At 55.5% G+C, this 57,170-nt stretch carries 48 protein-coding genes and 1 tRNA gene (1 of these 49 cut by a window edge); 22 read left to right on the plus strand and 27 right to left on the minus strand.

Translation table 11 applies throughout. The annotated features are described in order from the left end of the window. Positions 1–565, plus strand: partial view of a DUF3370 domain-containing protein gene (locus tag H6G13_RS24285; protein WP_190487752.1) — the 3' end only. Its footprint begins 1,208 nt before the window's first position; 565 of the gene's 1,773 nt are visible here — the last part of the coding sequence; its start codon lies off the left edge, out of view; it ends in the stop codon at positions 563–565. Positions 566–597: 32 nt separating this feature from the next. On the opposite strand, the gene H6G13_RS24290 is transcribed toward H6G13_RS24285, so the two are convergent. Further along, a complete protein-coding gene (locus tag H6G13_RS24290) occupies positions 598–1,221 on the minus strand; it encodes a hypothetical protein (protein ID WP_190487753.1) in 624 nt (207 codons plus the stop codon). A gap of 92 nt (positions 1,222–1,313) precedes the next feature. Between H6G13_RS24290 and H6G13_RS24295 the strand changes: the two genes are divergently transcribed. The 3 genes from H6G13_RS24295 to H6G13_RS24305 all read left to right on the plus strand — a co-directional run bounded on the left by H6G13_RS24295 (position 1,314) and on the right by H6G13_RS24305 (position 3,984). Continuing rightward, positions 1,314–2,210 (plus strand): ABC transporter permease, encoded by an 897-nt coding sequence (locus H6G13_RS24295; protein ID WP_190487754.1) that lies wholly within the window; start codon positions 1,314–1,316, stop codon positions 2,208–2,210. Between the two features lie 64 nt (positions 2,211–2,274). Beyond that, positions 2,275–3,192 (plus strand): ROK family protein, encoded by a 918-nt coding sequence (locus H6G13_RS24300; RefSeq protein WP_190487755.1) that lies wholly within the window; start codon positions 2,275–2,277, stop codon positions 3,190–3,192. 147 nt (positions 3,193–3,339) lie between these two features. Continuing rightward, on the plus strand, positions 3,340–3,984 hold the full coding sequence (locus H6G13_RS24305; protein WP_190487756.1) for a DUF1361 domain-containing protein: 645 nt from the start codon (positions 3,340–3,342) through the stop codon (positions 3,982–3,984). 67 nt (positions 3,985–4,051) lie between these two features. Here the strand turns inward: H6G13_RS24305 and H6G13_RS24310 are convergent, their stop codons facing one another. From H6G13_RS24310 to H6G13_RS24320, 3 genes are all read right to left on the minus strand, one after another. After that, on the minus strand, positions 4,052–6,595 hold the full coding sequence (locus H6G13_RS24310; protein ID WP_190487757.1) for a glycogen/starch/alpha-glucan phosphorylase: 2,544 nt from the start codon (positions 6,593–6,595) through the stop codon (positions 4,052–4,054). 210 nt (positions 6,596–6,805) lie between these two features. After that, a complete protein-coding gene (locus tag H6G13_RS24315; protein WP_190487758.1) occupies positions 6,806–7,537 on the minus strand; it encodes a hypothetical protein in 732 nt (243 codons plus the stop codon). A 246-nt stretch (positions 7,538–7,783) separates the two neighbouring features. Then, a complete protein-coding gene (locus tag H6G13_RS24320) occupies positions 7,784–8,572 on the minus strand; it encodes a pentapeptide repeat-containing protein (protein ID WP_190487760.1) in 789 nt (262 codons plus the stop codon). Positions 8,573–8,706: 134 nt separating this feature from the next. Between H6G13_RS24320 and H6G13_RS24325 the strand changes: the two genes are divergently transcribed. From H6G13_RS24325 to H6G13_RS24340, 4 genes are all read left to right on the plus strand, one after another. Next, positions 8,707–10,518 carry a hypothetical protein gene (locus H6G13_RS24325; protein ID WP_190487762.1) on the plus strand — a complete coding sequence of 604 codons (1,812 nt, stop codon included), beginning with the start codon at positions 8,707–8,709 and terminating at the stop codon, positions 10,516–10,518. After that, positions 10,515–12,347, plus strand: a complete 1,833-nt coding sequence (locus H6G13_RS24330; protein ID WP_190487764.1) for a DUF3685 domain-containing protein — start codon at positions 10,515–10,517, stop codon at positions 12,345–12,347. The genes H6G13_RS24325 and H6G13_RS24330 overlap by 4 nt, the downstream gene beginning before the upstream one ends. Before the next feature lie 85 nt (positions 12,348–12,432). Further along, positions 12,433–13,623, plus strand: coding sequence for an NAD(P)/FAD-dependent oxidoreductase (locus H6G13_RS24335; protein ID WP_190487766.1), 1,191 nt, complete (start codon positions 12,433–12,435; stop codon positions 13,621–13,623). 18 nt (positions 13,624–13,641) lie between these two features. Beyond that, positions 13,642–14,292 carry an HAD-IA family hydrolase gene (locus H6G13_RS24340; protein WP_190487768.1) on the plus strand — a complete coding sequence of 217 codons (651 nt, stop codon included), beginning with the start codon at positions 13,642–13,644 and terminating at the stop codon, positions 14,290–14,292. Between the two features lie 59 nt (positions 14,293–14,351). On the opposite strand, the gene H6G13_RS24345 is transcribed toward H6G13_RS24340, so the two are convergent. From H6G13_RS24345 to H6G13_RS24405, 12 genes are all read right to left on the minus strand, one after another. Further along, positions 14,352–14,633, minus strand: coding sequence for a hypothetical protein (locus H6G13_RS24345; RefSeq protein ID WP_190487770.1), 282 nt, complete (start codon positions 14,631–14,633; stop codon positions 14,352–14,354). A 402-nt stretch (positions 14,634–15,035) separates the two neighbouring features. Next, on the minus strand, positions 15,036–15,731 hold the full coding sequence (gene rnc, locus H6G13_RS24350) for a ribonuclease III (protein ID WP_347277526.1): 696 nt from the start codon (positions 15,729–15,731) through the stop codon (positions 15,036–15,038). 58 nt (positions 15,732–15,789) lie between these two features. Then, positions 15,790–16,257 carry an NYN domain-containing protein gene (locus H6G13_RS24355; RefSeq protein WP_190487775.1) on the minus strand — a complete coding sequence of 156 codons (468 nt, stop codon included), beginning with the start codon at positions 16,255–16,257 and terminating at the stop codon, positions 15,790–15,792. A 341-nt stretch (positions 16,258–16,598) separates the two neighbouring features. Then, complete coding sequence (locus H6G13_RS24360) at positions 16,599–18,365, minus strand: N-acetylmuramoyl-L-alanine amidase (protein WP_190487777.1); 1,767 nt, start codon at positions 18,363–18,365, stop codon at positions 16,599–16,601. A gap of 58 nt (positions 18,366–18,423) precedes the next feature. Continuing rightward, entirely contained in the window at positions 18,424–19,485 is a 1,062-nt protein-coding gene (locus tag H6G13_RS24365; protein WP_190487780.1) for an aminotransferase class V-fold PLP-dependent enzyme, read from the minus strand. 310 nt (positions 19,486–19,795) lie between these two features. After that, positions 19,796–21,019, minus strand: a complete 1,224-nt coding sequence (locus tag H6G13_RS24370; protein WP_190487782.1) for a DUF4336 domain-containing protein — start codon at positions 21,017–21,019, stop codon at positions 19,796–19,798. 158 nt (positions 21,020–21,177) lie between these two features. Beyond that, positions 21,178–21,927: a sulfotransferase family protein gene (locus H6G13_RS24375; RefSeq protein WP_190487785.1), complete on the minus strand. Its 750-nt coding sequence runs from the start codon at positions 21,925–21,927 to the stop codon at positions 21,178–21,180. A gap of 399 nt (positions 21,928–22,326) precedes the next feature. Then, positions 22,327–24,729: a heavy metal translocating P-type ATPase gene (locus H6G13_RS24385; RefSeq protein ID WP_190487789.1), complete on the minus strand. Its 2,403-nt coding sequence runs from the start codon at positions 24,727–24,729 to the stop codon at positions 22,327–22,329. 110 nt (positions 24,730–24,839) lie between these two features. Beyond that, positions 24,840–25,073 carry a hypothetical protein gene (locus H6G13_RS24390; protein ID WP_190487791.1) on the minus strand — a complete coding sequence of 78 codons (234 nt, stop codon included), beginning with the start codon at positions 25,071–25,073 and terminating at the stop codon, positions 24,840–24,842. 444 nt (positions 25,074–25,517) lie between these two features. Continuing rightward, positions 25,518–26,621: an S-layer homology domain-containing protein gene (locus H6G13_RS24395; protein WP_190487793.1), complete on the minus strand. Its 1,104-nt coding sequence runs from the start codon at positions 26,619–26,621 to the stop codon at positions 25,518–25,520. A 295-nt stretch (positions 26,622–26,916) separates the two neighbouring features. After that, a complete protein-coding gene (locus tag H6G13_RS24400; protein WP_190487795.1) occupies positions 26,917–28,302 on the minus strand; it encodes an aldehyde dehydrogenase in 1,386 nt (461 codons plus the stop codon). A 137-nt stretch (positions 28,303–28,439) separates the two neighbouring features. Then, a complete protein-coding gene (locus H6G13_RS24405; RefSeq protein ID WP_190487797.1) occupies positions 28,440–28,898 on the minus strand; it encodes a DUF2358 domain-containing protein in 459 nt (152 codons plus the stop codon). A 21-nt stretch (positions 28,899–28,919) separates the two neighbouring features. On the opposite strand from H6G13_RS24405, the gene H6G13_RS24410 reads away from it, so the two are divergent. Both H6G13_RS24410 and gndA read left to right on the plus strand, forming a co-directional pair. Further along, a complete protein-coding gene (locus H6G13_RS24410; protein ID WP_190487799.1) occupies positions 28,920–29,450 on the plus strand; it encodes a DUF1499 domain-containing protein in 531 nt (176 codons plus the stop codon). A gap of 607 nt (positions 29,451–30,057) precedes the next feature. Beyond that, positions 30,058–31,482, plus strand: a complete 1,425-nt coding sequence (gene gndA / locus H6G13_RS24415; protein ID WP_190487801.1) for an NADP-dependent phosphogluconate dehydrogenase — start codon at positions 30,058–30,060, stop codon at positions 31,480–31,482. A 105-nt stretch (positions 31,483–31,587) separates the two neighbouring features. Here the strand turns inward: gndA and H6G13_RS24420 are convergent, their stop codons facing one another. The 3 genes from H6G13_RS24420 to H6G13_RS24430 all read right to left on the minus strand — a co-directional run bounded on the left by H6G13_RS24420 (position 31,588) and on the right by H6G13_RS24430 (position 34,154). Beyond that, positions 31,588–32,190, minus strand: coding sequence for a glycoside hydrolase family protein (locus H6G13_RS24420; RefSeq protein ID WP_347277534.1), 603 nt, complete (start codon positions 32,188–32,190; stop codon positions 31,588–31,590). A 255-nt stretch (positions 32,191–32,445) separates the two neighbouring features. Next, positions 32,446–33,342: a metal ABC transporter permease gene (locus H6G13_RS24425; RefSeq protein WP_190487803.1), complete on the minus strand. Its 897-nt coding sequence runs from the start codon at positions 33,340–33,342 to the stop codon at positions 32,446–32,448. A gap of 14 nt (positions 33,343–33,356) precedes the next feature. Further along, positions 33,357–34,154, minus strand: coding sequence for a metal ABC transporter ATP-binding protein (locus tag H6G13_RS24430; protein WP_190487805.1), 798 nt, complete (start codon positions 34,152–34,154; stop codon positions 33,357–33,359). 94 nt (positions 34,155–34,248) lie between these two features. Between H6G13_RS24430 and H6G13_RS24435 the strand changes: the two genes are divergently transcribed. Genes H6G13_RS24435 through H6G13_RS24445 form a run of 3 tightly spaced genes read left to right on the plus strand, consistent with a single transcriptional unit; the run spans position 34,249 to position 36,933 of the window. Next, on the plus strand, positions 34,249–35,208 hold the full coding sequence (locus H6G13_RS24435; RefSeq protein ID WP_190487807.1) for a zinc ABC transporter substrate-binding protein: 960 nt from the start codon (positions 34,249–34,251) through the stop codon (positions 35,206–35,208). A 48-nt stretch (positions 35,209–35,256) separates the two neighbouring features. Beyond that, positions 35,257–36,111, plus strand: a complete 855-nt coding sequence (locus H6G13_RS24440) for a glycosyltransferase (RefSeq protein WP_190487809.1) — start codon at positions 35,257–35,259, stop codon at positions 36,109–36,111. Positions 36,112–36,126: 15 nt separating this feature from the next. After that, positions 36,127–36,933: a PIG-L family deacetylase gene (locus H6G13_RS24445; protein ID WP_190487811.1), complete on the plus strand. Its 807-nt coding sequence runs from the start codon at positions 36,127–36,129 to the stop codon at positions 36,931–36,933. Positions 36,934–37,149: 216 nt separating this feature from the next. Here H6G13_RS24445 and msrA read toward each other — a convergent pair whose 3' ends face one another. The 4 genes from msrA to H6G13_RS24465 form a co-directional block, all read right to left on the minus strand. After that, on the minus strand, positions 37,150–37,809 hold the full coding sequence (gene msrA / locus H6G13_RS24450; RefSeq protein WP_190487813.1) for a peptide-methionine (S)-S-oxide reductase MsrA: 660 nt from the start codon (positions 37,807–37,809) through the stop codon (positions 37,150–37,152). A gap of 213 nt (positions 37,810–38,022) precedes the next feature. Then, entirely contained in the window at positions 38,023–38,658 is a 636-nt protein-coding gene (gene upp, locus H6G13_RS24455) for a uracil phosphoribosyltransferase (RefSeq protein WP_190487815.1), read from the minus strand. Positions 38,659–38,838: 180 nt separating this feature from the next. After that, positions 38,839–40,104 carry a URC4/urg3 family protein gene (locus H6G13_RS24460; protein ID WP_242028502.1) on the minus strand — a complete coding sequence of 422 codons (1,266 nt, stop codon included), beginning with the start codon at positions 40,102–40,104 and terminating at the stop codon, positions 38,839–38,841. A 4-nt stretch (positions 40,105–40,108) separates the two neighbouring features. Continuing rightward, positions 40,109–41,419, minus strand: coding sequence for a GTP cyclohydrolase II (locus tag H6G13_RS24465; RefSeq protein WP_190487817.1), 1,311 nt, complete (start codon positions 41,417–41,419; stop codon positions 40,109–40,111). A gap of 239 nt (positions 41,420–41,658) precedes the next feature. On the opposite strand from H6G13_RS24465, the gene H6G13_RS24470 reads away from it, so the two are divergent. After that, positions 41,659–42,489, plus strand: coding sequence for a hypothetical protein (locus H6G13_RS24470; protein ID WP_190487820.1), 831 nt, complete (start codon positions 41,659–41,661; stop codon positions 42,487–42,489). An 18-nt stretch (positions 42,490–42,507) separates the two neighbouring features. Continuing rightward, a complete protein-coding gene (gene thyX / locus H6G13_RS24475; RefSeq protein ID WP_190487822.1) occupies positions 42,508–44,562 on the plus strand; it encodes an FAD-dependent thymidylate synthase in 2,055 nt (684 codons plus the stop codon). Positions 44,563–44,566: 4 nt separating this feature from the next. Here the strand turns inward: thyX and dacB are convergent, their stop codons facing one another. After that, the gene (dacB, locus tag H6G13_RS24480) at positions 44,567–45,457 is read right to left on the minus strand and encodes a D-alanyl-D-alanine carboxypeptidase/D-alanyl-D-alanine-endopeptidase (protein ID WP_347277527.1); all 891 of its coding nucleotides are present in this window, start codon (positions 45,455–45,457) and stop codon (positions 44,567–44,569) included. A 395-nt stretch (positions 45,458–45,852) separates the two neighbouring features. Between dacB and H6G13_RS24485 the strand changes: the two genes are divergently transcribed. The 3 genes from H6G13_RS24485 (at position 45,853) to H6G13_RS24495 (ending at position 49,386) form a co-directional block, all read left to right on the plus strand. Further along, complete coding sequence (locus H6G13_RS24485; RefSeq protein WP_347277528.1) at positions 45,853–46,791, plus strand: alpha/beta fold hydrolase; 939 nt, start codon at positions 45,853–45,855, stop codon at positions 46,789–46,791. Positions 46,792–46,952: 161 nt separating this feature from the next. Next, positions 46,953–48,659, plus strand: a complete 1,707-nt coding sequence (locus H6G13_RS24490) for a GGDEF domain-containing phosphodiesterase (protein ID WP_190487824.1) — start codon at positions 46,953–46,955, stop codon at positions 48,657–48,659. A gap of 91 nt (positions 48,660–48,750) precedes the next feature. Continuing rightward, positions 48,751–49,386 (plus strand): LysE family transporter, encoded by a 636-nt coding sequence (locus tag H6G13_RS24495; protein ID WP_199306658.1) that lies wholly within the window; start codon positions 48,751–48,753, stop codon positions 49,384–49,386. Here H6G13_RS24495 and H6G13_RS24500 read toward each other — a convergent pair. Continuing rightward, entirely contained in the window at positions 49,373–49,930 is a 558-nt protein-coding gene (locus H6G13_RS24500; protein ID WP_199306664.1) for a hypothetical protein, read from the minus strand. The two genes, H6G13_RS24495 and H6G13_RS24500, sit on opposite strands and share 14 nt — an antisense overlap. Before the next feature lie 508 nt (positions 49,931–50,438). Here H6G13_RS24500 and H6G13_RS24505 point away from each other — a divergent pair. After that, a complete protein-coding gene (locus H6G13_RS24505; RefSeq protein ID WP_190487826.1) occupies positions 50,439–53,420 on the plus strand; it encodes a peptidase domain-containing ABC transporter in 2,982 nt (993 codons plus the stop codon). A 12-nt stretch (positions 53,421–53,432) separates the two neighbouring features. After that, positions 53,433–54,968 carry an HlyD family efflux transporter periplasmic adaptor subunit gene (locus H6G13_RS24510; RefSeq protein WP_190487828.1) on the plus strand — a complete coding sequence of 512 codons (1,536 nt, stop codon included), beginning with the start codon at positions 53,433–53,435 and terminating at the stop codon, positions 54,966–54,968. A gap of 14 nt (positions 54,969–54,982) precedes the next feature. Here H6G13_RS24510 and H6G13_RS24515 read toward each other — a convergent pair. Then, a tRNA-Ser gene (locus tag H6G13_RS24515) sits at positions 54,983–55,072 on the minus strand. 82 nt (positions 55,073–55,154) lie between these two features. Continuing rightward, positions 55,155–55,277 carry a hypothetical protein gene (locus tag H6G13_RS29270; RefSeq protein ID WP_277882548.1) on the minus strand — a complete coding sequence of 41 codons (123 nt, stop codon included), beginning with the start codon at positions 55,275–55,277 and terminating at the stop codon, positions 55,155–55,157. A 97-nt stretch (positions 55,278–55,374) separates the two neighbouring features. On the opposite strand from H6G13_RS29270, the gene H6G13_RS24520 reads away from it, so the two are divergent. Beyond that, the gene (locus H6G13_RS24520) at positions 55,375–56,508 is read left to right on the plus strand and encodes a Gfo/Idh/MocA family oxidoreductase (RefSeq protein ID WP_190487830.1); all 1,134 of its coding nucleotides are present in this window, start codon (positions 55,375–55,377) and stop codon (positions 56,506–56,508) included. Between the two features lie 24 nt (positions 56,509–56,532). Next, on the plus strand, positions 56,533–56,994 hold the full coding sequence (locus H6G13_RS24525) for a YbhB/YbcL family Raf kinase inhibitor-like protein (RefSeq protein WP_190488325.1): 462 nt from the start codon (positions 56,533–56,535) through the stop codon (positions 56,992–56,994). Positions 56,995–57,170 lie beyond the last annotated feature (176 nt).

The following is a 57,170-nucleotide window of genomic DNA, read 5'->3' on the forward strand; positions in this document are numbered from 1 at the left end:
GCCAGGCGATGCTTTCTCCTATGTGCTCAGTACCGTAGACCGCAATACTTTTGGCACTGGGCAAATCCAAAGTGCGCCGATGTTGGTGCGCTACCCCGATACGGCCTTCCGAGCCCACGGCAACTACGGCATCCGTTACAGCCTGACGATGCCCCTGTACAACCCTACTGGCTCGACTCAAAGCGTCGAACTGAAGCTCCAGACTCCCTTGCCAGATGAGGGACTTAAGGGTGGGCTACGCTTCCGGCAGCCACCCGAAAATCGAGTTTTCTTCCGGGGTACGGTGCGCCTACGCTATGCCAATCAGCTTGGCGTTCGGCAGACCCACTATGTCCATTTGGTGCAGCGGCGCGGTCAGGAGGGCGATCCTCTGGTGAAGCTGAATATTCCTGCCGGGGAACGGCGAGAGGTTGAGATTGACCTGATCTATCCTCCCGATGCAACCCCGCCCCAGGTGTTGACAGTGCAGACGGTCAATTCCTTTAACGTGATTGAGGCGGGCAGCCCAAATCCAACGGCGCAGCCCCTCAGCCGAGAACCTTCTCTCCCGGCAGCAAACCCCTAAGCTTGCGCTTGAGGGTAGGCTCTGTAGGGGCTCTATTCCTGAGCAGTCGCTTCGGCACGAACCCACAGGGCCAGCCCACCGCTGCGGCCCCGAGCTGCAAGATAGTCAGCCTGGGCCAGAAAAAAGGAGAAAAACGGCAGTTGGGCCACCGGAACGGCATCAAAAGAGGCTGCTTTAGCCGTCTTTGAGCCGGTCGCACCGCTGTAGAGCGTGGCCCCTAGGGCCTTAATTTCGAGCCGAGTAAAGTCAAAGGCCAGCAGGTTTTTCTTGCCGGGGGAGCGGGCTGGCCCTGAAAAGGTAATTTGTAGAGGCCCCAAGCGCAGCTGATTGCGAATCGTGATTTTTCCGGGCTGATCGGCGTCTGGGAGGAAACTGATTTGGGCCACGGCCAGGGTAGGGACGTAGAACCCGTTTCCCACGGGTTGCCCTGAGCGGTAGTGGGGCTTTTTGGGGGCCGTAAAGCAGAGCCGCCAAGTGCCATAGAGCTCGTTGGGGGTGTAGGTTTGCCGCTGCTGCTTAGCGGTTTTCTCGGCCTCCAGCAGGGCAGCCGTTACGGCCTTGCCGTCTGGGCGCGGCTTGGCTCCCCGCAGGGCCATTGCAGCAGCGGCCAAAACTTCTAGGGGAGCAGACGTAGGGGCAGAGGAAAGAGAGGACATATCTAAATCTAAAAGGACTCACGTGCCTTCAGTATGGCAGTGGGCTAGGACTCTGCGATAATGAAGCTCGCAATGCCTGAGCTGCTGTGCCCATGACTGTCAACCTCCGTAAACGCTTTTTCCGCGCTAGCGATCGCAACCGCCAGGCGGCAAACGTCTCAGTCATTTTGATGTGGGTAGGCATTGCCATCACTCTGGTGTTTATCCTGGTGGCGCTGCTGGCCCCACTGCTGCAGTCTTGGGGCATTTTGCTCGACCCCACGGCAGCGCTAGACAACCCCATTCATCAGCCCCCCTCAGCAGAGCATTGGTTTGGCACCACCCGCCAGGGCTACGATGTCTTCTCTCGCACCCTGTTTGGCACTCGGGCTGCTTGGCAGGTGGTGCTGCTGGCTACCGTCATGAGCGTTGCCATTGGCGTGCCGCTGGGCATGGTCAGCGGCTACCTGGGCGGGCGGCTAGACCGGGCGCTGCTGTTCTTTATGGACACGATCTACACTTTGCCGGGGCTGCTGCTGTCGATCACGCTGGCTTTTGTGGTGGGTCGGGGGGTGATCAACGCTGCGATCGCACTTAGCATTGCCTACATTCCCCAGTACTATCGGGTGGTTCGCAACCATACAGTCAGCATTAAGACCGAGCTGTTTATTGAAGCGGCCCAGGCCATGGGAGCCTCGACCTGGGCAGTGCTCAACCGCTATCTGTTTGTCAACGTGATTCAAAGTGTGCCGGTGCTCTTTACCCTTAATGCTGCCGACGCCATTTTGATTTTGGGGGGACTGGGCTTTTTAGGCTTAGGTCTGCCGGAGCAAATCCCGGAGTGGGGGGCCGACATCCGGCAGGCGCTCGATGCACTGCCTACCGGCATTTGGTGGACGGCACTCTTTCCCGGTCTGACCCTGACCCTGATGGTAGCGGGCCTGTCGCTAGTGGGTGAAGGGCTCAACGACTTGGTCAATCCTCTGCTGCGACGTGAAAACTGGAAGTAGGGCCGCCCCAATCTGAGACAATGCCCAAAAGCAGTCCCAAAAGCAGATATGGAGATGGGCATCTATGGGTACGGATCTGGCGCAGGTAATCGGGGTAGATTTGGGCGGTACCGCCATTAAGCTGGGGCGCTTTACGCCAGCGGGCACCTGTCTGGCCTCATTAAGCGTGCCGACGCCGCAGCCCGCTACGCCAGAAGCCGTGATCGAGGCGATGGCGGCTGCGATCGCAGATCTCGATCCCAACGATGAAGCTGCCGCCATCGGTATTGGCACCCCTGGCCCCACCGATGCTGCCGGACGAGTGGCGCGGGTAGCTATCAACTTAGCAGGCTGGCAGGATGTGCCAGTCGCCGACTGGCTAGAGGCCAAAACCAAGCGCCCCACCGTACTAGCCAACGATGCCAACTGTGCTGGGCTAGGAGAAGCCTGGCTGGGGGCTGGTCGCGCCTTCAAAGATCTGATTTTGCTGACCCTAGGCACCGGCGTTGGGGGAGCCTTGATTCTAGACGGCAAGCTGTTTGTGGGCCGCCACGGCACCGCCGGAGAATTGGGACTGATTACTCTCAACCCCGAGGGGCCGCCCTGCAACAGCGGCAACCGAGGCTCTTTAGAGCAGTACTGCTCGGTGCAGGCGGTGCGGCGACAAACCGGATTAGAGCCGGGAGAGGTGGCAGCCAAAGCTGAGGCTGGAGAGGAGGATGCGATCGCATTCTGGCAGCAGTATGGTCGCCACCTGGGAGCGGGGCTAGCCAGCTTGATCTATATCGTCACGCCCGAAGCTGTGATTTTGGGCGGGGGTATCAGTGCCGGGGCGCGCTGGTTTCTACCCACAGTCAAAGCGGAGATTGAACAGCGGGTATTGCCCAGTTCCCGCGAAAACCTGCAAATTCTCATTGCCGAGTTGGGCAACCAGGCCGGAATTGTCGGGGCTGCCCGCCTGGCGCTGCAAACGTTGGGGACTGCCAGCCAGGAACTTAGCTGAGCACCTAGGGTCTAATTTCCTTCATGAACTTAATCTTCATGAAGCAGACAAAACTTTGTTCAGATTAAGGGAACTGTGGTCGCTTCCTCACCCAGTCTTCATTTTTGTCGGTAGTCTGAGAAAAATTAAAGTTAAAGCCTCGGGCCTATGCGAGAACATTTTATTCAAATTGCCTCTGTCTTTTCTAATCGCTACAGCGGCTGGATTCTTTGGAATTTATTCCTTGCCTTTATCCCGCTGGCGCTGAGTTTTTGGCTGTTTCGGCAGCGTCGGCCTGTACCTCGCAACGCCCTCTGGTGGCTGGCCCTGATTGTCTACGTCGCATTTCTGCCGAATGCACCCTACGTGCTGACAGACATTATTCACTTCATTCGCGCCACCCGCGATGGGCTTTCCATCATTGCGCTGACGGTCGCCTATATCCCGCTGCACGTGCTGTCAATTTTGGCCGGGTTTGAAGCCTACGTCGTATCTCTGCTGAACCAAGGGCAGTATCTTCGCAATCAAGGGGCCAAACGGTATGTCCTCTGGGCCGAACTGATGACCCATGCCCTGGCTGCAGTTGGGGTGTTTATTGGCCGCTTTCGCCGTTTCAACAGCTGGGATATTATCTCCGATCCAGACGAGGTGCTGCTGCAAACGCTTGACGACCTGACCTCAAGGCGGCCACTGGCGGTCATTCTGGCGATGTTTTTGATTATTGCTGGACTGTACTGGCTATTTAAGCAGATTACCTTGGGGTTAGTGCTGCGGATGCGCTATGCCCGTTTAGGCAAGGAAATCGAGCTATAAAGGGGTTTAAAGACGGGTCTAGAGACGCTGAGCCCAGCGTCTCTAGGTTGATTCATCAAAAATTTCCTTACTCTAGGCTAGGCAGTTCACAGCTACCGGCATCAAAGCTGTAGGCTTGGAGGTCGATGGGCACCGGCTTCACCTTCCAGATGTCCTGGCAGTACTCATGAATCGCCCGATCCGAGGAAAACTTGCCGGTTCGGGCCGCATTGAGAATAGACATGCGGCTCCAGCGCTCAGGGTCTTGATAGGCCCGGCCCACCTCATTTTGACAGTCGATGTAGGGCTGGTAGTCGGCCAGCAGCAGATAGGGATCGCTGAGCATAAGCTGATCAACCAGCGGCTTGAACAGGTCGCGATCGCCGTTGGAGAAATGGCCCCCAGCTATCAGTTCAACCACTTCTTTAAGCTCAGAATTGGTATCAAAGTAATCCAGAGGGTGATAGCCGTGTTTTTTTAGCTGCATCACTTCTTCAGCGGTCAGGCCAAACAAGAAGAAGTTGTCTTCCCCAACTTCTTTGCGGATCTCGACGTTAGCTCCATCGAGGGTGCCAATGGTCAGCGCCCCATTCATGGCAAATTTCATGTTGCCAGTACCTGAGGCTTCGTAGCCTGCCGTCGAAATCTGCTCCGACAGATCCGAGGCCGGATAGATACGCTGCCCGTTGGAGACATTGAAGTTGGGCAGGAAGATCACCCGCATGCGATCGCGCGTCAGCGGGTCATTGTTCACCACCTCACCCACCGCGTTGATGAACTTAATTATCAGCTTGGCCATGAAATAGCCGGGAGCCGCTTTGCCGCCGAAGAGGAAGGTACGCGAGGTAATCTCTAAATCTGGGTTGTGTCGCAGGCGGTTGTAAAGCGCGATGATGTGCAGCACGTTGAGGTGCTGGCGCTTGTACTCGTGGATTCGCTTTACCTGCACATCAAACAGCGAGTAGGGATCGACGGTAATGCCCATGTGCTTTTCAATATGCAGCGCCAAGTCGTATTTGACAGCCTGCTTCACCTGCCGCCACTCTGCCCGGAATGCGGCATCTTCGGCATAGCCCTCTAGCTGGCGCAGATCTTCTAAGTGCTTAATCCAGCCGTCGCCAATTTTGCTCGAAATCAGCCGAGTCATGCGGGGATTGCTCAAGACAATCCAGCGGCGTGGGGTAACGCCGTTGGTCTTGTTGCTAAACTTTTCAGGCGAAAACTCGTAGAAGTCCCGCAGCACTGTCTTTTTCAGCAGTTCAGTGTGGAGGTCAGCCACCCCATTAATAGCCAAGCTGCCCGCGCAGGCCAGGTTGGCCATCCGCACATAGCGCTCGCCTGACTCATCGATCAAAGACATCCGGGCAATCCGCTCTTGATCTCCCGGAAACTTAAGCCGCACCTGCTCTAAAAAGCGGGTGTTGATGTCAAAAATAATCTCTAGGTGACGGGGCAGCAGCCGTCCAAACAGGCTAAGTGTCCAGCGCTCCAGCGCTTCTGGTAGCAGGGTATGGTTGGTGAAGGCAACCGTTTTTTGAGTGATCGCCCAGGCACTTTCCCAGTCCAGTCCGTGCTCATCGAGCAATAGCCGCATCAGTTCGGCCACCGCTACAGCAGGATGGGTATCGTTGAGCTGAATCGCAAATTTCTCGTGAAAGCGCTCGACCGGTAAACCCTGCCCCTTGAGAATGCGGAACATATCCTGCAGCGAGCAGGACACAAAGAAATACTGCTGCTCTAGCCGCAGCTGTTTGCCCTCTAGCCGCTCATCGTTGGGGTAGAGCACCTTGCTCAGATTTTCTGAGACCATCTTTTTCTGAACGGCCTGGTAGTAGTCACCCCGGTTAAAGGCTTCGAAGTCGAAGGACTCAGGAGCCTCGGCGCTCCACAGCCGCAGGGTATTGGCCGTATTCACCTGATAGCCCAGAATCGGCGTGTCGTAAGGCATGCCAACCACTTCGCGGGCGGGAATCCAGCGCACCCGCTGTCGGCCCTGCTCATCTTGGTAAGTTTCAGTGTGGCCCCCTAGCTTGACGTGAACCGCCCAGTCGGGTCGAGCAACCTCCCAGGGGTTGCCGTAGCGCAGCCATTTATCGGTCAGCTCCACCTGCCAGCCGTCTCGGATCTCCTGGCTGAAGATGCCAAACTCGTAGCGAATGCCGTAGCCCACCGAGGGAATGCCCAGCGTCGCCAGAGAATCGAGGTAGCAGGCAGCTAAGCGCCCCAAGCCACCATTGCCTAGGCCTGGCTCTTCCTCGGTCGTCAACAGATCATCTATGTTGACGCAAACGGAGTCCATCGCCTCTTTCACCTGATCGTAAATGCCCAGGTTAATTAGGTTGTTGCCCAAGTGAGGCCCCATGAGAAACTCAGCTGACAGATAGCAGACCGTACGCGACTGCAGATCGGTATAGGTAGCGGCACTGCCTAGCCAGCGCTGCAACATGCGATCGCGCACCGTATAGGCCAAGGCCAAATAATAATCGTGCTTAGTGGCAAGCCGGGGAAACTTACCCTGAATGTAGAAAAGATTATCTAGGAAGGCCCGTCTTAAAGTTTCTACGCTAAGGCCAGTGCGATCGTCCTCAACGCTCATTCCTGAGAGGGACTGGGGATTCGCTGCTAGAGTCATGGGGGAGTCCTCTGTGGGAAAAATAGCCGGAGTTGGATATTGGCCTAGAGTACATCTTCTGGTAGAGGGATCTGTAAAATCAAAGAGTTTCTTTGAGCCCCATAGAAAAAGCTGCCAGCCAGAGTGCCCCGCTCAATCGCCCGAGAAACATCAGCTCGGCCGCCAACAAATTTTCTCCGCGTCCCCGCATCTCCCTGTCTTTAAATCTTCCTAACGCAGCGTAATTTTCCAAAGACAGTCGTATCGGCTGTTAATAGTGAACGAATCGTTGCATGAAGTCCGATGCAGCGAGAGTTCGCCCAGCGGGTAATTTCTGATGATGTATTCGTTGCTGCGGATCTGCACGTTCTCCCCAGGGCTAATGTTTGCGCCAGGGATAGGCGGCAGCCCCAAACTAGACAGTACATGGTTCACGTGGGCAGTGTTGGTAATCGTGTTGTCTGCCTCAATGTCTAGTCGGGGGCCAGGGGAGAGCGCATCATTGCGATCGGGATCGACCAGAACAAAGCTCTTTTGTCCCGCCAGTTCTGTAATCGTTTCCCAGGAAAACTCGGGCAACGACCTGGTAGCTCGCTCTGAAGCGTACTCTTGAAACACTCGATACTCGGCTAGCTTAGTCTGCGCTTCTTCGGATCGATCTGAGGGAATAGTTTTAACCTTTTCCAGCAGGGTAATAGCCTCTCCCCAACGAGTAACGACGGTTTCCCAGTCTCGTCGGCCCTGGGCAGACTGTACCGCCACAGCCGCCTCCCAACCCGTCTCTAACGCTTTTTCGTAGAGAAAATCAGCTTCTACAGCCTTAAATGGATTAGATCTGAACCACTGATTGGCATTTGCTCGGTAGATGAACCAGGGCAGAGACAGCACTAAAGCGGCCAAAGCTGCACTGGCAAACAAAACAGATTGATCTTTCAACCCTGATCGGGAGTAGTCCTCTGCCATCGTTTCATGCTCTGTCGTTCAGACACCCAATCAATCTACTAAATGTCTGTGAAGATTTCCTTATTTTTATGATGATGACCTTTATGAAATTATGAAGTTTTGAATTAGAAGTCGCGCTCGCTCTCCCCTTTTTCAAAAAATATGGGAAGGGAGAGTAGCAAGCCAAGCCAAAACAGCACAAGAGGGGTAAAACCCCATTTAAAGAATTAGTTTAGCCAGTTCGAAACCCCATCTTCAACTTGAACCTTAACAGCCAGAATTGTTGATTTGGCCGTTGGGCATTTGAGTATTACAAAAGATCGCCTCAGATAGATTGGCCCCCTGCACACCGGCATCTTGCAACTTAGCATCGGTCAGATTGGCTCCCTGCAAATCTGCTCTGGCTAGACGAGCGGCACGCAGGTCGGCTCCGGTCAAATTAGCGCCTCGTAGCGATGCCCTGACTAGATTGACCTGGAATAGATCGGCCTGGGTGAGGTCAGCTTCATCAAGATTCACCCGGCTCAGGTTGCTCCGCAGCAGGTTAGCTTCCTGAAGGCCGCTGCCCTGCAAATCGGCCTCGAACAGACGCACCTCTGTCATCTGTGCCCCTTGCAGGTTAGCTCCAGGCAGTCGAGCCTGGGTCAGCGTTGAACGGCTCAGGTTAGTTCCGATCAGGAGAGCATTTTCTAGATTGGCTTGGGTGAGATCGGCTCCAACCAGCGTGGCTCGGCTTAGGTCTGCCTGGCTCAGGTTAGCGCCCATTAGATTGCCGCTGAGTAGGGAAGACTCTTGGAGTTGGGCACCTGCTAGGTTAGCTCGGGTCAAGTTAGTTTGATTTAACCGAGCGCTGGCGAGAACAGCTTGGCTTAAGTCACAGCCAGCACACTCATTAGTAATCAGGAGCTGCTGTAGGTGGCCAGGATTCCAGGCTTGGGCGCTGCCGTGGGCTAACAAGGTGGCTGCAGCAATGGCTCCGACCCTACTGGCCCAGTGCCCCCAGGTGAGTCTGGAAAAGCAGCTACTCGAGCGGCACATAAAGTTTGAGAGATTCATGATCAAGTCTCAGAAATACATCTAAAATGGCAGCATCTTTCCCGGTCGTGGTAGGCATTTCAGCCCGATGCGGGGTCGAGGTCGGCAGCAGCAAAAGACCTCGAACGTGGAGTAGGGAGTGCTAGTTCGAGTTCATGGCATCCTCATCATCAGCGAATTCAAAGCCTAGCTCAAGGGTTTATCAGCCGCGCCTCCACTGGTGGCGGGCGCTCAAGGAATGGCTATGGCCGATTCTGTGGGTAGCGCTGCTTGCAGGATCGGGAATTTTGGGCACGTGGGCACTGGTTTGGCTGACGCGGATTCCGCCCGTACCCAACTGTGAGGAAATGTCCCGCCTCAGTTCTAGCAACGATCGCATTTACTGCGCTCGGACCCAGTCTAGATCGGGGAGTCCTCAAGACCTGACAGCGGCCATTTTGCTCACGGCTAACTGGCCCAAGATCCATAGTGACTACGAAGAAGCCCAAAAGGTGCTCACAGAGGCTTCTCAGAAACTCATGTTTTTAGCCAGCCGCCGAGTGCAGGCAGGGGATTTGGAGGGTGGGGTTGAGCTGGCCAGCAGCATTCCCCAGAACACGCCGCTGCGCAAACCTGCCCAGGCTGCCATCTACGAATGGCGGCAGGAGTGGAGCTCAGGCGAAACTCTCGAAACGACTTTGGCTACAGCCATTGAACGCCGCAATTGGGACACGGCTAACGAAACGCTGCAAAACTTGAAGCTGCTCAAGAGCGACTTTTGGCTGCGCGATCGCTTCCAGTATTGGCAGCGGCAGCTGCAGCGAGAGCAGCGCTCTTGGACCAGCCTGATCGCAGCTCGGGAACTGGCTGGCAAGGGCAAGCCAGAAGATTACCTAGAAGCGATTACGGTGGCTCGGCAGGTAGATTTGGGGAGCCGAGTTTGGGCAGAGACTGAAAAGGATATTAACCGTTGGGGCGAAATCCTGCTGGCTTACGCCATGGTGCAGTGGAAGTCAGGCAATCTAGAGGAGGCCGTAACTGCCGCCCAGAAAGTGCCGCCCAACCCCAACCACGGGCCAGAAGCTCAGACTCTAGTTAGGTTTGCCCACGCTCAGCAGTTAGCCAGTTCGGCATTGATTCAGAAAGCGGCCTCTACCCCGACCTACGCTGAGCTATTTGCCCTACGGGAAGCCATTCGGGCAGTTGAGCAAATTCCGGCAGACAGCCCGCTTTATCAGCAGGCGCAAACCTTCCGGCAAGATTGGCAGGCCCAGCTAGCCGATGCCTCTCGGCTCCAGCTGGCTCAGATGGTTGCCCGCCTAGGTCAGGGGCAAGCCTATCAGCTTGCGATCGCACAGGCCCGCGCCATTGAACCTGACCGCCCCCGACGCATCCAGGCGCAAACGCTAATCGCCCAGTGGCAAAAAGAGCTGGAGCGAATTGCCGACCGACCCATTCTGGCGCGATCGGATCAGCTGGCGCGACCGGGCACGATTGCGGCCTTGGAGCAGGCCATTGCTGAGGCTAGCCAGATTGAATTGGGCCGCGCCCTCAGAGCCGATGCCCAAGCTCGCATTGCCGACTGGCAGCGGGAGATTCAGTTTATTGAGGATCGGCCCCTAATCGATGAAGCGGTGGCGCTAGCCGAGAAAAACCAGCTTAGAGAAGCTATCGAGGCAGCTCAAAAAGTCCAGCCAGAGCGCGCCCTCTATGCCAGAGCCCAAAGCCTGATTGCAGATTGGACCCGCACCATTGAGATCAAGGAGGATCAGCCGATTCTAGACGAGGCCAAAGATCTGGCCTATGAGGGCAACTTAAGCGCTGCGATCGCACTGGCTTCGCAGATTGGCCCTGGCCGAGCCCTCTACAGCGAGGCGCGACGAGCCGTTGCTTTGTGGGAAGATGAGCGCAACTACATCTGGTCTATCTGGGAATCAGACGGTGCAGCTGACTCAGATGAACCTACGAGCGACTCCGAATTTGAATGAGCCCTGACTCCCTACGTCTGATGCTGGTGGATGAAGACCCGGTCTTTCGCCTGGGTCTAAAGATTTGGCTGGAGCAGTCTGCCGGATTTGAAGTAGCCGCCGAAGCCAGTCAGGGAGAAGAGGCTCTAGCCCTACTGGCCGCTCGCTGCCGTCCCCCAACTGATAGCGAGGCTGAAGCAGACGAAGTAGAGTCTGAGCCTGCCGCAGACACTCTGCCCGACCTCGATCTGGTGATCTTAGATCTGGGCTTGGGCGAGGGAATGCCCGACCAGCTGCCAGGGCTGCAGCTCTGTGCCGCCATCAAGTCTCGGTATCCCACATTGCCGGTGCTGGTGCTCAGCAGCCGCACCGAACCCGTGCTGCAGGCAGCCGCCCGGCAGATGGGAGCCGACGCCTATGGCGCGCGAGGCATGCCCGTGCGGGAGCTGGCTCAGCTCATCGAGCAGCTGGCCGGGCCACCCTCTCAGGGGATCGAAATACAGGCCCCTGCAATGGCAGCAGAAACCTTTACCCGGCTTGTTCCTAGCCCCCTCACCGCCCTGCGGATTAGCCTGCGTCTATCCTCGCTCCAGCAGATTGAAGCCGCCATTGCCGAACTGAGCAATGCTCAACGATCAGGCACAAGCTCTGCCCTATCAGAGGCACTGCTAGCCGGACGCTACCGGGAGCTGCGAGCCGCCCGCTGGCTGATCAAACGCATTTTGGCCACCCCTGGCTTCTCCGATCAATGGTCCCCGGTCACTGCCGCAGAGCCCGCCTCAGCCGCTGCACCGCCGCCTCAACGAATCGAGCCAATGGCCGAGGCCAACCTGCCAGAGCCAGGCCGAAACCTGGTGCCAACGACCTCCGATCGGCTCAGCCTGCAGCGCGGCGACCTGCAGACCGTCGTTTTTGAAAGCGTCTTTCGCAAGCTGCAAAGCCCCTTGGAAAACATCAGCGGCCTGCCTCTAGAAATTGATATTTTGCGAGAGGAGAAAAAACGTGAACTGCTCTTCCTCACCCTGCGCAAGTTAGAAGATGCCCTAGACGACTTGCGCCAAGCTCGCCTATTACCAGGACAGCTCACTGTAACCTGCCCAGACATTCTGCGAGACGTTTGGCAGGCCGTGATTACTGACTTTTTTGGCCGCTACTACACCCTGGAGGTAGGCGTGCTAGAGCAGCCAGTTGTGAAAACGCTGCTGCTAGAAGAAACCACAGTACAGACTGCCATCCTCAACAAAATTCCCCAAGTGCCTCTGCTGCTGGGCCATCTGCTATTTCAAGAAGCAATGGTTGTAGACGGCAGCGCCTATCTAGCTACCACCCCAGAAGCCCTCGGGCGCAGCCGCCTGCTGCTAGAGAACCTGCTGATCCAGGTTGCCAATGCCGTTATGCAGCCCCTGCTCAACCGTTTTGCCGATATCGAAGAAATCAAAAAATATCTCTACCAACGCCGCATCATGTCTACCCGCGACATTGAACGGTTTCGCAACGATCTTTCCTGGCGCTACCGTTGGGACTCTCTGCTAAACGAACCCAAGGCCGTCTTCGAAAGCCAGCACCGCCTGCTAATGCTGACCGAACGCGGCATCCAAACCCGCTTTGTCTACGCCCCTCGTCAAGAAGAGCTCGATCGGCTTTCTGGCCTACAGCTCTCAGTCACCCTAGCCATTGAAGCTAGAGATGCGATCGCACCTCGCCTCCGCACCACCATCTCCTTTCTGGGCAGCGGCCTAGTCTACCTTCTCACCGACGTCGTCGGTCGCGGCATTGGCCTAATTGGCCGAGGCATCCTCAAAGGAGTCGGCAGTGCCTGGAACGATCCAAAGTATCGGCGCAAGGGGTGAGGAGTTTGGGTAGCAACGCCGCCCTAACCCCTCACCCCCGCTCAATTCGCCTATCCTGTAGAGAGAACCCCAGTACTGGCAATCCATGACTTCTCGTCAGCAAATCTGCATTCTCGGCGGCGGCTTTGGCGGTCTCTACACGGCTCTGCGCCTGAGCAAGCTGCCCTGGCCCAAAGCCGAAATTCCCGAAATTGTTTTGGTGGATCAGCAGGATCGCTTTCTCTTTAGCCCGCTGCTCTACGAACTGGTCACAGGAGAGCTGCAAACCTGGGAGGTTGCGCCGCCCTACGAAGAACTGCTGGCCAATACGGGCATTCGCTTTCACCAGTCCAGCGTCAGCGCGATTGATTTAGAAGGTCGCCAGGTAACGCTGGGTGATGGGGCCACGCTGGCCTATGACCGGCTGGTGCTGGCGTTGGGCGGCGAAACGCCGATGGACTGGGTGCCTGGAGTCGCTGAGCACGCTCTGGCCTTTCGCTCGTTGGATGATGCGAACCGCCTCAGGGAGCGACTGCGGATATTGGAGGCCAGTGAGGCCGAAAAAATTCGGGTAGCGGTCATTGGCGGCGGCTACAGCGGCGTAGAGCTGGCCTGCAAGTTGGCAGAGCGGCTAGGCTCGCGCGGGCGGCTGCGGCTGGTGGAGCAGGCCACAGAAATTTTGCGCACATCGCCTGAACACAACCGGCAGGTAGCCCTGCAGGCGCTCTCGGATCAGGGCGTCTGGCTTGATCTAGAAACGACCGTTGAATCGGTGACTGAAAACAGCCTCAGCCTGAAGTACCGGGACCAGATTGACATCATTCCCGTCGAGCTGGTGCTGTGGACGGTGGGCGTGAAGATGAATCCGGCAGTGGAGGCGCTGTCTCTAAAGCGGAGCGATCGCAACCGCATTGCCATCACCTCAACGCTGCAGGCCATCGATCATCCCGAAGTGTTTGCCCTGGGCGACGTGGCGGAATGTCTAGATGCAGAAAGCCAACAGGTGCCCGCCTCGGCCCAGGCCGCTATGCAGCAGGCCGATTATGTGGGCTGGAACATTTGGGCTTCGCTGACAGAGCGACCGCTGCTGCCTTTCCGCTACCAGCATCTGGGCGAAATGATGACCTTAGGCACCGACAAAGCCACCCTGACCGGGCTGGGCCTGCAGCTTGAAGGCGAAATGGCTCATATAGCCCGTCGTCTGGCCTATCTTTACCGGATGCCCACCCTAGATCACCAGATTCGCGTCGGCTTGAACTGGATTAGCAAACCGCTTCGAGATATCCTCTCGGTGTGAGCTGTTAGTAAGGCCAATATGGGTCAGCCAAAAGTCATTTTTCTAGATGCAGTCGGTACGCTGTTTGGGGTGCAGGGCAGCGTTGGTGAGGCGTATGTTCGCGTCGCTGAGCAGTTTAGTGTAGCCTGCGACGCCTCTGCTGTTGACCAAGCGTTTTTTGCTGCCTTCAAGGCCGCCGCGCCGATGGCGTTTCCAGACAGCGAACCCACTGATGTGCCCCATCAGGAATATCTCTGGTGGGATGCGATCGCACGACAGACCTTTGATCAGGTCGGCGTTTTGTCTCAGTTTGCCAACTTCGACGACTTCTTTGCCAAGCTGTACGCCTACTTTGCCAGCGCCGAACCCTGGTTTGTCTACCCCGACACGCTCAACTCTTTGGAACGCTGGCAGGCCAGGGGCATTGAGCTGGGCGTGCTCTCCAACTTCGATTCACGCATTTACTCAGTGCTAGAAGCTTTGGATCTGGCGGAGTTCTTTCAGTCGGTGACGATCTCGACAGAGGTGGGGGCTCCTAAGCCAGACCCGCTGATCTTTGCCACAGCCCTACAAAAGCACCACTGCACGGCAAAAGATGCCTGGCATGTAGGAGACAGCTATAAAGAAGACTACGAAGGAGCCACCGCCGCTGGGCTTAAGGGCATCTGGCTCAATCGGCAGCGGCGTTAACCCTGTTCACTCCCTCCCAGACGGGGGGCTGCAAGGGAGGGGATTGCGGGGCTAGCTACTTAACCCACCGACCGCCAGCGAATCAAGTACTGCAGCACTTCTCCCTGAACCGGGGTAATGGTAATGCCCGTTTCAGGCACAATGATGGGCTGGCTCCACTGAAACTGCTCAGCATAGGTGAGCGCATGGAGCTGCTGCACCGCCTGCTCTACACCAGTACGCGAGCCCACCAGAATATGACGCAACGGTTCGCGACCAGGTACGCGCAGGGGTGAACCAAGCACGATAGGCTGGGCCGCCTCGCTGTCAGCGGGCGACCTGAGAGAGGGAATGTAAATCATTGGGAGGTTCCTCCAGAGATGAGTAGGTAGGAAGCCCCCAAAAATTTGGCCGCCCCAGACATGAGAAATCGGGGCGGCCAGTGGCGTGATCTATTAAGATCACCTCTAGCCTCCGCGACAGGCTCTATCTGTCTTCGGGGGTTAGGTGTCGGTTGTTGCTGCTAACAACTTCCGGCACCGCCAAATTTTTGGGAGAGACAAGCTGCACGCACACAGCTATAAGTACTGAAACTAGTGGATCTGGCCCAAAGAGTCAAGTCAGAAATATTACAGCTCAAGCTGATAGCCCAAGGTTTTCAGAACCGTAAGGTGTGTTGTTACCTTGGCACAATGCACCGCGCTCTTAACAGGGTGTTGGGTCGCGCTGCGCTTGACGCCAACCTATGGGGTTATGGGCAGGATTTATAGCAGTAATCCTAAGGTTTCTAGGGCAGAGCGAGCGGCTTGCTTCTCGGCCTCCTGCTTTTTTCGCCCCTTACCCCGGCCATAGGGTTTACCTTTGACCCACACTTCAGAAACAAACCGCTTAGCGTGGTCTGGGCCTGCTTCTTCTATGATGACGTACTCCGGCACTTCCCCAAACTCTGCCAGTGCCCACTCTTGGAACCGGCTCTTGTAGTTGGCAGTATTGCTGGTCGCTCCCCGCTGAGCCAGTGCTCGCTGAAACAATGGCTCTACGAAGTCTTGAACTAAATCAATCGTGGAGCCTTGATCAAGAAAATAAGCACCAACCAAAGCTTCAAAAGCACTACTGAGCAAACGGGGGTTGGACCGGCCTCCACTTTTCTCTACGCCTTTTCCCAACCGGAGATGTTGGTTGAGATCGAGTGCGATCGCAAATTCTGCTAGCTGTGTTTTGTCTACCAGCGAAGCCCGAAGCTGAGTCAACTCTCCTTCCGGCTTTTGAGAAAACTCCCGATACAGCAGCTCACCACAGACAAAGTTGAGAATCGCATCCCCTAAAAACTCAAGTCGCTCATTGTCTGCTTCCAATTCGCCGTGTTCATTAGCGTAAGACTTATGAGTCATGGCTTTAATCAACAGTTTAGGGTTACTAAATTTCGGCAGTTTGGATTGTTTCATAAGCCTCAACATCATCGAGCCTCCGTGGATCTACGCAATGCAATAGATCCACAGAAAAGCAATTTCACAAAGGTCAAGCCGCTCCTTGCAAATTCAACAAATTAGAAATTGCATGAAACTCATTAGCAATCTTTCTTAGACGGAGGCTGCCAAGCTCACTTTGAGCCAAGACGACAACATAAATATTAAGGCGTCTCAGGCACTCAATCAAAGCTTTGTAGTCTTTGTCACCAGAAACAAGTATTACGACTTCGGGACAAGCGATATGATTTATCGCCTTCACACAATCAAACACCAACTTCTCGTCCAAAGCGTTCTTTTTAGCAGACTCAATAGAGACATAGCAAGCTTTTGCTTCTAAGCAAGACGCTTGAAAGGCACTCTGATATTTGCCCGTCAAACTGCCATAGACATTGAAAGTTTGGACCTTTCCTCTACTCCTAGCGAAATTAAAGATGGAAGCCAGTAAAGCTTGATTACGGCGTAGCCGACGAAGCTTAACATTTTCAAGATCCCAGAAAATGGCAATTCTCTTGTTCATAGGGTTTTCCTACAAATTGAATGAATTGCTTGAATGAGGAAACTAAGCAAAAGCCAAATTATTCTGTTGTTTTCATAGCGAAAACGAACAGAACGAGCTGCTTTAAACTAAAACAGTCAGACAAAAACTTTTACTCAGCCTTATCCAGATTGAAGAGCTGCTCCTGACAAGCGACAGTTCGCACGCAGCAATACACTTAGAAAGTGTAAGGATTTAAAGCAGTTCTTCAATTAGGATTTGCTTGCACCATTCAAGCATGTCTCAATATTTACTCCTATCTATTGCATTGTCAATAGCTAAAAAACACATCCGTAATTCTTTCGTCAAAAATTCAATTTTCTTCATTGAGTTTTCTGGCTGACCCACCCTTCAATTCCGTCTGCCAATGCCTTCGTCAGTTCCTCCTGAGAAGCCGGATCAACAATCCACTCAAACTCAAAGGGGTTAATCATAAAGCCCAACTCCAGCAGCACTGAGGGAGCCACTTGAGGCCGAGTTAGCGCCAAGTTGTTCCAGAAAACTCCGTAGGAAGGGCGATCTAGGGTTTCAACCAGATAGTCGTGCAAAAACACGGCTAAATCATGGGCTTGAGCATGATACCAAAAGGTGCCGACCCCGGCAGTATTCAGCGCATCCCCATTGTCTGGCAGCGCATTGTAGTGGATGCTCAGCGCCAGATCTGGCTCGTCTCTTTGAATTTGCTCGGCGCGCTGATTAGGAAGAACGTCGTCATCGCCTTCGCGGGTCATAATCACCCTAGCTCCCCGCGCCCTCAGCTCATCCCGCAGCAGCAGCGACACGGTCAGCGCCACATCTTTTTCGGGGTAGCCGTTAGGCCCGCGCGCGCCCAAGTCCTCCTCACTGCCGTGGCCCGGATCAAGCAAGATGGTGGTGCCGCTCAAAGTTCCTGGCCGGCTTACGGTGGGGGGATGCTTCAACGACAGCACCAGGGTTGTGCCCTCGTAGCGCAGCTTATAGCCCCACTGCTGCTCGCCCCGAAACTGAAAAGTGTATTCGGCTTTATCTGGCAGCAGCGGTCGCCAGTCTAGCCGCTCCACAGCCGGGTCGTTGCTAAAGAAAATTGTGTCGGTTTGAGGCGTGGTGTTGTGCAGCGTTAGAGCCAAGCTGCCCGCCGTCTGGTTGATGCTCACTGGGACAGGCACCTGCAGCGGAAACAGCACCTCTGTCCAGCCCTCGACTTGGCGGGAGGTGACGCTGCGAATCAGGCTGCGAGGCGGCACCGCACTAGAAAACACGCGGGTCTCCGCAGCCCGAATCCAGCCGCCATAATCTAGGCGCAGCCAGTCGCCTTCGCGACCTGTTATGGTGGCGCGGGTGCCTTGGGGCAGGGGGGTGAGCCGTGAATAGTCGGTGCTGGGGCCAGTGCGGGCGGTGCCTGTCTCAGCCGTCACTTCGGCAATTTCAAACCGGGCGGGAGACAGGATTTCAATGGTGCCGGGAGCAGTCTGGGTGAGGGTTTGACCGTTGAGCGTTAGCTGGTAGGTGGGTGTGCCCAAATTACCAGCCGCTTCAGCTGTAAAACAGCCCTCGTAGCGGGTAGGGCCGCTCACTGCCAGCGGCGTGTTCTGATTGGTGAGCACAGCAGAGTTGGGCGGCAACGCCGGAGCTGACTGCGGTTCTAAGGGCAGCGTTTGGCCGGCGAGAGAGGCGGCAACGCGAGCGTTGGCAGGAGCCGAAGCGCCCAGACAAATTAAGTCTCCCGGCATTCGGGCCAAGTCCACAGCAGGCAGCAGCGACCCCTCCACAAAGGCTGTGCCCTCGGGCAGTTCGGGCTGGCTAGAGAGTCGGGTAATCCGCAGCGTCAGGCTCTCGTCGCCCTGGGTGAGTGTAAACACGTTCTCGCCCAGCGCCAGCGGTAGGGTTGGGGCAAAGTGTCCGGCTGGGCTGCGCGACTCAATAACTTGGCCGTTGATCTGGACTGGCTGGTTCGGCTCTCCTGTGCCAATGAAAAAGATTCGATCTGAAACTGTTTCATGGTTGTCGGGTGGGTACGCCACAAATAGGGCAGTGTTTCCCCAAGCAGGACTGACCATGCCCACAGTTCCCACCAAGCTCAACGACAGAGCCCAGGCCAGAGAGTTGCCCATCAACACGACTTCCAGATAACGCCTTTTGTCAGTCTACGGCCTGACGCTACCGGACAAACTAGGCGGCCTCTGCCATCGCCTTATTAATGTCTCGCACCAGCGCGTCAATGTCTTCATGGTTGGTGCCCCAGTCACACATCAGCCGCACGCCCCCCACGCCAATAAACGTATAGAAAATCCAGCCTCTGCTTTGCAGTTGAGCTATTGCGGGCTCTGGCATCTGCACAAATAGCGCATTGGCCTGTCGGGGAAACATTAGGTGAATGCCGGGGATATGGCTCAGCTGCTGCTCTAAATAGGCCGCCATCTCGTTGGCATGCTCGGCATTTCGCAGCCAGGCTCCCGACTCTAGCAGGCCCAGCCAAGGGGCAGAAATAAAGCGCATTTTAGAGGCTAGCTGTCCAGCTTGCTTGCAGCGGTAGGCAAAGTCTTCGGCCAGGGCTTTGTTGAAAAAAATAATGGCCTCCCCCACAGCCAGACCGTTTTTGGTGCCGCAGAAGCAGAGCACGTCTACACCGACCTTCCAGCTCAGCTCAGCGGGGGTTTTGTGGGTAGATGCGATCGCATTAGCAAACCGCGCCCCATCCATGTGAATTCGTAAGCCATAGCGTTGCGCCAGTTCCTTCAACGCCAGCAGTTCATCGGCAGAATACAGCGTGCCGCACTCCGTTGTTTGGGTAACGCTGATCACCTTAGGCTTGGGAAAGTGAATGTCGGTGCGTTGGGTAATCAGCTGCTCTACCGCCATCGGGTCGAGCTTGCCGTTTTCCCCCTTCACGAGCAGCAGCTTAGAGCCATTGGAAGCAAACTCAGGCGCACCACACTCATCTGTCTCAATGTGGGCCAGCTGATGGCAAATCACGCTGTGGTAAGACTGGCACAGCGAGGCCAAAGCTAGCGAATTAGCCGCCGTGCCGTTGAAAACAAAGAAAACTTCGCAGTCTGCCTCAAACAGATCCCGCAGCTTGTCGCTAGCCCGCTGAGTCCACTCATCGTTGCCATAGGCCGGAGCATCCCCCGAATTGGCCGACAACATATAGTCCAGCGCTTCCGGGCAGATCCCTGAATAGTTATCACTGGCAAATTGCTTAAATGCAAGCCTAGGTTTAACAGCTACCACAGCAGAGATTTTCCACGAGATGACATCTTTTGAAGCTTACCTAGGAATTTGCGAGCGGCAAGTTCGCTGGGATTCAGTTTGGGAGGGGAGTTGGGGGGGAGTAGAGAGGATGGGGGAGGTGGGGGAGGTGGGGGAGATAGGGACGTCGTAGGGGTGGGACTTTGTAGGGGGTTTTGGCATCGTTACTCCATCTTTAGAGGGCTATTTAGGAGAAAGAGGCTAGTGGCTCCTGGCCTTCCAGGGAGGCGTCAAGCATTTCCTGAAGACTCTTTTCCTTCTGCCTTTTCCAGTCCTCTGCCTTGGAAAACAGCTAGATCTTTCCCTGGGCTGGGGGGGTTACTTTCCCCTTAACTAGGACTGACTCTAGCTGGCGCAGTAGCTCGAAGTCTTCTTGGGGAAGGGGACGGTGCCCGTTGGTTAGGGCTTCTTCGGGGGGGTGACGCTCTAAAAAGCTAAATGCTTGCCGAAACTCTTTGGGGCCAGCCGAAATGGGCGCGTCCATGTGGCAGGGAATGATGCGCTCGAACTGCCAGGCTGCGACCCAATCGGCCCAGGCAATCACTTCTTTTGGCCCTCTGGGAAAAATCAGCGTTTGCAGGACTGGGGCTACCAAAAGGCGGCCTCTGCCGCGCAGGGTCTCAAAGGCGAGCTGCCAATCGGGCTGCCAGCGAAACGGGTAGAGGCCAAAGAAGTTGCGCCGCGAACGATCTGGTGCGTTGAACGCCTCGCGAAACAGCTTTCCTGGCTTTTCCACATCTAACGCGCTGGGCCGGAAATAGAACCCAAACAGGCAAATGCGCTGCCAGCCCCTGCGCCGGTTGTCTGGGGTATCTTGGGGCACTTCTAAGGCGCTGTCTTTAGCGTGAAACAGCAGCGGGAAGGGATCTTGCAGCAAAACTGGGGGCGGATCTTCGGAAATTGAAACGACCGAGTCGGTGACCAGGAGCGATCGCGTACTGCGATGAAAAAAAGCAACCTCTACAAATGGCCCTAACCCCAGCCCAAGCGGCCCCAAAATGGCGTAGTCAAACTGATCTCCAAATGGGGTCTTGGAACTTTCTGGAGGCAAAATCTGAGTTCGATCAGCAGGCAGCCCCAGCCAGTTCAATGGTAGGTTGACCGGAAAGCTCCACTGCTCTGGAGCAACAAACACCTGCGCTTTGGGGAAGCAGCGGGCAAACGGCCCCACAAATACCTTGTGCTCAATGCCCGAAACCGTCGGCAAAATGATGTACTTCACCTCGCCATGCCGGGTTTCTAGCTCTCGCATCAGCCGCAGACACTCTGGCGTTGGCGCAACCGGCGCATACACCAGCAAGCCGCCTCGCTCCAATCGCACCACGGTCATCCGAATCGGCACGATGACGTAGAAAATGCCCTGTACTTGGTCAAAAGTCCAGATCGTATCTTTAACAATTTCGTGGCGCAGAGTTCGCCGCTGCCCGTAGGGATAGAGTGGCAGCACCGGCCAAAAAGGCCAGGCCCAATCCTTGGAGCGGATGATTGACTGGAACCTTTCTGTCGAACTGGACAAACCTGTTACCGAACTTCTCAAGATGCCTGTGGTTATAGCCTACTGTAAGCAGGGCAGCTTGGGGTTTGATTCTCTCAAGCCAATTTCCGCTGCAGCTTTAGGGTTGAGCTTTGGCGATTGGCTGCGGGGCAGGGTTTGCGATCGCACCTCAAGCCTCTTCAGGCCTCTTTGGGATAGCCAAAGTAGTCAAAATCCAGCTCATAAATTCTGTAAATCCGCTCTCGCAGTTCAGGCGTGTAAAAATCAGACGCCTTACCGGCTGAGGACGTGCTGTTTCGCCGCTCATGAAAGAAGTATTTGGAGAAATTAGGCGACAGCTTCTCACCAACGGTTTGCAGGTCTTCGCCAAAGTTTTCATACCTGCCAATGAAGTCAAACTTGATGGATTCTTGAAACGTCTGATAGTACTGCAGCCGCCAGTGCGGGTCCATTGTTGAGATAGGTTGCTCTTCCACTGCGGAAATAAATTCTTCAAACGAAACTGCAGTATGGAGGTCAGTGTAGTTGCGGCCTAACTGTCTGAGAATTTGAGCTTTGATGGGGTGGGGAGCAGCAATCTTATCGAGGTAGCAGGAGAGGATACGAGTATAGGGATTCCTCACAAAGCAGAACTTAAAAATATCAGTGCGGCTCAAAAAAGTGTCCAAAGGCCCCACCTGGATCGGCAGCAGCAGCGGGGAGAATTTGCGTAGGTGAATGTCTTCAAAATCTTCTCGAGTGAAGTGCTCGTCCCCTAGTTCTAGCCGCTGTAGAGTCAGCTTAATGGTGGAGCAGCCCACTTTGGGAGTATCTACATAGAGGTACCTATGCTTAAGGGAAATGTGAATCGAGAGATTAAACAGTTCCGCCTCAACGTAGTTAGAGAACTGGCTTGCTTCCCTTAAAAAACGATCCCTGAGATTTGCCATGAAGCGTTACTCGATTTAGAGCAGTTTTTACTCTTATCGAACTTTAAAGGCTGTTCGAAAACCTTTCCCAGAGCGGATTTAGAGCCTTCAGAGATAGGTCTACAGGCGGATTTTGCCGATCACAGCAGCAAACCAGCAATACAGGCCGCTATAAAACAGGCCAGGCTGCCACCGATCATGGCACTCAGCCCCAGTCTGGCCAGATCCCGCTGCAGAGTACCGTGAGCCAACGCACTGCCCACCGATTGGTCAAACCATAGTTTGGCTTAGTTAAATCTGTGCCTCAACTGCTTCAGACACTGCGATCGCAGCAAAGCAGTCCCCTTCGAGAAACTGCTCTCGGTAGATAACTTCGCTTTGCTCGCATTGACAGCAAGAATCTATGGATTTCGACCGAGTTTACGTTGATGCCTGTCGCCGCAGGAGCAGAGAGTTTAGAACCACAGTGACGGAGCTAAAGGCCATCAGACCACCAGCAAAGGCCGGATTGAGGCTAATGCCCAACGTTGGCAGCAGCACGCCCGCAGCCAGAGGAATACCAACCAGATTGTAGGCAAAGGCCCAAGCTAGATTCTGCCGAATTTTATTGAACGTAGCGCGGCTAAGGTGAATGGCTTCGACCACGCCCATGAGCTGGTCGCGCATGAGGATGACATCGGCAGTTTCCACAGCAATATCGGTGCCGGAGTTGAGGGTGATACCGACATCGGCCTGGGCTAAAGCAGGCGCATCGTTGATGCCGTCGCCTACTAGGGCAACTTTTTGTCCCTGAGATTGGAGTTGGGTAATAGCCTCGACTTTACCTTGGGGAGTGACTTCGGCAATGACTTGTTTTTTGGGCAGACCGAGTTGAGCTGCGATCGCATCTCCCACTACCTTGCGATCGCCGGTCAGCATAACCACCGACAGCCCCATTGACTGCAGCCGATCAACTGCCTGCTGCGCGTCGGGCCGCAGCACGTCAGATACCCCAATCAGACCCACCAAAGTCTGGTCAAGCGCCACATACACAACCGTTTTGCCCGCTTGGGCTAGCGCATTAACTTGGTTCTCAACAGCCTGGCTCAGACCAATGCCCTGCTGCTCCATCCAGGCTCGGTTCCCCAACCGGCAAACGGGCTCCGCTTCTTGCCAGGTGACACTGGCAGCAATGCCCAATCCCGGCTCGGTCTGGAAATGATTGGCCTTGAGCAGAGGAAGTTCTCTTTGCTGAGCGGCAGCTTGGATTGCGATCGCAAGCGGGTGCCGGGTGCCGCTCTCGACCGTCGCCGCCAGCCGCAGCAGGTCATCTTCACCGATCCCTGCCAGCAATACCGTATCAGTCACCTGGGGCTGGCCCACCGTCAGCGTGCCTGTCTTATCAAACACCACTGTATTGAGGTGATGCACCGTTTCGAGAATATCGCCGCCCCGAATCAGCAGCCCCCGCTCCGCGCCCATGCCAGAGCCTACAAGGATAGCGGTCGGAGTCGCTAAACCCAACGCACAGGGGCAGGCAATCACCAGCACCGCGATGGCTAGCTTCAGGCTTACCAGCAGCGTAGAAGACTGGGCCGTCATGTGGTGGGCAGCGTGCATGTGGCCCAGAGCATGACCCATCACCTCGGGCCAGAGGGGCAGGCCAACGAAGTACCAAAAGAGAAACGTCAAGGTCGCCAGGGTCATCACGCCGTAGGTGAAGTACCCAGAGATGACGTCGGCTAGCCGTTGAATTGGGGCCTTACGGCTCTGTGCCGTCTCCACCAGGCGGATCATCTGGGCCAGTACCGTGTCTTTGCCGGTGCCCATCACTTTGATAGCGACCGCGCCTGACTGGTTCAGCGTACCCGCTGCCACTGTATCTCCCGGCTGCTTGAGTACGGGCATGGCTTCGCCCGTGAGCATCGACTCATCTACAGTGGACTGCCCTGCGACAACCTCGCCATCTGCCGGGATCTTCTCACCCGGCAGCACCTGCACCCATTCCCCGGTATGAACGCAGCTCGCCGGAACTTCTACACCGGTCTGAGCAGCCTCGGCTTTATCAGGGTCGGAGATCAGCCGGGCCACAGTGGGCTGGAGCGCGACTAGCGATCGCAACGCATCTGCTGCCTGATACCGGGCTCGCTGCTCCAGCGTGCGACCCAGCAAGATAAAGCTAAGCAGCATCACCGGCTCATCAAAAAAGCACTCCCAGCCCAGCTGAGGCATGAAAAAGGCTACCACGCTGGCGGTGTAGGCACTCAAGGCCCCCAGTGCCACTAGCGTATTCATATTGGGAGCTAGCCGCCGCAGCCCCTGCCAGCCGTCTACGACAATGCTGCGAGCAGGGCCAATCAGTGTCACCGTAGCCAGCAAAAAGTGAAACCACAGGTCGCTGAGGATAGGCACCGTCAGCCAGCCAAAGTGGTTGAGGTGGCCCAACGTGGAGAGGGCTAGGAGGAGCGTTGCGATCGCAAGCCGCCCCAGATAAGACTTTTGCTCCTGCTGTTTGCGCTCTACCCAGTGGGCTAGCCCCGCAGTGCCATCGCCGCCATCCGAGGTTCTAGGCTGGGTTGGAAAGCCTGCTTCACTCACCCGCTCGGCTAGGGTTTCGGGGGCAACCTTGCCCTTTTCCATTTCAACCACGGCCACCTCAGTCACTAGGTTCACCGTGGCCGATAGCACCCCCTCGCAGCCGTTGAGCTGTTTTTCCACAGCTCGCACGCAGCCAGCACACTTCATGCCGCTCACATCGAGCACCACCGTTTCTCGGGTAGGGGCATTGCTCTGACTGGAAGGCTCGGAGGTTAAGGCTTCCGTTTGGTTGGGCAAAACCTGCATAGGGGCAAAATTGGGTAGAACCGTCTACTTCGCATCATAGAAGGAAACCCTGCGATCGCCCGGAATTTGTTTCTTTAGGCTTAATAATTTCTCTTGCCAGGAAATAAGCGCTAACCCAGCTGCGAAGCGTCTACTGTGGCTTCGCCATGCCCTGGCACCCAAACCACCCAGCGGTTTTGGGGCTCTCGACAAAGCAGCAAGGCTTCATCATGGCTAAAAGGGCTAATCGGGGCTGACAGCCTCACCCATTTGCCTACCTGCAAAGAACTGGCAGGCTTTGTGGCTGAGCGAGATGGCTGCCACGAGGAAGAAACTGCGCTGGACTTGGAAACATTAAGCTGCATAGACCTACTCCTGCTCAGCAGTGTAGGAGTTCCGCTGCCCCTATCATCGGGACTAGACGCTCACATACCGCTAAGCTTTAAAGACTTCTGTATATATAGATACAAAATTTAGGTACTCTTCGGCAAGCTGTCTTATTAGAACGTTATATGCGGCAGTTCTAGAAGAGCAGTTTTTGGGGTTAGACCAGTGCTGGTGGAGCAAGGGATGGCGGGCGATGCCCACCTTACTGGGTACCAGTGCGATCGCCCTCGCCCCTGATACCATTTCCAGGAAAAGTGCTGCAGATAGGGGGCGCGAGGGTGGATGAGTAGCGGCTACTTAGAGAATTGGTATAGCTGGCTTCTACAGCAGAAAGGGCGAGGCATTGCGTTTAGAGCCTTGATTAAGCTATCAAGACCGTCTGCAATGCCTCGCCCCTAAGTTACGCAGGGCGCAAAAGTAGATTAGGGACGGTTGCCGGGGGTGCGTCCGCCTTCATCATTGCTGCCGCCACGGGGGCGAGAGTTGCCGGGGTCACAGCCTTCTGCGCCGTTGCCAATGCCCTGGTTGCAGTTGCGACGACGGCCCTCGTCATCATCGTCGTCGTCATCGTCATCGTCGTCGTCCACCTCGACTGAGTTTTGGTTGGTCGTGGTGGTGGTCGTGGTGGTGTTAGTGTTGATGACGTTTGACAGGTTGGTGGAGTTGACGATGTAGGCCGACTGCACCGCTTCTACCCGACCTAGGTAAGCCAGCGACTGATACATAAAGCCGCAAGCTTCAGCACGGCTGACAGTTTGAGTCAGGTTGAGGGTGCGCAGCTGAGGATAGTTGACCAGGATGCCCCGCTCAACCAAAGCCGCAATGACCACCCGATGTTGAGTTGGAATGCTGCTGGCATCGGTGAAGACGCTGAGCAGCTGGTCTACCGACTGGCCTGACGATACCTGGGTAATGCCCAAGCCTCTAGCCAGTGATATCAGCATATCCAGACGAGTCAGGCTGGCATTGGGGTTGAAGGTACCGTTTGACAGGTTGATAAAGCCCATTGAGTAGGCAGATTGAATCGACTGGTAAGCCCAGTAGCTGCTAGACAGGTTGCGAATCATCACAGGCTGCCGCACAGAGGGGCGGTCAAACGCCCGCGCCACCATTGCCGCGAACTGGGCCTGGGTCAGATTGTTGGAGGGCAAAAACGCTCCACTGGGGAAGCCTTCAACAACCTCAATAGCAGAAAGACGGTAGATGAAGTCGCTGGCCCAGTAGTTGGTGACCAGATCGGTGTAGCGTGTCTGGGAAACTGTGGTGGTCGTGGTCGTGGTGGTGCGGTTTTGCTGAATTTGAACGGCACCGCCTTCGCGATCATCATCATCATCATCGTCGTCGTCGTCATCGTCGTCTTTTAGCAGGGACTGGTCATAGAGCCAGTCAAAGTCTTGAATGGGGCCAGACGCTTTGTCAGGTTGGGAAGATGCGATCGCAGCGGAACCCGTTAGGGCCATCGCAGTCATCAGTAAAGCGGCCAAGGAAGTGTGGCGTGTGAACCGTGCCCAGCTAGTTTGAATCATCAGTGTTCCCTATAAGTTCAGTCAAAATACGCAAAAAGTGAATGATAGAAAGCACCTGCAACCATGAGCCTCAATCTTGGCTGTGGTTTTGCCAGTTTTCCCAGCCTTACAGGAGCACTCCCAAGTTTTCACATTTCTTTAGTCGGGACGTGGGGATGCGATCGCAAGTTGCCAAGCAGCCCCGGCTTTACGCAAACAAAAAGCAGATGCCGGAAATAACCAGCATCTGCAAAGAAAAAGGTTCTTTAGGAACTTTATCTGCGTTTTTTTGAGAGGAAGCTTCTCAACGTCCTATCTAAGAAGCGTTAATGGCTTTCTTCAGGAAATCTAGCTTCTTAGCATAGGGGGCATAGCGCCAAGTCATGTCCAGCCAAAAAGGCTTCTTCAAAACGCTCTTGTGGTGAGAAAACGTCTCAAAGCTATATTTGCCATGGTATGCGCCAATGCCGCTGTCGCCAATGCCTCCAAAGGGCATCTGCCACGCCGCTACCTGCAAAAACACGTCATTAATGCAGACCCCGCCAGAGGAGGTTTCCCCGAGCACTTTCTGCTCAATGGCCTTGTCTGGCGTGAATAGATACAGCGCCAAGGGCTTGGGCCGCTCATTGATGCGGGCGATCGCCTCATCCAGGCTGTGATAGGTCAGCACTGGCAGAATAGGGCCAAAAATTTCGTCCTCCATGACCGGGTCGTCCCAACTCACGCTGTCGAGCAGGGTGGGGGCAATGTAGCGGGTTTCGCGGTTAAACTGACCGCCGACTGCCGTCGTTCCCGATTCCAACAGGCCCACCAGTCGGTCAAACTGCCGCTCATTGACAATGCGGCTCAGGTCAGGGCTTTGAGCTGGATCGTCGCCGTAGAATGTGTTTAGCGCCTGCTTTAGCGCATCTAGCAAGGCCGGTTTGACCGACTCCTTGACCAGCAAATAGTCTGGGGCCACACAGGTCTGTCCAGCATTGACAAACTTGCCCCACACAATCCGCTTGGCTGCCGTCTCTAGCTGCTTATCCGAATCGATAATGCAGGGGCTTTTGCCGCCCAGCTCCAGCGTCACAGGTGTGAGGTGCTGGGCCGCTGCAGCCATTACCACCTTACCGACTCGGGTGCCGCCAGTAAAAAAGATGTGGTCAAAGCGATGGGCCAGCAACTCCTGAGCCGTTTCTACCCCCCCTTCAACTACCGCAATATAAGCTGGGTCAAACGTGTCTTTGATCAGCTTGGCGACAACCTGTGAGGTGGCCGGGGCAATTTCAGAGGGCTTGACCAGGGCGCAGTTGCCAGCTGCGATCGCACCCATTAGCGGCGAGATGACAAGCTGAAACGGGTAGTTCCAAGGGCCGAGAATTAGCACTACCCCTTTGGGTTCTGGCTGAATCCAGGCGGAGGCAGGGAGCTGGGTCAGGGTGACGCCCACTCGCTTGGGCTTGGCCCAAGATTTGAGGTGCTTGACTATAAAGTCCAGCTCACTTAGTACCCCGATCTCGAAATACGCTTCGTACTCTGGGCGACCCAGATCGGCTTTTGCGGCAGCGACAATATCGTCCTGATATTTCAAAACAGCAGCTTTGAGCCGCTTGAGCTGATCGATGCGAAAGTCAAGGGCTTTGGTCACCCCTGTCGCGAAAAAATCACGCTGGGCCTGTAGACAATCTGCGGTCGAAGGGGTTACCAAAGCAGTCATTTAGGGATCCAACTCTTCTATGTCTATCCTAATGTTTTGTAACATCTGCGGTGTTTAGGTGGGTCAATTTAATTTGTGGGAGCGTCTTCTAGGCACGAAGCTAAGGGGTAGGGGCTCAAAGCTACTGAGTCACGCCTCTAAGAGCCGGCGGACGATTTGGCAGGCAAAAACTGGCGCAGAATTTCACCCGGAGATCGATCCCAAGTATCGATATGTTCGTAAATTTGGCCCTCGGGCGTGAGTCGATAGATCGAAAAGCCATTGAAGAACAGACGGGTCTGCCATGGCAATCGCAAGGTCCCCCGCACTGTCCAATCCGCTCGGATCTGCTCAGGGGCAACAGGCTTCACGTCGTGCAAATCAAAGAACAGCTCGGTAAAAAACAGACGTCCATGAAATCGCAGGGTCCAGAAAATGATGCGGTAATTGAATTTGCCCTTGAATTGGTTGACCGGATCTTTAAAGAGAATGTCTGAGGTATAGATATCGTAGGTAATGTCTTTTTCAAACAGAGTAGGCAGGTCAGCCCATAGGGTTTCTATCACCTGCTCGGCTGCTTTCTGACAAGCCGGAGCAAAGTCAGTAAACTCTTCCATAGACCCTCCCTGCAAAATTCCATGATTCGTCTGCTTTTTGGCCTGTTGCTGGCTGTTGTTTTAACCCTGGGAGGCTGGCTCACCCCCATTGCTCCCGCTTACGCTAACTCGGAACCTATGTTTTTAGCTGCTCTACCTGGACTCAGTGGATTTTTCGCCGGACAGCGCCCTACCAACCTGGGCGTAAAAGCTGGCAAACTTGCCCCCTGCCCTAATTCACCCAACTGTGTGGTGAGCCAGGGCGCGCAGAATGGAGAAAATGCGATCGCACCTATCCCCTTCACCACCGACCCAGCCACCGCCCTAGCTACGCTCAAAACGGTGGTCAAATCCCAGCCTCGTACCGAAATTATTCAAGCGAGCGACGACTATCTCTATGCCGAGTTCTCTAGCCAACTCATGGGCTTTGTAGACGACGTAGAGTTTTACATCGATCCAGCAGAATCAGTGATCCATGTCCGGTCGGCCTCCCGCATGGGCCAGTCGGATTTGGGCGTCAACCGCAAGCGCATCGAGACCCTCCGGGCCGAGTTTACGGCTGCCCAGGCTTAACCGCCTTGACATCACTGTGTAGAGACGTGGTTAACCACGTCTCTACGTCCTCAAAAAAGATCAAAATTTCTGGCTCAGCTGCCAAATCCAGCCAAAACCAGCAGCACCGCTCCACCGACTGCTAGTAAAGACAGCACAGCTCCAGCATTCCAGCTTCCTTTCCAGGAATAGTTTTTGTCAGGCACGATCGCTTCTCCTCAGGGCTACTTTATCTGATTGCGCTGCCTTCATTGTGCCACTCCTGCCTAGTCTGGGCTGAGAGGGGAATCTCTGGCAAACCCTTAGGCTGCTAAACGCTATAACCACAGATCTGAGCGATCCCCTTTAGGGCTGATTGTGCCCGGAAATCTGCCAAATTGTAGAGAACGATACGTTTTGGCCCCTCTCGCCTAAAGAAAACCTTTGACAGATTCGGGAAACCAAAAAAGTTGACTACTCTTTTGACATAGCCCTTAATAATAACCGCCCTACTGAAGCATTCCTTGTCCAAGTCCATACCTGGAGATTTGCTTAGAGGGAAGCTCCAGATCCCGAAGTGGACTTGTAAAGCTGGTTCTGCAGACGTCTGCTCCCATCCGCTAACCGCGTAGTTAATCGAGAGAATTTTATGGCACAGAGTTTTGGTGTAATTGGACTGGCCGTCATGGGCGAAAACCTGGCGCTTAACGTTGAGCGCAACGGGTTTCCTGTGGCTGTCTACAATCGCTCCCCGGAAAAAACCCAGGCCTTCATGCAGGAGCGCGCCCCCGGTAAAAACGTCCAGGCCACCTATTCCCTAGAGGAGTTTGTGGGGGCACTAGAGCGACCCCGCCGCATTCTGGTGATGGTCAAAGCAGGCAAACCCGTTGATGCTGTCATCGCTCAGCTACGGCCCCTGCTGCAGGAAGACGACATGATCATCGACGGCGGCAACTCTCTTTATGAAGACACTGAGCGCCGCGTAAGCGAACTAGAATCCACCGGACTCAGCTACATTGGCATGGGTGTCAGTGGTGGCGAAGAGGGCGCATTAAATGGCCCCAGCCTGATGCCCGGCGGCACCAAAGCTGCCTATGACTCAATTGAGCCCATCGTCACCAAGATTGCAGCTCAGGTCGATGACGGCCCCTGCGTGACCTACATCGGTCCCGGCGGCTCAGGGCACTATGTCAAAATGGTGCACAACGGCATTGAATACGGCGACATGCAGCTAATTGCCGAAGCCTACGACCTGCTGAAAAACGTTCTGGGGCTCAACCATACCCAGCTCCATGAAGTCTTTGCCGAGTGGAACACCACTGACGAGCTCGACTCTTACCTAATTGAGATTACGGCAGACATTTTCACTAAGATTGACGAGGAGACAAGCAAACCCATCGTCGAGCTGATCGTAGATGCGGCAGGGCAAAAGGGCACCGGTCGCTGGACTGTCATGAGCGCGCTGGAGATGGGTGTTAGCATTCCCACCATCATTGCTGCCGTCAACTCCCGGATCATGTCTTCTATCAAGGAGGAGCGGGTCGCAGCTTCCAAACAGCTCACTGGCCCCTCGGCTCGATTTGATGGCGACACTCAGGCGTTTGTAAATAAGATTCGCGATGCCCTTTACTGCTCCAAAATCTGCTCCTATGCCCAGGGCATGGCGCTGATTGGCGCTGCTTCTAAGAGCTTCAACTATGACCTAGACCTAGGCGAGATTGCTCGTATCTGGAAGGGTGGCTGCATTATCCGAGCTCGGTTCTTGAACAAGATCAAGCATGCCTACGATGAAAACGGTAGTCTGGCCAACCTGTTGCTAGCGCCCGAGTTTAAGCAGACGATTTTAGACCGGCAGGAATCCTGGCGCGAAGTCATCGCGATGGCCGCTAAGCTTGGCATCCCTGTGCCTGCTTTTAGCGCCTCGCTAGACTACTTCGACAGCTACCGACGCGATCGCCTGCCCCAAAACCTCACCCAGGCTCAGCGAGATTACTTCGGTGCTCACACCTACGAGCGGGTGGATAAGGCGGGCACCTTCCACACCGAGTGGATGAAAGAAGCGGCAAAGGTGTAATCGAACCTAGTCTGCTGATCAAGACCAAATCCCCCGTAGAAACGTCACCAATCGTGTCTCTACGGGGGATTGCATTAGTGCTCAAGATTTTCTCAAGCAATTTTTTCAGGAGCGACCTGGATCAAAGGGAAAGGTCGCTCCTGTTTGATTGAGCTCCTCTTCCAGCATGGCGCTGTAAATCTGAGGCAGGTAGCTGCTCATGCTGTTGGTTTCAATGCCATAGCCTAGGCTAGTCCAAGTGCCGGAGAGCATGTATAGCACTTCGTCTAAACGGTCCTGCCGCAGCATCTCTGAAATATCGACGCCCCAGGCTGAGGGATCGCTCAGCCAGCTATGCACCACGGCATCCTGGTATTCGGGCTGAAAGCTGTATTCACGCCAAACATCGAACCAGGCGGGCGGATTGGGATGGTATTCTTCTGCTTTGGCTTCCCACGTAGTCGTGAGAAACTGGTAGCGCCCTGCAGCTGTTGTACAGTCTCCAACATTAGGGCCTGCCACAATTTCGACACAGATATCAGGGTGCCGGCTGAGATCTTCTGCAAGTTTGCCGCCGTAAAGCAGCCGGTAGGGTTCATCCATGTTGGACTCAGAGGCTGATATCGTTCGCATCAGAGCCCGGATGTGGGGATCGCCGCCTCGCATGACCAACGGCTCCGGATATTCGACCCAACTAGCTTGCTCTGGTTGGCCTACTCGCTCTGGCAAAGGCGCGTTTTGAATAAACCAGGCAGTCAGCAACAGCAAAAACGCCGTTACGGGTAAAGCAGCATAGTTTGAAGATTCGGCAGACCGGGACTTAACTCGGCGTTGCGGTTGCTGTCGCGGTTGCTGTCGCGGCGACTGCCGCAGTCGCTTTCGCCGTCGCGGTTGCTTGTCTTTAGGCAACGAAGTCACAGGAGATAGCCGTCAATCTGTCAAAAGCAATAGCAGCCTGCGGCTATGTTAACTCACGAATCGAGATTATGTTTTGAAGAAGGATTTCAATTCCTGCCAGACTGGGTGCGATCGCTTTGGTCCAGCAGGCTGAGTCAAAACGCCATGACGCGGGCTAAACAGCAGCGCCAGCGTAAACAGAGACGAAACTACCAGCACAATCGCCGGGCCTGAGGGCAGGTTGAACCAATAGCTCAAATACATGCCGCTGATGCTAGAAAAAACGCCGATCCCGGCCCCCACAAACATAACCTGATGCAGCCGGGGCACCAGCAGATAGGCGGTGGCACCTGGCGTAATTAGCAAAGAGAGTACGAGCACTACCCCAACCGCCTTGAGGCTGGCCACTACGGTTAGGGCAATCAGCGCCATCAGGCCGAAGTTGAGCAGGTTTACCGGCAGCCCTACGGCTTCGGCTCCCTGGGGGTCGAAGGTGTAAAACAGCAGCTCTTTGTACAGCAAAAAGACTACAGCTAGGGCCACCCCAGCAATGATGGCCGTATCTCGCAGGTCGCTGCCGGTGACGCCCAAAATATTGCCAAACAAGAAGTGATTGAGGTCAATCTTGTTGTTTCTCTGGATAGCCGTGATCAGGGTAATGCCCAGAGCAAAGAAGGCAGAGAGCACAATGCCCATTGCTGCGTCTTCTTTAATGGGGCTGCGCGTGCGGATCCAGCCAATGACCAGGGTGCTAGAGATACCGGCGATAAAGGCACCGACAAAAATATTGGCTCCCAGGAGAAATGCGATCGCAAGCCCTGGCAGCACCGAATGGCTAATTGCATCTCCCAGCAGCGCCAGCCGCTGCACCATGAGATAGCTACCTACCACCGCGCAGACCACGCCCACTAGCACCGCCACCAGCAGCGCCCGCTGCATAAAGCCATACTGCAGCGGTTCGATCAGGGCATTAAAAAAATCCATGTCTACAGCAATTCCTAGGCGGCATAGAAGTTTACTTGACCACCATAGGCCCGGCTGAGGTTGTCCCGGTTCAAGACGCGCTCACGTGGGCCACTGGCCACGAGTTCTCGGTTTAGCAAGATCAGGTTGTCGAAGTGGGTAATCGACTCGCCCAGGTCGTGATTGACCACCAGCACCAGCTTGCCCTCATTAGCCAACGACCGAAAAATTTGAAACAGCACCGTCTCGGTCTTTTGATCGACGCCCACAAACGGCTCGTCAAAGCAAAAGATATCGGCCTCCTGCGCCAAAGACCGGGCCAAAAAGACCCGTTGCTGCTGCCCACCCGAGAGCTGGCCGATGGGGCGATCGCGAAACTCAGCCATACCTACTCGTTCTAAGGCGGCTTCAGCTTTGCGGCGGCTGGCCGTTGAGAAGCGGCGGAAGAATCCAGCCTGCCGCACCCGGCCCATCATCACCACATCCCAAACAGTGGCGGGGTAGAGCCAGTCAATCTGGCTGCGCTGGGGCACGTAGGCAATGCGATCGCGCTTGTCTGCAAGCACCTCCTGCCCATAAAGCACCGAACCCTGAGTCACCGGCACTAAGCCCAGCATGGCTTTTAGCAATGTGCTTTTACCGGCTCCGTTGGGGCCGATCAGCCCTGTTAACCGCCCTGGCTGCACCGACACCGACACATCCTCAAGTGCCTTGACCTGCCGGTACTGCACGCTGACGTGATTCACCTGAATCGGCTGCACAGAAGTTTCATAGGCACGCACCAGCCGTAGGTTAGGGGTGTTGGAGGTGTAGGACCAGTTAGAGTCAGTCATGGGAAGGCTTCCATCGAAAAATGAAAGAATTATGAAACGAATACGGATAGTGTAGCCTGAAAAATGAAACGATTATGAAACTATTTCACCGCAAATGCTGAAGAACGCCCTCCGTCGCCAGTTGTGGCTTGGCACCGCCGCCGCTCTAGCCCTGGGGATAAGTAGTTGTGATACTCCTGGTGCAGGCCCAGCGCCAACAGATGAGCTGCAGGTCGTAGCTACCAGCACGATTCTGGCAGATCTGACGGCTCAGGTCGGCGGCGATGCCATCCAGCTCACCAGCCTGCTCAACCCTGGTGACGATCCCCATGTATATGAGCCTGTCCCTCAAGACACGGTGGCTATCGAGGAAGCCAACCTAATTTTCTACAACGGCTACAACTTAGAGCCGGGCCTGATCCGGCTGATTGCAGGAGCTGGGGCCGAAGAACGGGCAGTGGCCGTCGGTGAAGTGGTTGACCCGCTAGATTTTGAATACCAGGGGCAGATCGAGCCTGATCCCCATGTATGGGGGGACGTGGCTAATGCGATCGCAATGACCAACGCCATTCGCGATGCCCTGATTGAACTGTCTCCAGAAAACGAAAGTCTCTTCACTGAAAATGCCCGCCAGCTCACCGAGCAGCTAGCCACCCTAGATAGCTGGGTCGCTGAGCAGATTGCTACCATCCCGGCCGACCAGCGCCAGCTAGTCACCACTCACGACGCCTTTCAGTACTATGCCAACGCTTATGGGCTGACCGTGGCAGGCACCCTAATTGGCATCAGCACCGAGGAGCAGCCCAGCGCTCAAACAGTGAGCCAGCTAGTGCAGGCGATCCGAGCCGTTGGCGTGCCCACCATCTTTGCCGAAACCACAATCAACCCAGCCCTTATCCAAACCGTGGCCGAAGAAGCAGGCATTAATCTAGCCGACGATGAGCTGTACTCTGACTCCATCGGTGCACCCAACAGCAATGGTGACAGCTATATCAATATGATTGCGGCGAATACGTGTGCGATCGCAACTGCCCTTGACGGCACCTGCACCCCTTTTGAGCAGGGAGATCCATAACCAGCATGCGATTATGGGAAACATCTTGCTACCCTTTCCACCGTTCCCATGCAGCTCAGTGTGATCATCCCCTGCTGGAATGCTGAAGCCACGATTGCCCAACAGCTAGAGGCCCTGCGCCAGCAGCACTGGTCAGAACCTTGGGAAATTATTGTGGCCGATAACGGTTCGACCGATGCCACCCAAGCCGTGGTTCAGCGCTATCAAGACCTGCTGCCCCACCTGCGGTTGGTTAGTGCTGTAGGCAAACAAAGTGCCGCGTTTGCCCGCAATGTGGGAGCCCGGGCCGCCGCCGCCCCCCTGCTGGCCTTTTGCGACGCTGATGACGAAGTGGGCGAAGGCTGGGTCGCCGCCATTGGCACAGCCTTAAAGCAGCATAACTTTGTCGCCTCCCGGTTCGAGCACCGCAAGCTCAATGCGCCTCATCTACTCCAGTTTCGCCGCCCCAACCAGGCCAAAGGGCTAATGCAACATCCTTTTTTGCCCCATGCTGGAGCTTGCGGTCTAGGCATTCAGCGAGCCCTGCATGAGCAAATTGGCGGCTTTGACGAAGCCATCCGCTTTTTAGAAGACAACGACTACTGCTGGAGACTGCAGCTAGCAGGCGTCTCCCTCCAGTTTGTGGCCGAGGCTGTAGTCCACATCCGCTACCGAGAAACCCTCTTCGCCTCGTTTTTTCAGGCCCAACAGTGGGGCGAGTGCAGCGTTTTACTCTACCGTCGCTTTTTGCCCCAGGGCTATCCCCCCTTTACCTGGAAAGACGGCTGGCAGGAATGGTTCGCCCTGGCTAAGCGCCTTCTCAAGGTGCGCTCGAAAGGCACTCTAGCAAAGTGGCTGCGCGATTTGGGCTGGCGCATCGGCCGGGTTAAAGGAGCCTTTAAGTACCGTATTTTTGCCCTCTAGCGCCACCGAACGACTATGTTCACTTCACAGCACCCACTCCGACAGCGCCTCCATGCCTTCAGGCAGCAACGACAGCGCCAATTCCGGGCATTTCGTCTCATCCGTCAGCTCTACCAGCAGAGCCAGGTCAAGCAGGTAACCGCTGCCCCGGCCCTCATCGTTGCACCGCACCCCGACGACGAGACGTTGGGCTGTGGCGGCCTGATTGCCCTCAAGTGCCAGCAGGGTGCTGGGGTAAAAGTAGTTATTCTCACCGATGGCCGGGCTTCTCACGCCAACCATCCCCACTTACCGACCGAGCAGCTGGTCGCCATCCGCCAACAGGAAGCGGCTCAGGCCCTAGCCATTCTCGGCGTGCCTCCTGAAGATCTGCACTTTCTCAATCAGCCTGACCAAGGAACAGCCACTCTGCCCCCAGAGCAGCATCAGGCAGTGCTCGCCCAGCTCGTGAACCTGCTCCAGACATTTCGCCCCCAGGAGGTCTATGTGACTTACCGCCGAGATGTCCACCCAGACCACGAGGCAACGTATCGGCTGATTAAGGCGGCCATAACCCAGACGCAGCGGCCTGTCGACCTGTATGAATACCCGATTTACACGCTCTGGCGACCCTGGCTTTTAGACCTGAAAGCAGAGGGCATAGGCACCTGTCAGCGGATCTCCATTCACTCAGTGCTACGGCAGAAGCAGCAGGCAATTCGGGTATATCGATCGCAATATCAGCCTATTCCCCCTGATCAGAAAGCAGCCTTACCCGCAGGCTTCATCTACAGGTTCATGCGCCCCTACGAGCTTTTCTTTAAAGCTGAGCCAGAGAGCTGATTCAACCTAACTTCGGCTTTGTAGGTCGGTGTCAAGCGCAGCGCGAGCCAACATTCCCATGCGCCTAGCAAAGATGAATACGCTTGCTTTACCTATGCCACGAAAATAATCCTGTGTTGGCCTGATTGGAAGCAGCGGCAGAGCTACTAAGAAGAATGCCCAGGCAGAGCCTGGGCACTAGGTTAGGTGAAGCTTATTTGCTAGAAGGGCTAGCGCTTAGCTCTCTACCACCAGGCCAATGGGGCAGGACACATTAGTGCCGCCCATGCCGCAGTAGCCGCCAGGATTCTTCGCCAGGTACTGCTGGTGATAAGCTTCGGCATAGTAAAATTCCGGCGCATCCAAGATTTCAGTCGTAATCTCGCCATAGCCCGACTGGCTCAGGGCTTCTTGATACGCATTGCGGGAAGCTTCGGCCTGCTGCCGCTGTGCCTCTGAGTAGACATAGACGCCAGAGCGATACTGGGTGCCAACATCATTCCCCTGACGCATGCTCTGAGTGGGGTCGTGGTTTTCCCAGAAGACTTTAAGAATTTGCTCATAGCTAATCACAGCTGGATCAAACACCACCAGCACGACTTCGTTATGACCGGTTCTGCCAGAGCAAACTTCCTGATAGGTAGGGTTGGGAGTGTGGCCCGCAGCATAGCCCACCGCTGTAGTAAAAACGCCATTCTGCTGCCAGAACTTGCGCTCAACTCCCCAAAAGCAGCCCATACCGAACAGAGCCGTTTCCATGCCTGCCGGAAAAGGTGGCTGCAGTGGGTTGCCGTTCACGTAGTGCTTTTCAGGAACAGACATTTTTTCAGTCCGTCCGGGGAGCGCTTCGTTGGCAGACGGAATGGAGAGCTTTTTGCCAAAGCCAAATAAAACCATGAGGCGTAACCCCGTATTTGAGAGAACTTTTAGAAGGCACTTGCTTTACCTTTCATCATAAAGCAAGCCCCTAGGGAGTATAGATGAGGAAATCCTGAGTATTAGGAACGGTTTTCCTGAAACGAAGCCAACAATTCCTGCTTCTCCCTCTACCTTGCCGCGACAGTACCGTGTTTTCATGGCAGAGGAATCTCTCCTCCCTTTCTCTCAGCGCTACTTTGTCCCAAACAGCCGATCCCCTGCATCCCCCAGCCCCGGCAAAATATAGCCGTGACTGTCGAGCTTTTCATCCACTGCTGCTGTGTAGAGGGGCACATCGGGGTGCTCAGAGTGAAATCGCTCTACCCCTTCTGGAGCCGCTAGCAGGCAGAGAAAGCGGATGGAATGGGGAGCCGCCTGCTTGAGCTGATGGACGGCTGCGATCGCAGTATTGCCTGTCGCAATCATCGGGTCCACGATCAGCACATCTCGCTCCTCTAAGTCGTCAGGCACTTTGAAGTAGTACTCAATTACATTTAGCGTCTGCGGGTCGCGATAGAGGCCAATGTGCCCCACCCGCGCCGAAGGAATCAGCTCCAAAATGCCGTCTAAGATGCCCTGCCCTGCCCGCATGATCGAAACGACTACCAGCTTTTTCTCGGGAGCCAGCACCGGAGCCTGCATGGTGGCCATCGGCGTTTCAATAGTCTCTAGCTTGAGCGGCAGATCCCGCGTAATTTCGTAAGCCAGCAGCATACTGATCTCCCTCAATAGGGAGCGAAACTTGGCAGTGCTGGTGGTGGCCCGGCGCATCAGGGTCAGCTTGTGCTGCACCAGGGGGTGGTTGATGATGTGGACCTCGTTGGGCATGGGAGTTGGGGGTGAAGGGGCGGGAGGGTGGAGGGTAAGGAGGTTGGGGAGACGTGAGGATGCAGAGAAATAAGGGAGGTGAGGAGGATAGGGGAGGTGGGGTTAGGAGAATAGTAGGGTGGTTCTAAAGTTCCTCCTATCCCGCCCACTCATCCACCCGTCTACCCACCTCCCCTGCTATCAAAACACCGTACCATCACTAGCAAGCTGAATCGGCGGAGGCCCGCTGGGGCGTTTGACAGCGGCGATTTGGCGTCCGGCGGTCCAGGTGCCGCCTTGGAGAACTTTGGCTAGGGGGAGTTCGGTTGAGGAGAGGCTTAACTGCTGGCGGAGGGTCTCTGCTAGCTGGTCTAGCAGGATCACGGTTAGGGCGCGCCACTCTACGATCAGGGAGGAGTCGGGGGGGTGGGGTTGGGTGAGGACGGCGGCGTGCTGGGGCTGTAGCACCTCTAGGTCAATAAAGAGGCCACCGTTGCGGTATTCGGCTAGGCCGGTTAGTGCATCGAGTCCGGTGATCGTCAGGCCCAGCGCCTGAAGAGGTTCCAAAAGAGAGTAGGTGAGCCACTGGGAGAGCTTATGAAAGGGCACGAGCTGACTGCCAAGCCCGGTATTGGGCAGTTTGGGATGGGGCCAGACATCTCCCAGAGAAACGCCCTCCAGCGTGACGCGCCCTGGCCAAATGTCTCCTAGTCCCTGCAAAATGGCTTGAAGAATAGCGCTGGCGGGCAGCTGGTCGGCTTCAGCCTGGGTCAGCAGATAGTCTACTAAGTGCCCTGGTCTGGGCAGGTCAGCCCCAAACAGGTGGGGGGACTTGCTCAGGGCATAGCCCAGCTTTTGTAGCAGGGTAACTCGTCCCTCAACACCTACTAATGGATTCTGGTCGCTGACCTGAAATGCTGTTGCCAAATCTTCGGCCGTTAGCTGGGTGAGGCCAGGGGCATCGGCCTGCCAGGGTTGGTGAGGCTGGCTGGAGAAAAGGCCCGCTTTAAAGCAGTGGAAGCTTGCGATCGCAAGCCCCTCTGACCGTTGAAACACCTGCTTTGTCTCTGGCTCGACATATTGCCACTGAGCCCCCGCCCCCGCATCAAGCAGAACGCTGGTCACCGCCAGATCAAACAGGGTTCTGGCCCGCTCTAAAGGTTCCATAGCGGACAGTTCAGGTTCCAGCAGCGTCAGGCGAGACTCGCCGTTCACCTCAAAGTGTCGCCAGCGGGAGTGAAAGGGCACCGCTAGATCAGGGTAATGCGTCCGGATCACCTCAAGGACGTAATCTGCTGCCTGGGGCAGCTTCGTCAGGTCTACTGCAAAGTGGTCAAGCTGCCGCTGGCAGGCCAGGTCAAACAGAATTTGGCTGCGATCGCGAATGGCCTGAGGCGTTTGTAGGTAGGCGATGGTCGTCAATGGGTCTTCGGGGATCATCGCGTCTTTTTTCGGCACCCTCTGCATAGATTTACTCAACCAGACCTCGGCCTTTAATCAGGGCCAAGTCCTCTTCAGAGAGTGGCCCCTCGCCCGTGTAGTAGCCTGCCGCTTTTTTGGCCTCAATTTCCACCCGCGCATCTGCCGGAATCAGATCATCGGGAATCGGCACCCGCTCAACAATCTCAATGCCTGATTTAGTAATGGCGTTGTACTTCATGTCGCTCATGGAAACAAAGCGGTCGATACGGGTAATGCCTAGCCAATGCAGCACATCCGGCATCAGCTCTTGGAACCGCATATCCTGAACTCCTGCCACACATTCGGTGCGGGCAAAGTAAGCATCGGCCCGATCGCCGCCTTCCTGCCGTTTGCGAGCGTTATAGACCAAAAATTTAGTCACTTCTCCTAGAGCCCGCCCTTCTTTGCGGAAGTAGACGATTACCCCAGCTCCGCCCGCCTGGGCCGTTTCAATGCAGGCCTCAATGCCGTGAACCAAATAAGGGCGGCAGGTGCAGATGTCAGAGCCAAACACATCCGAACCGTTGCACTCATCGTGGACCCGCACCGCTAGCGGGCGATTGGGGTCGGTAATGGCAGCCACATCGCCCAGCATGTAGACAGTAATGCCGCCGATTGGCGGCAGAAATACCTTGAGGTCAGGCCGAGTCACTAGTTCAGGGAACATGCCGCCAGTCTGCTCAAACAGAGCGTAGCGCAGGTCTTCCTCACTGGCCCCTAGACGCTCAGCCACTCCCGGCAGATACCAGACTGGCTCAATTGCAGCCTTGGTCACAACCAGGTCGCCCCCCGGCTTCATGATCTTGCCGTCTTCCTGCAAGCGCCCCGCTCGCACCGCTTCGTTTAGCTCTGGCATCTGGATGTGGGCATTGGTGACGGCAATCGTGGGCCGAATGTCAAACCCCTGGGCCAGCAGCGGCTGATACACCTCCCCGACCACCGCGCCAAAGGGATCGAGCGAGACAATTTTTTCCGCATCGCCCCAGCTAGGGAAAGGGCCGATTGGAATTGCCGGTGCAGTGTTGGTCAGATCTGGCCGATGGTCGGGCTGCAAAACGCCGCTGGCCACAGCCAGCGCCCGATACACTGCGTAGGAACCGGAGTGAGTACCGATAGCGTTGCGATGTTTGGGGTCGCTCACTGTCGCCACAATCGGTCCCCGTTCTAGCGGGTCGGCTTGGCCCCACTGAATCGGCAATACCTGGGTGCCAGACCGGCTGGGGTGAGACGTCAGCATGATATGCCGTCGCTTGCCGTTGGCCCGGCTGCTTGGGGTTAGGCCATTTATAGGAGCATTCGTGGAATCGGTGAGATCGGTCATAGATGCCCTACCGGTAATTAGTTGAAGAGGTGAGCAAACCCAAGTTGAAACACCCAATGTAGCTTCTAAGCTGCCTACCTGCTGTACCTAGAAGCTACTAATTTCCCATACTGCTAGGGTCGGAACAAGTTAGAAGGGTTACAGACGAAAATTCCGTAATAGCAATAGACGCAGGAAGGGCGCAGAATCGTGCCAACATGGTTAAATACAAGTGCCCTCTTCAGGACCGAGACGCTGTGATGCTCAGTACTCGGCATTCTCCCAAAGAGATTGTCGATCGTTCTCTTCAAACCTGCCAACAGGCTCTACGCCGTACCGTAGGCCCCTCACTGTCAGCGGTTTCATGGAAAAAAGTTGCTCCCTTCTGGGGCTTGGGGCTTGCTAGTCTGGCACTGTCTCTGGTCAACGGCCCCCTGGTGATCTCTTTAGGTACTGGGCTGGTGACCTATCAGCAGCTCAGCCAGCTCACTCCGGAGCAGTGGCAACAGCTGGCCCAGTGGTTGCAAAAGCAGCGTGCCGCTTCTCTCTCAACCCGCAATAAGACTCTTCTGCTCAGCGGCACCGCGTTGGCTGCCACCTACCTGACTACAGCCATCTGGAGCGAGACTCATCAGGCCTCGGTTGCGATCGCACTTGGCAGCCAAAGCCTCCTCACCCTAGCGCTCCTAGCCTGGCTGCTGCGCTCCGCTCCCAGCCCCTCCCCTCCTCAGCCCCCCCAATCCCTCCAGCCCGATACCCTAGAATCTTTACTGGCAGAGCTGACTCACCCAGATCCGCTGCGACGGCTGGTGCGGGTGCGGCAGCTGACCCGGCTAGTCACCCCAGCGGCCGCTCAAGCAGGCTATCTCGATAGCGGTGCGGTGACGGTGCGATCGCATCTAATCGACTGCTTTCACCTAATGCTCTCGCAGGAAAGCGAACCCCTCGTCAGAACAGCCCTGCGAGAAGGCTTGCAGCATCTACGTCAACCCGCCCAACTGCCTGAGGGCGCACCGCCTTTGCCATCTTCAAAAGAAATGAAGCAAACCAGCCGAGTGCGCCGTCCCATAGTGGAATATATAGAACCGTAGTCCTGAAAATCTCTGAAGATGGATCGCTTCACCGTCGAGGTCATTTCCCAGACCCCCAACCCCCAGCAGACCATTTACGCCGCCATGCACCAGGACTACGCCGAAGGCTTCGTAGTCCATGATCGCGATCATTGGCCTAGCGAAGAACGTTGCGGAGAAATTATTGTCACCAGCCTGCTCAAAGGTGGACGAGGCCACTATGGCCCTCTAGAGCATCCTCAAATCGTTCTCAATGTCGGCTGGTTTCCCCACTCCTGCATGCAGCAGATTCGGACTCATCGCGTCGGCGTGAGCTTTGATGTGCAATGTCTGGCTGGAGATACTGAAGTTACCTTTGTCCAAGCCTCTGGCAGCTTGAGAAAAATTAAAATCGCCGAACTATACGACTTGTGGGCTAACGGGGAAAAAGCCAGCCGAGAGCGCAAAATTCTCGGTCGTAACGGTGAGCCACTCGGAAACTATCGCCGCAGCTGCAAAACCCGCTTCAAGAAGATGCGTCTGAGAGTTCTTAATGAAGAAACAGGCGTTTTTGAGATTGGTCACATTCAGGATGTGATGTGTAGCGGTGCGCAACCGGTTTACCGACTGACCCTCGCCGACGGTAAAACGCTCGACTGCACCACCAACCATCGTCTTTACACCTCTCAGGGTTGGCAACGGATGGGAGAAGCCCTTGGGCTGGTTACTGGTACTGATAATCAGGTGTTGGCCATTACCCAAGACTGCGAGTTAATGACCAATGGTGTAGTTCGGCCCAAGGCCCTCTACAGTCAAAAAAACTGGCTAGCAGCACAGATTAACCAGGGCTCAACAGCCCAGCAGATTGCTCAGCAGTGCAGTTGTTCTGCCGAAGTAATTCGATACTGGGCCAGGCAGTTTCAGCTCTCTCTACCTTCTAGTCGCCACCTAGGATTGAAAACTATTGCCGGCACTGGTCTTTATCGTGACAAGATCTGGCTTCAGAATCAGCTTGCCCAGGGGTTACATGCTGACGAAATCGCTGCTCTGGCGGGCTGTTCGGTTGAGTCAGTGAAAAAGTGGGCCTACGCCTACGGGTTAGAGCTAAATAAGCGTCCCCCAGGCTCCGAAAGTCCCTGGAATAGAGGTACTAAGGGGTATAGCCTAAATCTTTCCAAAGAAAGCCTAGAGAAGCGTCGCATCAATGCCAAAACCTTCACTAAACGAGGGGCTGAATCTAACTTTTGGAAGGGAGGTACTTCCACAGAACGGGAGTTGATTGGGGCTTGGACTCGCCAGGTAGCACCTCAGGTTCATGCTAGGTTCAACTACATCTGCCAGGGCTGTGGAGAACAGGGTAGTAATCTCCACGCTCACCATCTAGTGCCTGTGTTTGCCGATGAGTCCTTGGCTTACGAGTTTGAAAATCTCGTTTCTCTTTGTCGCCAATGTCACGAGTATATTCACCACAAGAATTTAGAAGCCGAATTTGCGGCAGATTTTCGGCCGATTACCGAACCCCAATTTTGGGCCGCTAAACCCAAGCCTGCAGGGCGCAAGCTGCAAGCCCATCCTGTTAAGGTTGTTGGAGTCGAATACCTGGGCGTGCAAACTACCTACGATTTAGAGGTTGCAGGACGTTGGCACAACTTTGTGGCCAATGGCGTTGTTGTTCATAACTCCTTTCGATATACGGGGCAAAGAATCTTAGACGTTGTAGACGGCAAACACGAGGTCGAAGAAGTCTTTTACCTACGGCCTTTAGGCTTCTACACAGATCGTCAGGGCAAGAAATACGAATACACCGAAGCTCAACGCAATAACGATATCGCCTGGTGTTTAGAAGCCAGCCGTCGCTATAAGGAACGCATTGAGCAGGGCTTTGCGGAAGAACATGCGCGGGGACTCATTCCGTTTGACATTCGCCAGCACTGGGTGATGTCTGCTAATGTGCGATCGCTCATGCACCTGCTTGACCTGCGCTGGAAAGCCGATGCCCAGCTTGAGGCTCAAAAAATGTGCGAGGTCATCTGGCCACACTTCCAGGCATGGGTGCCTGCTGTTGCTGCCTGGTACGAAGAAAATCGCCTGAAAAAGGCTCGTCTAGCCCCCTAGCAAATTACCCGCATCGCCGCGTCTGAGAAATACGCAGCACCATCTGATCAATGGCCTGCAGCATGACCGGGCCGGATTGTCCGGGCTGGTTGATGACGATGCTGAAGGCAACCATGCCGTAGTCGGCGTTGCTGACGTAGCCAGAGAGCGCTCTGACTCCCTGCAATGTCCCTGTTTTGGCTCGCACCTGTCCCACTAGCGGCGTGGCTCGAAAGCGATTGCGCAGCGTCCCGTTGACGCCGCTAAGGGGCATCGAGTAGTAAAACAGGGGGGCATTTTCGTGGGTATACATGGCCTTTAGCAAGGTCACCAAGGCGGCGGGCTGCACCCGGTTTTGGCGCGATAGCCCTGAGCCGTCTACCTGCCAGTAGCTGTCTGGGTTTACGCCCAGGGGAACCAGGGCCTGCTGCACTGCGTGTTGCCCGCCAATATGACGCAGCAGTGCATCGGCTGAATTGTTATTGCTTTCACGGTTGACCTGATCTAGCCACGGCTTGAGTTGCCCTACCTGCTGAGGGTCGCGCTGGGCCACAATTTGCAGAGCGGCGGCCGAGGTCAGTAGCTTTAGGGTAGAGGCCGGAATTAGTGGAGTTTGGGCATTGCGAGCGTAGAAAGGCGTCGCCTCATCTGTAGGCTCAACCACGATGCCCCACTGGGCGCTGGCGAATTGGGGCTGACTTGCGATCGCATCCAGCGCTGCCCCCAATTCCCTCGCACAAAATCCCCCAGCCTGCGCCACGACCTCGCGTTCCGACTCGCGCCCTGAGCTATCCCTTTGAAACAGTTCGGGGCTAGAAGCAGAGGCACTAGCAGCACTAGCCACCATTACCATCAGCGCCCCCACAGAAACAGCAAAACGGCGTCCCCAGTCTAGGGAAGAGTGCTTAAGTTTCACAAAATACCATCCTTGCAATGCGTGTAGCTCCAGTTAAGCCCCATCCCAGAATCGCGGGAGACAGCTTACCCAAATTGTTTCATAAGCTCACTTCAAAAGGACCGTAGGCAGGCAAGGGCAGTTCCCGGCCAGCAGTCAGTCCTGAGATAGCACCTGCAGAAAGCAGCATATCACGAAGAATCAAGAATGATTATCACTCCCAAAAACGAGGCGAATCGGCTCTAAAAACCGTGATTTCACCAGTTCTGGTCTAACGGCAAGAGGGCTTATGCTCATCCGGTAAAGGTGGCACACTAGAAGCAGCATTTTTCCTCGGTCTCGATGGCAATAACATTGGAAGTGGTCTATCACAGCCCGCCTGAAAGATCGGCTGGCTCGGTTGTGGCAGCAGGCGAGTGAAGCAGTCAGCAGCCATCGACTCAGGCAAGCGGTTACCCCGCTGGAAAAGGATGCTAGCCATCTTCAGCCTCCTTGGTTTTACCTACGCCTCAACCTGCTTTTTCCTGCTTGTTCGGCAACGCCACCTAATCTATCGGCCTAAACCTGAGCTTTCGATGGTGCCAGGGGCAGCGGCCTTTAACATGCCCTATGAAGACGTGTGGGTACCGATTGCCGGTTCTCAGGGGCTACACGGCTGGTGGATTCCGGCGGCCTCTCCTCAAGAGGGCTTCTCGGTTCTGGCTAATGAACCGGCCCAAGTTCTCCCCTCGGCCAAGGTCATGCTGTATCTCTGCGGGGTGGGCCGCAATATGGGCGACTACAACTATCTGGCGAGAGCGGCAGCATTTCGGCAGCTGGGGTTTTCGGTACTGGTGTTTGACTACCGGGGTCATGGGCGTAGTGAGGGCAGCTTCCCCAGCGAAGATCAAGTGTATGCAGATAGCCAAGCAGCCTGGGACTACCTGCATCAGGTTCGCGGCTTTGCCCCCGACCAGATTGTGATCTATGGGGAATCGCTAGGGGGTGCGATCGCACTCGATCTTGCCCTAAAGCAGTCTGAAGCAGGTGGATTAATTATGCAAAGCTCGTTTACTTCAATGACTGAAGTTATTCAACACAGGCCCCTGCTCAAGTTCCTCCCCATCGACTGGCTTCTAACCGAACAATTCAGCTCACTCGCCAAGATTCAATCGCTGCAAATGCCGGTTCTATTTCTGCACGGCACCGACGATTCTGTAGTTCCAGCTGAGATGAGCCAACAGCTATATGCAGCGGCCCCTGAACCCAAGCAGCTATTTCTCATCACCCAGGCTGACCACGTCAGAATTTATCAGCCGGGAGAGCGGTCATACCTAAAAGCGATCTCAAGCTTTATTGAGTCTTTACCGCGATAGGTGAGAAGTCAGTCAAAGCGCTTAGACAGCGGTTTCATAGGCCGGGAACCTTAAATAGATACCCCTTGAGCTAATTTTCTACAGTTCGAAATAGAAGGCCCCCTGAAGTCGATTGGTGCTGATCGCCAATCTCCTGGCCCATAACCTTTTCGTAGATCTTTATGACCGCTATCAACGAGCTTTTTCTCTACTCAACTTTGGCGCGCTTCAGCCTGCTCAAAAAGAGCTACATCGCCAAAATTATGCTGGTGGCCTTTCTAGGTACCCACGTTCCTCTGCTGGCCCTAATGCTGAGTTTTGTTCTCTCCAACGCCTACTCCTGGGAGACAGCGGTGCGAGTGCTGGTCACTGCGCTACTGGCAACTCTGGTGGGAACAGCCATCACCCTCTGGGCGCTTCACACTTTGCTAGCGCCGGTCATTTTAACCTCAGGAGCACTGCAGAACTATCTTGATACCAAAACCTTGCCTGACCTGCCGACAGACTTTACCGATGAGGCGGGCAAGCTGATGGCCAACACTTCGCAGACGCTGCACAAGCTAGATGAGCTGATTCACTACATCAGCAATTATGACAACCTCACAGGGCTGCCCAACCGAGATTTATTTTGCGATCGCATCCATCAGGCCCTAGCCGAACCGCAAAACAACCAGCGCGTGATAGCCGTTCTGCTGGTAGCCATGGATGACTTTACTAGCATGAGCCACGCTTGGCAGACCGAAACCGCAAATGCACTGCTGCGGCAAGTGGCTCAGCGGGTAACAACCTGCCTTTCTCCAACCGGCTATCTGGCTCGATTGAGTGGCGATGAGTTTGCGATCGCGCTGACAGACATTCCCACCTTCGAGACGATCACAAAGCTCTCCCAACTGCTGCTGGCTACTCTGGCAAAGCCCTTCTGTGTAGAGGGCAAGCTCATTCACCTCACTGCCAGTATCGGCATCACCCTCAGCGCCCTAAACGAGTACACTGGTATCGATCAGCTGCTGCAGCAGGCCCACATGGCCCTACACACCGCTAAAGCGCAAGGCCGTAGCCAGTACCGATTTTACTCCCCCGAGACAACCGCTCGGCTGCAGCAACGCATAGCCCTGGAAAACGAACTGCACAAAGCCCTTGAACACAACGAAATGCAGGTTTATTACCAGCCCCTAATCGATCTAGAAAGCGGCCAAATCACTGCGGTGGAAGCGCTGCTGCGCTGGCAACACCCCACCCTAGGGATGGTTTCTCCGGCCACGTTTATTCCCATTGCTGAGGCCAACGGCCTAATTGTGCCGCTGGGAGAATGGATCTTGCGGACAGCCTGCACCCAAAACCGAGCTTGGCAGCGGGCCGGCCTGCCCTCCATACGCATGTCGGTAAACCTGTCTGCCCGACAATTTGAGCAGCCCGATCTGGTAGACATTGTCGGGCAAATCTTGGCAGAAACCGGGCTCCACCCCGATTACCTGGAGCTAGAAGTGACGGAAAGCGCGTTGATGAACGATATGCTGAACTCCGTCAAAACGCTAGAGCAACTGAAAACGCTGGGCATCGTCCTGGCGCTAGACGACTTTGGCACCGGCTACTCTTCCCTAAACTATCTGAAGCAGTTTCCGGTGAACATGCTCAAAATCGATCGCTCCTTTGTGCAGGATGTGACCTCAAATCCAGACAGCGCAGCGGTTGCCAATGCCATCATTGCCTTAGCCAAGAGTCTGCGCCTGAAGATTACAGCAGAGGGCATCGAAACCCAAGAACAGTTCGACTACCTCAAGCTGCAAGGATGCGATGAGGGGCAAGGATTTTACTTTGCCCGTCCAACCCCTGCTGAAGCCTGCACCCAGCGGCTCATGCTAGGCTCTAAGCAGCTTCAGGTCGCTTGAGAAAGCAGCCCTGGCAGTCTAGTGTTATCCGCGAACACCTCAAGCATCAGCGGCATGCTAGGCTGCCAGCGACTGTCTCAATGAGCTGAGTATGGTGTTTCTATCGGGCTGGTTAACGGTTCTTGTCGTAGGCTTGATCGCCGTCATCACCCCCGGCCCCGACTTTGTGCTCACACTGCGGAGCAGCCTGACCCATTCTCGGCAGGCAGGTATCTACACTGCTATCGGGATCGGCGCAGGCAACCTGGTTCACGCCACCTACTCACTCATTGGCATTGGGGCCATCGTCTCCCAATCCATTCTGCTGTTTAACCTACTCAAGGGGTTGGGGGCAGCTTATCTGATATACGTAGGCATCAAATCCTTACGAGCCCAAAAAACCGCAGTGGGTATAGGAACTGTCCGCTCTAGCCGCAGCATTAGTCGGAAAGCAGCTTTTCGGATTGGCTTTTTCGGCAACTTGCTCAACCCCAAGGCGACTCTGTTTTTCCTGGCGTTGTTTACACAAATTGTTCAACCCGCTACTCCGGTCTTGGTTCAGGCTGCTTATGGAATTGCGATCGCAGCCTTAGCCCTCATCTGGTTCACGCTAGTTGCCGTCTGGATCTCGCAGGCAGGCATCAAGGCACGGCTAGAAGCTTGCTCCCATTGGCTAGAGCGCTTGGCAGGAGTAGTCTTAGTCACCTTTGGCGTACGGCTGGCGGTGGCTGAACTTAATCAGCAATAGGTTGGGCAGCCGCGATTACCTGTTCTTTGCCGGGTCCATAGGTTAGCTCTAGGGTCTGCTCGCTGGCAGCAGCTTTGGTGGCTGTGCGATAGACTCGCTCATTGGTTGGCAGGGTGCGGCGCTGGCCGTCGTGGTCAAAGGTAATGGCGTAGTCTACGGACTTCAGCAGTTGGGGATCGGTGCGAAGTTCGGCAGTGAACTGCTTGCCCGATTCCAGCTCATCAGCGGTGGGGCGAGGGGGCAGTTCTGGCCACCACAGCCCCTTATCATCGGGGCCGGTGACAGCGAGATCGGGCTCTACCCCATCGCGGTTGACCAGCGAAGTCGAGGCAAATTTCTGCCGCCGAATGGTTTGAGCCCTATCAAAGCTCCTGGCATACTCGACTTGCCAGGTATAGGTCACCGTTGCTGTGGCTTCGTAGGTTTCGGTGGTGATGTCTGCGCCTGTGGGCAGCCGGGTTGCTGCTTCTTGACAACCAGCCAGGCTCGTTACGGCTATGCCTGCTAGGCCAGCAACTAACCAGGGAGCAGACAATCTTTTCATTTTCAATGCCCGCATAGGTAGTGATGAAGCTCGACGACAAATCGCTTCTGCACTTTAACAGAACCGCCAGCCCGAACTGCTGTTGGCTCACTGCAGATGACGTTCATTAAGCAGTGTTAGGTTCCTGCTAACAACAGCTAACCTGCCCGGGCAGCGGATTGTTTCGCACCCCAGAACTAGCCCTGTGCGTCCGGTGTTTTCCGCAGGTGGGTTCTGGGTATGCTCACGTCCATAGACTACGAGCTTTACTACGGCTTTACGTCGGTTGGTTTGGAAATAGTTAAGACAGGGCAATGTTCTTCATGCACGGTTAAGAGCAGTAGTACGATGGCATCGGTTGGCTTATTCGACCAAGGGTTATAAACCAACCCCTTCAGGCCGTTGACATCGTCTAGGCTGTTGACATCGTCACACGCTGGCAGAGAGCCCTGCTTTCGGCAGTGTTTCTACCGAGTATGGACCCTGAATAGCCCCCCTAGGTGACCCTCTCGTAATAAGAGCATCACAGATGACTCAAACGCCCCTTCCCCTGCAACAAACTGTTGCATCATTGCCCCCCTTTGATCGGCTGCCTGAAGCTGCGGTCAACCAACTGTTGCAAACGGCGCAGCCCTATAAATATCGAATTGGCCAGCCCATATTGCGTCGAGAAGTGCTCTCTCAGCAGGTAATTTTACTGCTGGAGGGGCATGCCCGCCTGCTGGGCTACGACCCCCGCGACCAAAAGCCGATTACGCTGCAGCGTCTGGGGCGGGGCGAACTCCTAGGCGTTGCCAGCCTGATTCGAGGCAACTCCTGCGAGACGGTGATTGCTTCGACAGAAGTTTTGGCGCTGACGCTGCCAGCTTACACTTTCCTACAGTTTCTCAAGGACTATCCTGAGTTTGGGCGGGCAATCTGCGATCGCATTCACCTAATCGAAGCCTTTGACTTGGTCAGCCAGCACTCCCAAGACCAAGCCTTTGATGCTGGCAATCTTAAGGCCAAGGCCCATATTGTCTGTGAAGAGGGCACCGTAGTCACCCTGCCCTACGGCAAGAGCAGCCTCAATCACCTCGATCCGCGCCTCACCTGGATTCTCAGCGGCGGCAACGTGCTGAATGTGCTCGGCGGCAGTGCGATCGCACTCCAGTCCGGCCAGAATACCTTAGATGTTCTCAGCCCCCAGGGAGCCAGGCTGGTCGGCCTGAGCCAAGAAGCCCTGAGCCAGACATTGCAGGTTGCACCTACGCCCAGCCCAATAAGCAACGGCTTACGGCTAGATCCCGCAGCCATTCCCTATGCCCCCGACGAGTTGCCGGAAGGCACGCTCAAAGACAGCGATCCCAAAGGCGATACCAGCCGCAAATATCCCTTTGCTAAGGGGCGCGGTGAGGTAGATGGAGCCCTGGCCTGCTTCGACATGCTCAGCCAGTTCTACAAAATGCCCTTCCGGCGAGACGTGATTCGGCGCATTCTAGTCAACCAAAAGGACCGCACTGGGCAACTGTCTTTGCCCCTCTGCGGATCGATGGCTGAAATGGTGGGCCTGCGAACTCAGCTGGTCAAAGTTCCGACCAGCGCCTTCAAGCGCCTCAGAACGCCAGCTCTAATTCGCTGGCAAGAAAGCTTTGCGGTTATCTACGAAACCTCTGAGAAAACCTTTATCCTGGGCGATCCGGAAGTCGGCCTGATTCGCCGCACTCCGGCCAGCTTTGAAGATGCTTGGGACAACGGCGGCGAAGTGCTGCTGTTAGAGGCCACCAAAGAAACGCCCAAACAGCGCTTTGGCCTGCAGTGGTTTCTGCCCTCGCTAAAGCAGTACCGCTGGGTGCTGGCCGAGGTACTGATCGCCTCTTTCTTTGTGCAGCTCTTTGGCCTGGTCAATCCCCTAATGGTGCAGGTGATCATCGACAAGGTGATCTCTCAAAACAGCATCGACACGCTGCAGGTGCTGGGCATTTTCCTAGTAATTGTGGCGATCTTTGAAGCCATTCTTACCAGCCTACGAACGTACCTGTTTGTCGATACCACCAACCGGATCGACATGGCCCTAGGCTCTGCCATCATCGACCACCTGCTGCGGCTGCCCCTGCGCTACTTCGACAAGCGCCCGGTGGGCGAGCTCTCCAGCCGCATCAACGAGCTGGAAAACATTCGCCAGTTTCTCACCGGCACGGCCCTAACCGTGGTGCTAGATGCGGTTTTCTCCGTGCTCTACATCGTGGTTATGTTTATCTACAGCTGGGTGCTCACCCTGGTTGCCCTGTCCACCATTCCGCTGTTTGTGCTGCTGACTGTACTGGTTGCGCCGATTGTGCGCCAGCAGCTCCGTGTCAAAGCCGAGCGCAACGCCGAAACCCAGTCCCTGCTGGTGGAATCGCTCTCCGGCATTCAAACCGTTAAGGCCCAAAATATCGAGCTTAAGACCCGCTGGAAGTGGCAGGAGCGCTACGCCCAGTACGTCAGTGCCGGATTTAACACGGTGCTGACCTCTACCACGGCCGGGTCGGCTAGCAACTTCCTCAACAAGATCTCAGGGCTGCTAGTGCTGTGGGTGGGAGCGTATCTGGTGCTGCAGGGCGAGCTGAGCCTAGGCCAGCTAATTGCCTTCCGCATCATTGCTGGTTACGTGACTGCGCCCGTTTTGCGCTTAGCTCAGCTCTGGCAAAACTTCCAGGAGACGGCCCTGTCTCTGGAGCGCCTTAGCGACATTATCGACCACCCCCAAGAGGCCGACGAAGCCGACCAAAACCAGATTCCCATGCCAGAAGTTAGGGGGAACGTCAGATATGAAAATATCGCCTTCCGCTTCGCCGCCTCTGGGCCGCTGCAGCTGGTCAATATTAACCTGGAGTTTGCCCACGGCCAGTTTGTCGGGGTAGTGGGCCAGAGTGGTTCGGGTAAGAGTACTTTGATGAAGCTGCTGCCCCGGCTCTACGAACCCGACTCGGGCCGGATTTTGATCGACAACTACGACATCAGCAAGGTCGAGCTTTACTCCCTGCGCCGCCAGATCGGCATTGTGCCTCAGGACAGCCTACTGTTTGACGGCACCATTCAGGAAAACATTGCCCTGACCAACCCCGATGCTAATGCTGAGAGCATTATCGAAGCGGCCACCACTGCCTGTGCCCACGACTTCATTATGGATTTGCCTTTGGGCTACAACACCCGCGTTGGTGAACGAGGGTCGAGCCTATCGGGGGGTCAGCGGCAGCGGATTGCCATTGCCCGTACCATTCTGCAAAACCCTCGCCTGCTGATTCTAGACGAGGCTACCAGTGCCCTCGACTACGATACCGAGCACCAGGTTTCGATGAATCTGAAGCGATGGGCCCAGGGCCGTACAGTATTCCTGATTACTCACCGGCTCAACACAATTCAGCAGGCCGATGTCATTCTGGTGATGGACCAAGGTTCTGCCGTAGAGCAGGGCACCCACGCTGAACTGATGGCGCTCCAGGGCCGCTACTACTGTCTCTATCAGCAACAATCCAGTGCGCTTTGAGGACTTTTCGGCATGATTCGAATTAATGGCGCTCGCCCCGATGCGTCTGCGAATGGTCAGAAGAATGGCAGTGCTAATGGCGATCTCGTCATTAACAGCCAGCCTTCTCGGGGTCAAGAAACCTTTGATAAGCCCGTTATTTTGCGCCAGTCACCCCACTGGTCTAGGGCGGTAGTCTGGGGCATCATGGGCGTTACGGCAGCGACTTTGGGCTGGGCCTGCGTGGCTCAGATTGAGCAGGCAGTACCGGCCCAGGGCAAGCTAGAACCCGAAGGCATTGTGCAGCCAGTACAGGCTCCCGTCGGCGGAGTGATCCAGGCAGTTCACGTGAGCGAAGGACAGGCCGTTGAGGCGGGACAGGTTTTGGTTAGCCTCGACCCGCAGACGACCCAGGCGCAGCTAGCCTCTCTGCAGCAGATCCGCAACAAGCTGCTGGAGGAAAACGCCTACTACCGGGCCCAGCAGTCCAACAATCCGGGGGCACCGATGCCAGCTGACCTCTCTCCCGGCATTGCCCAGCTCACAGGTAATCGGGCTGCTCTCTTAGCCGAAAACGCGCTTTACCGAGCTCAGCTCGGCGGCGACTACACAGGAGCCTCTCTCTCACCGGATGAGCAGCAGCGGTTGAGTACTTCCCTAGATGGCCTCAACTCTCGGCTCAGCATTGCCCAGCTAGAAGTAGACCAGCTAGAGCGCCAGCTCACCCAGGTTAGAGAGCAGCTGGCTAACGCTCGCCAGGCCCTCCAGGTGCAGCAGGACATTTTGGTGCGAATTCAGCCACTCTACGCCAAGGGTGCGATCGCACAAATTCCCTACCTGCAGCAAGAGCAGGAGGTCAACAACCGCCAGAGCGAAGTCAATCGCTTGGTGGAAGAGGAGCAGCGGATCGACCTAGCCATCGTCCAGGCCGAAGAGAAGGCTTACAACACTTTGGTGACCTCTCAAGAGGATATCCAAGCCAAGATCGCCCAAAACACGACCCAGATTGCCAACATCGAAAGCCAGCTGACTAAAACAGCGCTGGAGAATGAAAAGCAGCTGCAGGAAGTCAGCAGCCAGATCGCTCAGCTAGAGCAAACCCTGCTCTACCAGGAGCTGCGGGCCCCGGTGAGTGGCACCGTGTTTAACCTCAAGGCCAATAAAGCCGGGTATGTGGCCAACTCTACCGAGCCAATTCTAGAGATCGTGCCCGGAGATTCGCTGGTAGCGCGGGTCTTTATCACCAACCGCGACATTGGCTTTATCCATACCGGCATGCCCGTTGATGTCAGGATAGACTCCTTCCCCTACAGTGAGTATGGCGACGTCAAAGGCACTGTGGTTAAGATCGCCTCCGACGCGCTGCCCCCAGATCAGGTACACCCCTTCTATCGCTTTCCGGTCGAGGTTGAGCTAGAGCGGCAGGCGCTTGCGCCTGAGGGCGATGCCCTACAGCTGCAGTCAGGCATGTCCATCAGTGCCAACATCCGGACGCGCAAGCGCTCGGTGATTTCCATCGTGACTGACCTGTTCGTTCGGAAGATCGACAGTCTGCAGTCAGGCGGTTAAAAGTAGGGTAAAAACGGAAGCGGAGGGATTTGAACCCTCGAGGGGAGGTTTACTCCCCTACCTCCTTAGCAGGGAGGCGCTTTCAACCTCTCAGCCACGCTTCCAGAAAGGCTTTAGTTAGTTTAGCAGGGTCTAGCCCTGCTAAACCACTATTTGGGGCTTTAAATATTTCAGGGGCTGATTTGGCTAGCGGCGGGAGGTTGCGATCGCAGGCTCAAAGTCCAGCGCCTCGCTGCGCTTGCAGGCAATGTAGCTGAGAATCGCGCCGTAGATCGCCTTACTATTCCCTAGAGAGGTTCTACCAAACAAAGCCCTGCTCCTCCATTAGCAGGAGGGTGTCGCCCGTTCAAGTTTCTATCCTGCAAGCAGGCCCCATAGCCAGAAAAGCTAGCAAGAGAGAACCCCTATGACTGCCGTTCAACCCTCCTCTCAAAACAACGGTCGCAAGATCCGCTACGCCGTTGTTGGCCTGGGCTGGTTTGCCCAGGAAGCCGCTTTGCCCGCCTTTGTCAATGCTGAAAACTCAGAACTGGTCGCCCTCGTTTCCGACGACCCCACCAAGCTCAAAGAACTGAGCCAGCACTACGGCATCCAGCACACCTACTCTTACGAAGAGTATGAAGACTGCCTCACCAGCGGCGAAATTGATGCTGTTTATATCGCTCTGCCCAACCACCTACACTGCGAATACACAGTGCGGGCAGCCAATCAGTCTATTCATGTGCTGTGCGAAAAGCCGATGGCCGTCACTGAAGACGAGTGTGAGCAGATGATTCGTGCTTGCGACAGCAACGGGGTGAAGCTGATGATCGCCTACCGACTACACCTAGAGCCTGCCAACTTGGCTGCGGTGGAAGTTGTGCAGTCGGGCCAGATTGGCGAACCGCGCGTCTTTAACTCGATGTTTTCTCAACAGGTGGAAGCCGGCAATATTCGCATGCGACAGGCCACAGGCGGCGGCACGCTAGACGATATCGGCATCTACTGCATTAATGCGGCTCGCTACCTGTTCCAGGATGAGCCAATAGAGGTCTTTGCAGCGGCTGCCAGCAAAGAAGAACCTCGCTTCTCTGAAGTAGAGGAGATGGCCAGTGCGATTATGCGGTTCCCGAATGAGCGGTTGGCTAGCTTCACCGTCAGCTTTGGGGCTGCCTCTACGTCTACTTATCAAGTCGTGGGCACCGAAGGCGATCTGCGCCTGGACCAGGCTTACAGCTGGCAGGGCGAGATTAAGCATTACCTAACCGTAGGCGGCGAGCAGCAGGAAAAGAGCTTTTCTGACCACGACCAGCTAGCGGCTGAGTTTACCTATTTCTCAGACTGCATTCTGCAAGACAAGGCTCCAGAACCCTCTGGTGCGGAAGGACTGATCGACGTGCGCATCATTCGAGCGCTGTATCGGTCGATTGATCAGGGTGTGCCGGTGCAGATTGAACATAGCGGCAGAAGCGAACGGCCCACTTCCCAACAGGCCATCAAGCGGCCACCCTCTCAAGGCTCCCCCGACCTGATCCACGCCGCCAGCCCTGGCGGTCAATAAACGGTTGAGTTTAAACCTATGGCAATGCACTTGCACAGCCCCGAATTTTCAACGGGGGGCTATATTCCGTTCAAATACACCTGCGATGGCGACGACCTCTCGCCGCCCCTCACCTGGGACAGCCCACCCGAAGGCACCCAGAGCTTTGCCCTGATCGTCAACGACCACGACGCGCCCGATGGCCACTTTACCCACTGGCTGGTCTACAACTTGCCCGACCACCTACGGGAACTGCCAGAGGGGTGGGGCAACCACGACAGGCTGCCAGACGGCATCAAGCAGGGCAAAAATGACTTTGGCAACTTGGGCTTTGGCGGCCCCTGCCCTCCAGAGGGCACTCACCGCTACTTTTTCAAGCTCCATGCCCTCGATCAGCCGGTCGATTTGCCTTCTGGAGCGACCAAGGAAGACCTAAAGCAGGCGATGGAAGGTCACGTGCTCTCTTCGGTAGAGCTGATGGGCCGCTACGGCAAAGCCGAGTTTTAGGGCCGTAAATCCTTCCCCAGCCCAGTAGGGTGCGTTGTCGCCTCGGTGCAACGTACCGACTTGCTAATAAGAGTAATTTTTGGTGAGACTTGGTGCGTTGCGCGTTGCGATCGCAAACCCTACTGGCCTAACATTTATCGCGGTTTCAAATTCCTCATGGGACGAGTTTTGATCTT

The organism is Pseudanabaena sp. FACHB-2040, from assembly GCF_014696715.1.
Taxonomy (GTDB): Bacteria; Cyanobacteriota; Cyanobacteriia; order Phormidesmidales; family Phormidesmidaceae; genus JACVSF01.

What these genes read in the sequence shown, in the direction of transcription:
- H6G13_RS24290 (WP_190487753.1), bottom strand. Translation starts at nt 1,221, where the DNA reads ATGTCCTCTCTTTCCTCTGCCCCTACGTCTGCTCCCCTAGAAGTTTTG.
- H6G13_RS24295 (WP_190487754.1), top strand. Translation starts at nt 1,314, where the DNA reads ATGACTGTCAACCTCCGTAAACGCTTTTTCCGCGCTAGCGATCGCAAC.
- H6G13_RS24300 (WP_190487755.1), top strand. Translation starts at nt 2,275, where the DNA reads ATGGGTACGGATCTGGCGCAGGTAATCGGGGTAGATTTGGGCGGTACC.
- H6G13_RS24305 (WP_190487756.1), top strand. Translation starts at nt 3,340, where the DNA reads ATGCGAGAACATTTTATTCAAATTGCCTCTGTCTTTTCTAATCGCTAC.
- H6G13_RS24310 (WP_190487757.1), bottom strand. Translation starts at nt 6,595, where the DNA reads ATGACTCTAGCAGCGAATCCCCAGTCCCTCTCAGGAATGAGCGTTGAG.
- H6G13_RS24315 (WP_190487758.1), bottom strand. Translation starts at nt 7,537, where the DNA reads ATGGCAGAGGACTACTCCCGATCAGGGTTGAAAGATCAATCTGTTTTG.
- H6G13_RS24320 (WP_190487760.1), bottom strand. Translation starts at nt 8,572, where the DNA reads ATGAATCTCTCAAACTTTATGTGCCGCTCGAGTAGCTGCTTTTCCAGA.
- H6G13_RS24325 (WP_190487762.1), top strand. Translation starts at nt 8,707, where the DNA reads ATGGCATCCTCATCATCAGCGAATTCAAAGCCTAGCTCAAGGGTTTAT.
- H6G13_RS24330 (WP_190487764.1), top strand. Translation starts at nt 10,515, where the DNA reads ATGAGCCCTGACTCCCTACGTCTGATGCTGGTGGATGAAGACCCGGTC.
- H6G13_RS24335 (WP_190487766.1), top strand. Translation starts at nt 12,433, where the DNA reads ATGACTTCTCGTCAGCAAATCTGCATTCTCGGCGGCGGCTTTGGCGGT.
- H6G13_RS24340 (WP_190487768.1), top strand. Translation starts at nt 13,642, where the DNA reads ATGGGTCAGCCAAAAGTCATTTTTCTAGATGCAGTCGGTACGCTGTTT.
- H6G13_RS24345 (WP_190487770.1), bottom strand. Translation starts at nt 14,633, where the DNA reads ATGATTTACATTCCCTCTCTCAGGTCGCCCGCTGACAGCGAGGCGGCC.
- rnc (WP_347277526.1), bottom strand. Translation starts at nt 15,731, where the DNA reads ATGATGTTGAGGCTTATGAAACAATCCAAACTGCCGAAATTTAGTAAC.
- H6G13_RS24355 (WP_190487775.1), bottom strand. Translation starts at nt 16,257, where the DNA reads ATGAACAAGAGAATTGCCATTTTCTGGGATCTTGAAAATGTTAAGCTT.
- H6G13_RS24360 (WP_190487777.1), bottom strand. Translation starts at nt 18,365, where the DNA reads ATGGGCAACTCTCTGGCCTGGGCTCTGTCGTTGAGCTTGGTGGGAACT.
- H6G13_RS24375 (WP_190487785.1), bottom strand. Translation starts at nt 21,927, where the DNA reads ATGGCAAATCTCAGGGATCGTTTTTTAAGGGAAGCAAGCCAGTTCTCT.
- H6G13_RS24385 (WP_190487789.1), bottom strand. Translation starts at nt 24,729, where the DNA reads ATGCAGGTTTTGCCCAACCAAACGGAAGCCTTAACCTCCGAGCCTTCC.
- H6G13_RS24390 (WP_190487791.1), bottom strand. Translation starts at nt 25,073, where the DNA reads ATGCAGCTTAATGTTTCCAAGTCCAGCGCAGTTTCTTCCTCGTGGCAG.
- H6G13_RS24395 (WP_190487793.1), bottom strand. Translation starts at nt 26,621, where the DNA reads ATGATTCAAACTAGCTGGGCACGGTTCACACGCCACACTTCCTTGGCC.
- H6G13_RS24400 (WP_190487795.1), bottom strand. Translation starts at nt 28,302, where the DNA reads ATGACTGCTTTGGTAACCCCTTCGACCGCAGATTGTCTACAGGCCCAG.
- H6G13_RS24405 (WP_190487797.1), bottom strand. Translation starts at nt 28,898, where the DNA reads ATGGAAGAGTTTACTGACTTTGCTCCGGCTTGTCAGAAAGCAGCCGAG.
- H6G13_RS24410 (WP_190487799.1), top strand. Translation starts at nt 28,920, where the DNA reads ATGATTCGTCTGCTTTTTGGCCTGTTGCTGGCTGTTGTTTTAACCCTG.
- gndA (WP_190487801.1), top strand. Translation starts at nt 30,058, where the DNA reads ATGGCACAGAGTTTTGGTGTAATTGGACTGGCCGTCATGGGCGAAAAC.
- H6G13_RS24425 (WP_190487803.1), bottom strand. Translation starts at nt 33,342, where the DNA reads ATGGATTTTTTTAATGCCCTGATCGAACCGCTGCAGTATGGCTTTATG.
- H6G13_RS24430 (WP_190487805.1), bottom strand. Translation starts at nt 34,154, where the DNA reads ATGACTGACTCTAACTGGTCCTACACCTCCAACACCCCTAACCTACGG.
- H6G13_RS24435 (WP_190487807.1), top strand. Translation starts at nt 34,249, where the DNA reads ATGCTGAAGAACGCCCTCCGTCGCCAGTTGTGGCTTGGCACCGCCGCC.
- H6G13_RS24440 (WP_190487809.1), top strand. Translation starts at nt 35,257, where the DNA reads ATGCAGCTCAGTGTGATCATCCCCTGCTGGAATGCTGAAGCCACGATT.
- H6G13_RS24445 (WP_190487811.1), top strand. Translation starts at nt 36,127, where the DNA reads ATGTTCACTTCACAGCACCCACTCCGACAGCGCCTCCATGCCTTCAGG.
- msrA (WP_190487813.1), bottom strand. Translation starts at nt 37,809, where the DNA reads ATGGTTTTATTTGGCTTTGGCAAAAAGCTCTCCATTCCGTCTGCCAAC.
- upp (WP_190487815.1), bottom strand. Translation starts at nt 38,658, where the DNA reads ATGCCCAACGAGGTCCACATCATCAACCACCCCCTGGTGCAGCACAAG.
- H6G13_RS24460 (WP_242028502.1), bottom strand. Translation starts at nt 40,104, where the DNA reads ATGCAGAGGGTGCCGAAAAAAGACGCGATGATCCCCGAAGACCCATTG.
- H6G13_RS24465 (WP_190487817.1), bottom strand. Translation starts at nt 41,419, where the DNA reads ATGACCGATCTCACCGATTCCACGAATGCTCCTATAAATGGCCTAACC.
- H6G13_RS24470 (WP_190487820.1), top strand. Translation starts at nt 41,659, where the DNA reads ATGCTCAGTACTCGGCATTCTCCCAAAGAGATTGTCGATCGTTCTCTT.
- thyX (WP_190487822.1), top strand. Translation starts at nt 42,508, where the DNA reads ATGGATCGCTTCACCGTCGAGGTCATTTCCCAGACCCCCAACCCCCAG.
- H6G13_RS24490 (WP_190487824.1), top strand. Translation starts at nt 46,953, where the DNA reads ATGACCGCTATCAACGAGCTTTTTCTCTACTCAACTTTGGCGCGCTTC.
- H6G13_RS24495 (WP_199306658.1), top strand. Translation starts at nt 48,751, where the DNA reads ATGGTGTTTCTATCGGGCTGGTTAACGGTTCTTGTCGTAGGCTTGATC.
- H6G13_RS24500 (WP_199306664.1), bottom strand. Translation starts at nt 49,930, where the DNA reads ATGAAAAGATTGTCTGCTCCCTGGTTAGTTGCTGGCCTAGCAGGCATA.
- H6G13_RS24505 (WP_190487826.1), top strand. Translation starts at nt 50,439, where the DNA reads ATGACTCAAACGCCCCTTCCCCTGCAACAAACTGTTGCATCATTGCCC.
- H6G13_RS24510 (WP_190487828.1), top strand. Translation starts at nt 53,433, where the DNA reads ATGATTCGAATTAATGGCGCTCGCCCCGATGCGTCTGCGAATGGTCAG.
- H6G13_RS24520 (WP_190487830.1), top strand. Translation starts at nt 55,375, where the DNA reads ATGACTGCCGTTCAACCCTCCTCTCAAAACAACGGTCGCAAGATCCGC.
- H6G13_RS24525 (WP_190488325.1), top strand. Translation starts at nt 56,533, where the DNA reads ATGCACTTGCACAGCCCCGAATTTTCAACGGGGGGCTATATTCCGTTC.